Annotated in this window: 50 protein-coding genes; 29 read left to right on the top strand and 21 right to left on the bottom strand. The window is 64.3% G+C overall.

Annotation, left to right across the window (positions count from 1 at the left end; translation table 11 throughout):
- On the bottom strand, positions 1-167 hold a 167-nt coding region (locus tag H7A76_RS19320), incomplete at its 3' end, for a nucleoid-associated protein (protein ID WP_409519197.1).
- A gap of 394 nt (positions 168-561) precedes the next feature.
- Between H7A76_RS19320 and H7A76_RS19325 the strand changes: the two genes are divergently transcribed.
- Entirely contained in the window at positions 562-843 is a 282-nt protein-coding gene (locus H7A76_RS19325; RefSeq protein WP_022642462.1) for an HU family DNA-binding protein, read from the top strand.
- A 93-nt stretch (positions 844-936) separates the two neighbouring features.
- Here the strand turns inward: H7A76_RS19325 and rlmF are convergent, their stop codons facing one another.
- From rlmF to H7A76_RS19350, 5 genes are all read right to left on the bottom strand, one after another.
- Entirely contained in the window at positions 937-1962 is a 1026-nt protein-coding gene (gene rlmF / locus H7A76_RS19330; protein ID WP_185699978.1) for a 23S rRNA (adenine(1618)-N(6))-methyltransferase RlmF, read from the bottom strand.
- Between the two features lie 153 nt (positions 1963-2115).
- Positions 2116-4962, bottom strand: coding sequence for a valine--tRNA ligase (locus H7A76_RS19335; protein ID WP_185699979.1), 2847 nt, complete (start codon positions 4960-4962; stop codon positions 2116-2118).
- 119 nt (positions 4963-5081) lie between these two features.
- Positions 5082-5540 carry a DNA polymerase III subunit chi gene (locus tag H7A76_RS19340; protein ID WP_185699980.1) on the bottom strand — a complete coding sequence of 153 codons (459 nt, stop codon included), beginning with the start codon at positions 5538-5540 and terminating at the stop codon, positions 5082-5084.
- Positions 5541-5547: 7 nt separating this feature from the next.
- Positions 5548-5976, bottom strand: coding sequence for a DNA polymerase III subunit chi (locus H7A76_RS19345; protein WP_185699981.1), 429 nt, complete (start codon positions 5974-5976; stop codon positions 5548-5550).
- A 59-nt stretch (positions 5977-6035) separates the two neighbouring features.
- On the bottom strand, positions 6036-7526 hold the full coding sequence (locus tag H7A76_RS19350) for a leucyl aminopeptidase (protein WP_185699982.1): 1491 nt from the start codon (positions 7524-7526) through the stop codon (positions 6036-6038).
- A gap of 306 nt (positions 7527-7832) precedes the next feature.
- Between H7A76_RS19350 and lptF the strand changes: the two genes are divergently transcribed.
- From lptF to pdxJ, 8 genes are all read left to right on the top strand, one after another.
- On the top strand, positions 7833-8951 hold the full coding sequence (gene lptF / locus H7A76_RS19355) for an LPS export ABC transporter permease LptF (RefSeq protein ID WP_185699983.1): 1119 nt from the start codon (positions 7833-7835) through the stop codon (positions 8949-8951).
- Positions 8944-10005, top strand: a complete 1062-nt coding sequence (gene lptG / locus H7A76_RS19360) for an LPS export ABC transporter permease LptG (RefSeq protein WP_185699984.1) — start codon at positions 8944-8946, stop codon at positions 10003-10005. The genes lptF and lptG overlap by 8 nt, the downstream gene beginning before the upstream one ends.
- 165 nt (positions 10006-10170) lie before the next feature.
- Complete coding sequence (gene lepA / locus H7A76_RS19365; RefSeq protein WP_185699985.1) at positions 10171-11970, top strand: translation elongation factor 4; 1800 nt, start codon at positions 10171-10173, stop codon at positions 11968-11970.
- A 5-nt stretch (positions 11971-11975) separates the two neighbouring features.
- Complete coding sequence (gene lepB / locus H7A76_RS19370) at positions 11976-12830, top strand: signal peptidase I (protein WP_185699986.1); 855 nt, start codon at positions 11976-11978, stop codon at positions 12828-12830.
- Positions 12831-13035: 205 nt separating this feature from the next.
- Positions 13036-13725 carry a ribonuclease III gene (gene rnc, locus H7A76_RS19375; RefSeq protein WP_031320944.1) on the top strand — a complete coding sequence of 230 codons (690 nt, stop codon included), beginning with the start codon at positions 13036-13038 and terminating at the stop codon, positions 13723-13725.
- Positions 13718-14620: a GTPase Era gene (gene era / locus H7A76_RS19380; RefSeq protein WP_185699987.1), complete on the top strand. Its 903-nt coding sequence runs from the start codon at positions 13718-13720 to the stop codon at positions 14618-14620. Before rnc ends, era begins: the two co-directional genes overlap by 8 nt.
- Before the next feature lie 110 nt (positions 14621-14730).
- On the top strand, positions 14731-15420 hold the full coding sequence (gene recO / locus H7A76_RS19385; RefSeq protein WP_185699988.1) for a DNA repair protein RecO: 690 nt from the start codon (positions 14731-14733) through the stop codon (positions 15418-15420).
- Between the two features lie 108 nt (positions 15421-15528).
- Positions 15529-16272, top strand: a complete 744-nt coding sequence (gene pdxJ / locus H7A76_RS19390) for a pyridoxine 5'-phosphate synthase (RefSeq protein ID WP_185699989.1) — start codon at positions 15529-15531, stop codon at positions 16270-16272.
- A gap of 92 nt (positions 16273-16364) precedes the next feature.
- Here the strand turns inward: pdxJ and mltF are convergent, their stop codons facing one another.
- Positions 16365-17825, bottom strand: a complete 1461-nt coding sequence (gene mltF / locus H7A76_RS19395) for a membrane-bound lytic murein transglycosylase MltF (protein WP_185699990.1) — start codon at positions 17823-17825, stop codon at positions 16365-16367.
- Between the two features lie 286 nt (positions 17826-18111).
- Here mltF and purL point away from each other — a divergent pair, with 286 nt between their 5' ends.
- Positions 18112-22008 (top strand): phosphoribosylformylglycinamidine synthase, encoded by a 3897-nt coding sequence (gene purL, locus H7A76_RS19400; RefSeq protein ID WP_185699991.1) that lies wholly within the window; start codon positions 18112-18114, stop codon positions 22006-22008.
- 4 nt (positions 22009-22012) lie between these two features.
- Complete coding sequence (locus H7A76_RS19405) at positions 22013-22324, top strand: YqfO family protein (protein ID WP_185699992.1); 312 nt, start codon at positions 22013-22015, stop codon at positions 22322-22324.
- A 75-nt stretch (positions 22325-22399) separates the two neighbouring features.
- On the opposite strand, the gene nagE is transcribed toward H7A76_RS19405, so the two are convergent.
- The 7 genes from nagE to H7A76_RS19440 form a co-directional block, all read right to left on the bottom strand.
- Positions 22400-24106, bottom strand: coding sequence for an N-acetylglucosamine-specific PTS transporter subunit IIBC (nagE, locus tag H7A76_RS19410; protein ID WP_185699993.1), 1707 nt, complete (start codon positions 24104-24106; stop codon positions 22400-22402).
- Between the two features lie 18 nt (positions 24107-24124).
- Complete coding sequence (gene ptsP, locus H7A76_RS19415) at positions 24125-26650, bottom strand: phosphoenolpyruvate--protein phosphotransferase (RefSeq protein WP_185699994.1); 2526 nt, start codon at positions 26648-26650, stop codon at positions 24125-24127.
- Between the two features lie 26 nt (positions 26651-26676).
- Positions 26677-27699, bottom strand: coding sequence for an SIS domain-containing protein (locus tag H7A76_RS19420; RefSeq protein WP_185699995.1), 1023 nt, complete (start codon positions 27697-27699; stop codon positions 26677-26679).
- Entirely contained in the window at positions 27680-28786 is a 1107-nt protein-coding gene (nagA, locus tag H7A76_RS19425) for an N-acetylglucosamine-6-phosphate deacetylase (protein ID WP_185699996.1), read from the bottom strand. Before nagA ends, H7A76_RS19420 begins: the two co-directional genes overlap by 20 nt.
- Positions 28787-28815: 29 nt before the next feature.
- Positions 28816-29547: a GntR family transcriptional regulator gene (locus tag H7A76_RS19430; protein WP_022642483.1), complete on the bottom strand. Its 732-nt coding sequence runs from the start codon at positions 29545-29547 to the stop codon at positions 28816-28818.
- Between the two features lie 271 nt (positions 29548-29818).
- Entirely contained in the window at positions 29819-30322 is a 504-nt protein-coding gene (locus H7A76_RS19435; protein ID WP_185699997.1) for a murein L,D-transpeptidase family protein, read from the bottom strand.
- Positions 30323-30370: 48 nt separating this feature from the next.
- Positions 30371-30922: an NUDIX hydrolase gene (locus H7A76_RS19440; RefSeq protein WP_185699998.1), complete on the bottom strand. Its 552-nt coding sequence runs from the start codon at positions 30920-30922 to the stop codon at positions 30371-30373.
- A 149-nt stretch (positions 30923-31071) separates the two neighbouring features.
- Here H7A76_RS19440 and H7A76_RS19445 point away from each other — a divergent pair, with 149 nt between their 5' ends.
- The 5 genes from H7A76_RS19445 (at position 31072) to purT (ending at position 34303) form a co-directional block, all read left to right on the top strand.
- Positions 31072-31671: a CoA pyrophosphatase gene (locus tag H7A76_RS19445; protein ID WP_185699999.1), complete on the top strand. Its 600-nt coding sequence runs from the start codon at positions 31072-31074 to the stop codon at positions 31669-31671.
- Between the two features lie 55 nt (positions 31672-31726).
- Positions 31727-32251, top strand: a complete 525-nt coding sequence (locus tag H7A76_RS19450; protein WP_031320949.1) for a gamma carbonic anhydrase family protein — start codon at positions 31727-31729, stop codon at positions 32249-32251.
- Positions 32248-32463, top strand: a complete 216-nt coding sequence (locus H7A76_RS19455; protein ID WP_185700000.1) for a DUF1289 domain-containing protein — start codon at positions 32248-32250, stop codon at positions 32461-32463. Before H7A76_RS19450 ends, H7A76_RS19455 begins: the two co-directional genes overlap by 4 nt.
- A 96-nt stretch (positions 32464-32559) precedes the next feature.
- Positions 32560-33027 (top strand): preQ0 transporter, encoded by a 468-nt coding sequence (locus H7A76_RS19460; RefSeq protein ID WP_022642489.1) that lies wholly within the window; start codon positions 32560-32562, stop codon positions 33025-33027.
- Positions 33028-33121: 94 nt separating this feature from the next.
- On the top strand, positions 33122-34303 hold the full coding sequence (purT, locus tag H7A76_RS19465) for a formate-dependent phosphoribosylglycinamide formyltransferase (RefSeq protein ID WP_185700001.1): 1182 nt from the start codon (positions 33122-33124) through the stop codon (positions 34301-34303).
- Positions 34304-34397: 94 nt separating this feature from the next.
- Here the strand turns inward: purT and H7A76_RS19470 are convergent, their stop codons facing one another.
- The 3 genes from H7A76_RS19470 to H7A76_RS19480 form a co-directional block, all read right to left on the bottom strand.
- Positions 34398-35714, bottom strand: a complete 1317-nt coding sequence (locus H7A76_RS19470) for an MFS transporter (protein WP_185700002.1) — start codon at positions 35712-35714, stop codon at positions 34398-34400.
- Between the two features lie 287 nt (positions 35715-36001).
- Positions 36002-37231, bottom strand: coding sequence for an HlyC/CorC family transporter (locus H7A76_RS19475; protein WP_185700003.1), 1230 nt, complete (start codon positions 37229-37231; stop codon positions 36002-36004).
- A 9-nt stretch (positions 37232-37240) separates the two neighbouring features.
- Entirely contained in the window at positions 37241-38053 is an 813-nt protein-coding gene (locus H7A76_RS19480; protein ID WP_409299463.1) for an inner membrane protein YpjD, read from the bottom strand.
- Positions 38054-38261: 208 nt separating this feature from the next.
- On the opposite strand from H7A76_RS19480, the gene ffh reads away from it, so the two are divergent.
- From ffh to H7A76_RS19510, 6 genes are all read left to right on the top strand, one after another.
- Entirely contained in the window at positions 38262-39638 is a 1377-nt protein-coding gene (ffh, locus tag H7A76_RS19485) for a signal recognition particle protein (RefSeq protein ID WP_185700005.1), read from the top strand.
- A 250-nt stretch (positions 39639-39888) separates the two neighbouring features.
- Positions 39889-40140: a 30S ribosomal protein S16 gene (gene rpsP / locus H7A76_RS19490; protein ID WP_003198088.1), complete on the top strand. Its 252-nt coding sequence runs from the start codon at positions 39889-39891 to the stop codon at positions 40138-40140.
- A 5-nt stretch (positions 40141-40145) separates the two neighbouring features.
- Positions 40146-40682, top strand: coding sequence for a ribosome maturation factor RimM (gene rimM / locus H7A76_RS19495; protein WP_185700006.1), 537 nt, complete (start codon positions 40146-40148; stop codon positions 40680-40682).
- Positions 40683-40684: 2 nt separating this feature from the next.
- Positions 40685-41437 carry a tRNA (guanosine(37)-N1)-methyltransferase TrmD gene (gene trmD / locus H7A76_RS19500; RefSeq protein ID WP_185700007.1) on the top strand — a complete coding sequence of 251 codons (753 nt, stop codon included), beginning with the start codon at positions 40685-40687 and terminating at the stop codon, positions 41435-41437.
- Positions 41438-41482: 45 nt separating this feature from the next.
- Positions 41483-41833 carry a 50S ribosomal protein L19 gene (rplS, locus tag H7A76_RS19505; RefSeq protein ID WP_053134351.1) on the top strand — a complete coding sequence of 117 codons (351 nt, stop codon included), beginning with the start codon at positions 41483-41485 and terminating at the stop codon, positions 41831-41833.
- A gap of 91 nt (positions 41834-41924) precedes the next feature.
- The gene (locus tag H7A76_RS19510) at positions 41925-42338 is read left to right on the top strand and encodes an acyl-CoA thioesterase (protein WP_022642499.1); all 414 of its coding nucleotides are present in this window, start codon (positions 41925-41927) and stop codon (positions 42336-42338) included.
- A 3-nt stretch (positions 42339-42341) separates the two neighbouring features.
- Here H7A76_RS19510 and H7A76_RS19515 read toward each other — a convergent pair whose 3' ends face one another.
- Positions 42342-44144, bottom strand: a complete 1803-nt coding sequence (locus tag H7A76_RS19515) for a sodium:proton antiporter (RefSeq protein WP_185700008.1) — start codon at positions 44142-44144, stop codon at positions 42342-42344.
- A 106-nt stretch (positions 44145-44250) separates the two neighbouring features.
- Between H7A76_RS19515 and xerD the strand changes: the two genes are divergently transcribed.
- The 6 genes from xerD to H7A76_RS19545 all read left to right on the top strand — a co-directional run bounded on the left by xerD (position 44251) and on the right by H7A76_RS19545 (position 54020).
- Complete coding sequence (xerD, locus tag H7A76_RS19520; protein ID WP_185700009.1) at positions 44251-45147, top strand: site-specific tyrosine recombinase XerD; 897 nt, start codon at positions 44251-44253, stop codon at positions 45145-45147.
- 147 nt (positions 45148-45294) lie between these two features.
- Complete coding sequence (locus tag H7A76_RS19525; protein ID WP_185700010.1) at positions 45295-46026, top strand: thioredoxin fold domain-containing protein; 732 nt, start codon at positions 45295-45297, stop codon at positions 46024-46026.
- A 137-nt stretch (positions 46027-46163) separates the two neighbouring features.
- Positions 46164-47468: a homoserine dehydrogenase gene (locus H7A76_RS19530; RefSeq protein ID WP_185700011.1), complete on the top strand. Its 1305-nt coding sequence runs from the start codon at positions 46164-46166 to the stop codon at positions 47466-47468.
- A gap of 104 nt (positions 47469-47572) precedes the next feature.
- A complete protein-coding gene (thrC, locus tag H7A76_RS19535) occupies positions 47573-48982 on the top strand; it encodes a threonine synthase (protein WP_185700012.1) in 1410 nt (469 codons plus the stop codon).
- Between the two features lie 162 nt (positions 48983-49144).
- Positions 49145-52666 carry an ATP-binding protein gene (locus tag H7A76_RS19540; protein WP_260498027.1) on the top strand — a complete coding sequence of 1174 codons (3522 nt, stop codon included), beginning with the start codon at positions 49145-49147 and terminating at the stop codon, positions 52664-52666.
- Positions 52667-52757: 91 nt separating this feature from the next.
- The gene (locus tag H7A76_RS19545) at positions 52758-54020 is read left to right on the top strand and encodes an EAL domain-containing protein (RefSeq protein WP_185700014.1); all 1263 of its coding nucleotides are present in this window, start codon (positions 52758-52760) and stop codon (positions 54018-54020) included.
- On the opposite strand, the gene H7A76_RS19550 is transcribed toward H7A76_RS19545, so the two are convergent.
- Positions 54017-54679: a response regulator transcription factor gene (locus tag H7A76_RS19550; RefSeq protein WP_185700015.1), complete on the bottom strand. Its 663-nt coding sequence runs from the start codon at positions 54677-54679 to the stop codon at positions 54017-54019. The two genes, H7A76_RS19545 and H7A76_RS19550, sit on opposite strands and share 4 nt — an antisense overlap.
- A 207-nt stretch (positions 54680-54886) precedes the next feature.
- Between H7A76_RS19550 and H7A76_RS19555 the strand changes: the two genes are divergently transcribed.
- Positions 54887-55174, top strand: a complete 288-nt coding sequence (locus H7A76_RS19555) for a DUF3509 domain-containing protein (RefSeq protein ID WP_053134369.1) — start codon at positions 54887-54889, stop codon at positions 55172-55174.
- A gap of 167 nt (positions 55175-55341) precedes the next feature.
- Here the strand turns inward: H7A76_RS19555 and H7A76_RS19560 are convergent, their stop codons facing one another.
- Positions 55342-56193, bottom strand: coding sequence for a TIGR02285 family protein (locus H7A76_RS19560; RefSeq protein WP_185700016.1), 852 nt, complete (start codon positions 56191-56193; stop codon positions 55342-55344).
- A 40-nt stretch (positions 56194-56233) separates the two neighbouring features.
- Entirely contained in the window at positions 56234-57433 is a 1200-nt protein-coding gene (locus H7A76_RS19565; RefSeq protein ID WP_185700017.1) for a CaiB/BaiF CoA-transferase family protein, read from the bottom strand.
- Positions 57434-57671: the final 238 nt, after the last annotated feature.

The following is a 57671-nucleotide window of genomic DNA, read 5'->3' on the forward strand; positions in this document are numbered from 1 at the left end:
AGGCCCCAGGCCTTGCCCTGCTTGGCGTTATAGCTTTCGTTGAGGTCGGCGAGCATGTTCTCGATGGCCGCGGACTCTGCCAGCTCCGAGTCGCGGGCGTGCAGCACGGCAGGGCTGCCGTCGGGTTTCTTGTCGATCAGGTGGACGATGCAATGACGGATCGGCATGGGCTTCTCGGCTGGTTGAAGGGGGAGGGCGGGCTCCCCGGAAAAGCGCCCAGTGTAACGCACCCGCTGGTTTTGGCGGGGCTCGCCGGGCGATGAACGGCTTGTCGGTGCAGCTTATGCACTTTTTTACCGATTTGGAGCAATAAAGCTGACCAAATGGCTAGGAAGAGGCGGATATTTCCCCGTCTGTGTGCTAGTTTTGCCCCGTCTTACGCGGTGTCTCTGCGTTAAGCGTGCAGTCAGCATTTGTCGGGTCGAACCAAACCCAGAATTCGGTATCTATAACCCCGATCCGTCGTGGTTGTAACCGGGGTGCCAGATCCACAAGATCTGGCTCGATGGCTGACACTGCACTCTGCAATCCAAATGAATTTGATAGGGAAGGAACACCATAATGGCTATTACTAAAGACCAACTGATCGCCGATATCGCTGAAGCTATCGACGCGCCGAAAACCACCGCGCGTAACGCCCTGGATCAACTGGCCCAGATCGTTGCTGATCAATTGGAAAATGGCGGCGAAATCACTCTGCCAGGCATCGGCAAACTGAAAGTGACCGAGCGTCCTGCCCGTACTGGCCGTAACCCATCGACTGGCGCTGCCATCGAAATCGCTGCCAAGAAAGTGATCAAGCTGGTTGTGGCCAAAGGCCTGACCGACGCCATCAACAAGTAATACCTGCAGTGAAACCGTGCTCAGAGTCTTCCGGGCACGGTTTGTGTGATAACGCTTCACGCAAGGTGAATCGTCGCTGAATCCCCCGCCTCCTCAGTTTTTCCCCGCCCAGCGCTCCTGACTCCAGGCCTGTTGTTGTGCCTTGTCCTTGAAGGTCCAGGCCACGAAGCGGCTCTGTTTCTGTCCCTGGGACATTTCCACTACCCGGCTTTCCAGGGCCCCGGCCTTGCGCAGCGCGCTTTCGATCGCCGGCAGGTTCGATGCCTTCGACACCAGAGTGCTGAACCACAGCACTTGCTGGCCAACCGCGGCGCTTTCGCTGATCAGCTGGCTGACGAAACCGATCTCGCCGCCTTCGCACCACAGCTCCCGGGCCTGGCCGCCAAAGTTCAGCACGGGCAGCTTGCGCTTGGGGTCGGCCTTGCCCAGGGCGCGCCATTTGCGCTGGCTGCCCCGGGTGGCCTCTTCGAGGGAGGAGTGGAAGGGCGGGTTGCACAGGGTCAGGTCGAAGCGCTCGGCGCTGTCGAGAAGTCCGTTCAATATCTGCTTTGGGTTGCCTTGCTGGCGCAGGCTGATGGCCTTGTTCAAGCCATTGGCCTGGACGATGGTCTTGGCCGCCGCCAGGGCGGTGCTGTCGATGTCCGAGCCGAGGAAGTGCCAGCGGTAGTCGCTGTAGCCGATCAGTGGATAGATGCAGTTGGCGCCGACGCCGATATCCAGTACCCGCACGGCGGCACCCCGGGGGATCTCGCCCTGGTTGTGGCTGGCCAGCAGGTCGGCGAGAAAGTGCACGTAGTCGGCGCGGCCGGGCACTGGTGGGCAGAGGAAGTCCGCTGGAATGTCCCAGTGGGCGATGCCGTAGAAGGCCTTGAGCAGGGCGCGGTTGAACACGCGCACGGCGACCGGGTCGGCGAAGTCGATGCTTTCCTTGCCGTAGGGATTGACGATCACGAACTGGCCCAGTTCCGGGGTGCCCTTGATCAGTTGCGGGAAGTCGTAGCGCCCCTGGTGGCGGTTGCGCGGGTGCAGGCTGGCCTTTTCCCGGGGAGCGGCGACCTTGGCGGCATTGGCGGGCTTGGGCTTCTTGCGCGGCGGCTTGGGGGTATTGGGGGCGGTCATGGCGGAATGAATTCGGGGCTGGCTCAAATTGGCGGGCATTGTCCCACAAGAGCGGCGGCAGGTTTCAAGCGATAAGCGGTCAGAACGGTAGGGCGCGGGCAATAAAAAAGGGAGGCCCTGGGGCCTCCCTTCTTTACGTCGCGCTGATCGTCGTTACAGGCTGGAGATCCGTGCGTGCTGCTCGGCCAGCTTGCCCAGGGCCTGCTCGGCCTCGGCCAGCTTGGTGCGTTCCTTCTCGATCACCTCGGCAGGGGCCTTGTCGACGAAGGAGGCGTTGGCCAGCTTGCCGCCCACACGTTGCACTTCGCCTTGCAGGCGCTGGATTTCCTTGTCCAGGCGAGCCAACTCCGCGCCTTTGTCGATCAGGCCGGCCATGGGCACCAGTACTTCCATCTCGCCGACCAGGGCAGTGGCCGACAGCGGTGCTTCATCGCCGGCGCCCAGTACGGTGATGGACTCGAGCTTGGCCAGCTTCTTGAGCAGGGCCTCGTTCTCGGCCAGGCGGCGCTGGTCTTCGGCGCTGGCGTTCTTCAGGAACAGTGCCAGGGGCTTGCCCGGGCCAATGTTCATCTCGGCACGGATGTTACGGGTGCCGAGCATCAGGCCCTTGAGCCATTCGATGTCGTCCTCGGCCGCCGGGTCGATGCGCGCCTCGACGGCCACCGGCCATGGTTGCAGCATGATGGTCTTGCCAGTACTGCCTGCCAGCGGCGCCAGGCGCTGCCAGATTTCCTCGGTGATGAACGGCATGAACGGATGGGCCAGGCGCAGGGCTACTTCCAGCACGCGGACCAGGGTCCGGCGGGTGCCGCGCTGGCGCTCGACCGGAGCGTTGTCATCCCACAGCACAGGCTTGGACAGCTCCAGGTACCAGTCGCAGTACTGGTTCCAGATGAACTCGTACAGCGCCTGGGCGGCCAGGTCGAAGCGGAACTGGTCGAGTTGGCGGGTGACTTCGGCTTCGGTGCGCTGCAACTGCGAGATGATCCAGCGATCGGCCAGGGACAGCTCGTAAGCCTCGCCGTTCTGGCCGCAGTCTTCGCCCTTGTCCAGCACGTAGCGCGCGGCGTTCCAGATCTTGTTGCAGAAGTTGCGGTAACCCTCGACGCGGCCCATGTCGAACTTGATGTCGCGACCGGTGGTGGCCAGGGAGCAGAAGGTGAAGCGCAGGGCGTCGGTGCCGTAGCTGGCGATGCCGTCGGCGAACTCGGCGCGGGTCTGCTTCTCGATGGCTTTCTGCAGCTTGGGCTGCATCAGGCCGGTGGTGCGTTTTTGCACCAGGGTCTCGAGGTCGATGCCGTCGATGATGTCCAGCGGGTCAAGGACGTTGCCCTTGGACTTGGACATCTTCTGGCCCTGGCCGTCGCGGACCAGGCCGTGCACGTAGACGGTCTTGAACGGAACCTGCGGCGTGCCGTCCTCGTTCTTCACCAGGTGCATGGTGAGCATGATCATCCGGGCGACCCAGAAGAAAATGATGTCGAAACCGGTCACCAGCACATCGGTGGGATGGAAGGTCTTGAGGAATTCGGTCTGCTCCGGCCAGCCCAGGGTGGAGAAGGTCCACAGGCCCGAACTGAACCAGGTGTCGAGGACGTCGTTGTCCTGTTGCAGGGCGATGTCCGCGCCGAGGTTGTGCTTGGCCCGTACTTCGGCCTCGCTGCGGCCGACGTAGACCTTGCCGGACTCGTCGTACCAGGCCGGGATGCGATGGCCCCACCACAGCTGGCGGCTGATGCACCAGTCCTGGATATCGCGCATCCAGGAGAAGTACATGTTTTCGTACTGCTTGGGCACGAACTGGATGCGGCCATCTTCCACGGCAGCGATGGCAGGCTCGGCCAGCGGCTTGGTGGAGACGTACCACTGGTCGGTGAGCCAGGGCTCGATGACGGTGCCGGAGCGGTCGCCCTTCGGCACTTTCAGGGCGTGGTCGTCGACGCTGACCAGCAGGCCGGCGGCGTCGAAGGCGGCGACGATCTGCTTGCGCGCCTCGAAGCGGTCCAGGCCCACGTATTCGGCCGGGATCTTGCCGTCGATGCTGTCGTTCAGGCTGCCGTCCAGGTTGAATACCTGGCAGGCCGGCAGGACGCTGGCGTTCTTGTCGAAGATGTTCAGCAGCGGCAGGTTGTGGCGCTTGCCGACTTCGTAGTCGTTGAAGTCGTGGGCCGGGGTGATCTTCACGCAGCCGGTGCCGAATTCAGGATCGCAGTAATCGTCGGCGATGATCGGGATGCGCCGGCCCACCAGGGGCAGCTCGACGAATTTGCCGATCAGGGCCTGGTAGCGCTCGTCGGCCGGGTTCACCGCGACGGCAGAGTCACCGAGCATGGTTTCCGGGCGGGTGGTGGCGACGATCAGGTAGGCGTTGCCTTCGGCGGTCTTGGCGCCGTCGGCCAGCGGGTACTTCAGGTTCCACAGGAAACCCTTCTCGTCGTGGTTTTCCACTTCGAGGTCGGAGATCGCGGTGTGCAGCTTGGTGTCCCAGTTGACCAGGCGCTTGCCGCGGTAGATCAGGCCGTCTTCATGCAGGCGCACGAAGGCTTCCTTCACCGCTTCCGAGAGGCCGTCGTCCATGGTGAAGCGCTCGCGGCTCCAGTCCACGGAAGAGCCCAGGCGGCGGATCTGGCGGCTGATGTTGCCACCGGATTGATCCTTCCACTCCCAGACCTTCTCCAGGAACTTCTCCCGGCCCAGGTCGTGGCGGTTCTGGCCCTGGGCTTCGATCTGGCGCTCCACCAGCATCTGGGTGGCGATGCCGGCGTGGTCGGTACCGGGCTGCCACAGGGTATTGCGACCCTGCATGCGGCGGAAACGGATCAGGGCGTCCATGATCGCGTTGTTGAAGCCGTGGCCCATGTGCAGGCTGCCGGTGACGTTCGGCGGCGGGATCATGATGGTGTAGGAGTCGCCCGCGCCTTGCGGGGCGAAATAGTTCTCGGACTCCCAGGTCTGGTACCAGGAAGTTTCAATGGCGTGCGGCTGGTAGGTCTTATCCATGCGCGGCGGGACCCTATTGGCATTTATTCAGGAAAAGCCGGGAAGTATAGCGGAGGGGGATAGCTGCAAGCCACAAGCGGCAAGCGACAAGATGGTCCTGCCCGGCTTTGGTTCGTGGCTTATGGTTTGCCGCTGGTGGCTGCTGCGAGCAGGCGCTCCAGGCGGGCATCGAGGCGGCGCTTGATCTCGGTCTCGATGTGTGGGGCGAAGTCGTCGATCACGTCTTGCATGATCAACTGGGCGGCAGCGCGCAGTTCGCTGTCCAGGTGCAGCAGGGCGTCGGCATTGCTGTCGGCGGGCGCTGGCTTGGCGCTGGCGAGCGGTTTTGGCGTCGGCGCTGGAAGAGGTTCGGGGCTTGCGGCAGGTGCTTGGGGTTTGGCAGGTGCTGCGGGGCGAACAGGCGTCGCTGCGGGCTGCTGGTTGCCCACCATGTCGAACAGCAGGGGGATCTGGCCTTCTCCGGGGACGGTTTCGGTCAGCAGCGGCGGTTGCAGGTTCTCGTCACCGAGCAGTTGGCGGATCGACTCGAGGTCGTCCAGCAGATGCGCGGACTTGGGTCGTGGGTTGGGAGTGTCCATCGGATGCTCAGAGTCGTTGTAAGCGGTGATCTTGCAGAGAATAGCCCTGTTCGCGGTAGAAACGGAAACTCTCGCGGGCGGCCTGACGAATAGTTGGGTCTTCCACCACTACTTCGGCAATCCGGGTAAAACGCGGGGCGAAGGTCGGGACCTTGAGGTCCAGGTTCACTAGCAGGTCGGCATGCTCGCCAGGGTCCTGGCCCAGGCCGAGGACGATCTGGCCTTCGGGCTCGCTCTCCGCGGGGCCATGGGGGACGAAGGTTTCGCCCTTGAAGCGCCACAGCCGGGCATCGAGTTCGTCGCGTTGGGCGGCATCGGTGCAATGCAGGTAGATGCGGTGGCCCATGCGCCAGGCCTTGTCGGTGAGCTTGCAGGCGAAATCCAGGCGGGCCGCCGGGTCCGCGCTGGGAAGAATATAGAAGTCGACTTTGGTCATCGGGGTTCCTGAGCCGAGGAGGGCGCGGCGCTCATGCCGGGCCCCCACGGTCATGGTTTTCAGGCCTTGGCGCGGTCCAGCAGGTATTGGGTCAGCAGGGGCACCGGACGACCGGTGGCGCCCTTGTCCTTGCCGCCGCTGGTCCAGGCGGTGCCGGCGATGTCCAGGTGGGCCCAGTTCATGTTCTTGGTGAAGCGCGACAGGAAGCAGGCCGCGGTGATGGTGCCGGCCTTCGGCCCACCGATGTTGGCGATGTCGGCGAACGGGCTGTCCAGTTGCTCCTGGTACTCGTCGAACAGCGGCAGTTGCCAGGCGCGGTCGTCGGCTTGCTGGCCGGCGCTGAGCAGTTGGCCGATCAGTTCGTCGTTGTTGCCCAGCAGGCCCGAGGTGTGGGCGCCCAGGGCTACCACGCAGGCGCCGGTCAGGGTCGCGATGTCGATCACCGCCTGGGGCTTGAAGCGTTCGGCGTAGGTCAGTGCGTCGCACAGCACCAGGCGGCCTTCGGCGTCGGTGTTGAGGATTTCCACGGTCTGGCCGCTCATGGTGGTGACGATGTCGCCAGGACGCGAGGCACCGCCGCTAGGCATGTTCTCGGCGCAGGCCAGGATGCACACCAGGTTGATCGGCAGCTTGAGTTCGAGCACTGCGCGCAGGGTGCCGAAGACGCTGGCGGCGCCGCCCATGTCGTACTTCATCTCGTCCATGCCGGCACCCGGCTTGAGGCTGATGCCGCCGGTATCGAAAGTGATGCCCTTGCCCACCAGGGCGAACGGCTTCTCGGACTTCTTGCCGCCGTTGTACTGCATGACGATCAGCCGTGGCGGCTGCTCGCTGCCCTGGCCCACGGCATAGAACGAGCCCATGCCCAGTTCCTTGATCTTCTTCTCGTCAAGGACCTCGACCTTCAGCCCCTTGAACTCCTTGCCCAGGGCCTTGGCTTGTTCGCCGAGGAAGCTTGGGTGGCAGACGTTCGGCGGCAGGTTGCCCAGATCGCGAGTGAACGCCATGCCGCTGGCGATGGCCTGGGCGTGGGTCACGGCGCGTTCCACTTCAGCCTGGGCGGCCTTGATGGTCAGCAGGGTGATCTTCTTCAGTGGACGGGCTTCGGCCTTCTGGCTCTTGTAGCGATCGAAGACGTAGCCGCCGTCCAGCAGGGTCTCGGCCAGCAGGCGGGTCTTGCCGTAGCTGTCGCGGCCCTTGACCGCCACCTCGTCCAGGGCCAGCACCGCATCGCCGCCGCCCAGGCCATTGAGGGTACCCAGCACGCCGCTGACGATCTTGCGGAACGGGCGGTCGCCCAGTTCGTCATCCTTGCCGATGCCTACCAGCAGCAGGCGCTCGGCCTTGAGCTTGGCCACGCCGTGCAGCAGCAGGCTCTGCCCGACCTTGCCGGCCAGGTCGCCGCGCTTGAGCACGGCGCTGATGGCGCCGTCGCTGAGTTCGTCGAGTTGCTTGGCGACGTTGCCGAGTTTGCGGCCTTCGCCGACGGCGACCACCAGGGTGGCGGTCTTCAACGTTTCCGGGCTAACGCTTTTTACAACCAGTTCCATGTCCGGGTCCCTGAGTGAATGGTCAAAGCGCGCGGGAAAGACTCCAGCGCGGGGCTTAGCTATATAGAAGAAGGCGTCGCGTGCTGCCGACGACAAAGCCGCCAGTTTGAACCTCGGCGCTTGCGGCTGACAACCCTCGTATGGCCCAAGTTCGCCGCTTTGCCGCGTCGGGTGAGCATCCACCGTGACAGGCGCATGCATTCACAGGATAATGCGCCATCCTTTTTCGGCGGCCCTGCATCCTGGGGCCGGCTCGATCGTTTGCTTGTTCGGCCGCCTTAGCCTGACAACCCTGGAGTGTCTGGTTTGATCGTCTTTCGTTATCTTTCCCGCGAAGTCCTGCTGACCCTCAGTGCCGTAAGCGCGGTGCTGCTGGTCATCATCATGAGCGGACGCTTCGTCAAGTTCCTCGCACAGGCTGCCTCGGGCGCCCTTGATCCGGGCTCGCTGTTCCTGATCATGGGCTTTCGCCTGCCGGGTTTCCTGCAACTGATCCTGCCCCTGGGATTGTTCCTGGGCATTCTCCTGGCCTATGGCCGGCTCTATCTCGAAAGCGAGATGACCGTGCTCTCGGCCACTGGCATGAGCCAGCAGCGCCTGCTGGGCCTGACCATGATCCCGGCGGCCCTGGTGGCATTGCTGGTGGCCTGGTTGAGCCTGAGCCTGGCTCCGCAAGGGGCCAACCAGTTCCAGTTGCTGCTGAACAAGCAGGATGCCCTGACCGAGTTCGATACCCTGGTGGCCGGGCGTTTCCAGGCCCTCAACGACGGTAGCCGGGTGACCTACACCGAGCAGCTGTCGGACGACCGCACCCAGCTGGGCGGCGTGTTCATTTCCGAGAAGCGCCTGAACCAGGAAAAGAAGGACCAGGGCATTTCCGTGCTGGTGGCCGAGAAGGGGCACCAGGACATCCGCCCCGATGGCAACCGCTACCTGATCCTGGAAAACGGCTATCGCTATGACGGCAACCCGGGCGAGGCCAACTACCGGGTGATCAAGTACGACACCTATGGCGTGTTGCTGGAGCGCCCGGATATCAGCGAGGAGGTCACTGATCGTGACGCCATGCCGACTTCCGAGCTGATCGGCAAAGACGACCTGCGAGCCCGTGCCGAGCTGCAGTGGCGCCTGTCCCTGCCGCTGCTGGTGTTCATCGTGACCCTGATGGCGGTACCGCTGTCCCGGGTCAACCCGCGCCAGGGTCGCTTCCTCAAGCTGATCCCGGCGATCCTCCTGTACATGGCCTACCTGACCATCCTGATTTCCGTGCGCGGTGCCCTGGAGAAGGGCAAGATCTCGCCGGCCCTGGGCTTGTGGTGGGTTCATGTACTGTTCCTGGCGATCGGCCTGGGACTGATGTATTGGGAACCGTTGCGTTTGAAAATGGCGAGTCGTCGCAGCATGAAGGAGATGGCTCGTGGTTAAGCTCGATCGCTACATCGGTAGCAGTGTGTTCATGGCGATTCTCGCGGTCCTGGGGATCATCCTCGGGCTGGCCTCGCTGTTCGCCTTCATCGATGAGATGGGCAGCATCAGCGATACCTACACCGTGATGGACGTGATGAGCTACGTGGTGCTCACCGCTCCGCGCCGGGTCTATGAAATGCTGCCGATGGCCGCGCTGATCGGTTGCCTGATCGGCCTTGGTGCCCTGGCCAGCAACAGTGAGCTGACCATCATGCGTGCCGCGGGCGTATCCGTCGGTCGAATCGTCTGGGCGGTGATGAAGCCGATGCTGGTACTGATGCTGGCTGGCCTGCTGGTGGGCGAGTACGTGGCGCCCGCCACCGAAACCCAGGCCCAGGCCGCTCGCGCCCTGGCCCAGGGGTCCGGCGACGCCCAGAGCTCCAAGCATGGCCTGTGGCACCGCCAGGGCGACGAGTTCATCCATATCAACGCCGTGCAGCCCAACGGCCTGTTGTATGGGGTGACTCGCTATCATTTCGACGGCCAGCGCCACATGCTGTCCTCGAGCTTCGCTCGCCAGGCTCGTTTCCACGAGAACTACTGGCAGCTGACCGAGGTCACCACCACCTATTTCCGTGAGGGACATACCGAGGTCATCAGCGTTCCCGAGGAACGCTGGGATGTGGCCTTGAGCCCGCAGTTGCTGAGCACCGTGGTGATGGCGCCGGAATCCCTGTCCATCAGCGGCCTGTGGGGCTACATCCACTACCTGGCCGATCAGGGGCTGAACAATGGTCGCTACTGGCTGGCGTTCTGGGTCAAGGTCCTGCAGCCGCTGGTGACTGCGGCCCTGGTGCTGATGGCGATTTCCTTCATTTTCGGCCCGCTGCGTTCCGTGACACTGGGGCAGCGCGTGTTCACCGGCGTGCTGGTGGGCTTCGTGTTCCGCATCGCCCAGGACCTGCTGGGGCCTTCGAGCCTGGTGTTCGGTTTCTCGCCGCTGTTCGCGGTGCTGGTTCCGGCCGGGATATGCGCGGTCGCCGGGTTCTGGCTCCTGCGCCGCGCCGGTTAACCGGCTTTTTGCCTCGTTTTGGTGCGACGCCCCGGCCAACAGGCCGGGGCGTTTTTGCATTTGCCGGACGCTGACCGGTGAGCGTGACGCTTGTGCCGAGTATCAGGTACAATTCCCGGCTATTTTTCGGCGGGCCCTGCCTGCAGCCTTTTTGAGTGTTCATCCGTGAGTGATTTGAGTCATATCCGCAATTTCTCCATCATCGCCCACATTGACCATGGCAAGTCGACCCTGGCCGATCGCTTCATCCAGATGTGCGGCGGCCTGGCCGACCGCGAAATGGAAGCCCAGGTCCTGGACTCCATGGACCTCGAGCGTGAACGCGGGATCACCATCAAGGCCCACAGCGTCACCCTTTACTACAAGGCACGCGATGGCGTGACCTACCAGCTGAACTTTATCGACACCCCGGGCCACGTGGACTTCACCTATGAAGTCAGCCGTTCCCTGGCAGCCTGCGAAGGCGCGCTGCTGGTGGTGGATGCCGGCCAGGGCGTCGAGGCCCAGTCGGTCGCCAACTGCTACACCGCCATCGAGCAGGGCCTGGAGGTCATGCCGGTACTGAACAAGATCGACCTGCCCCAGGCCGAGCCGGAGCGGGTCAAGGAAGAAATCGAGAAGATCATCGGCATCGATGCCACCGATGCCGTGACTTGCAGCGCCAAGACCGGCCTGGGCGTGGACGAAGTGCTCGAGCGCCTGGTAACCACCATCCCGGCACCGACCGGCAATATCGAAGATCCGCTGCAAGCGCTGATCATCGACTCCTGGTTCGACAACTACCTGGGCGTCGTGTCCCTGGTGCGGGTGCGCCATGGCCGGGTGAAGAAGGGCGACAAGATCCTGGTCAAATCCACCGGCAAGATCCACCTGGTGGACAGCGTCGGTGTCTTCAACCCGAAACACACCGCTACCGCGGACCTCAAGGCCGGTGAGGTGGGCTTCATCATCGCCGGCATCAAGGACATCCATGGTGCTCCGGTGGGCGATACCCTGACCCTGAGCTCCACGCCCGACGTGGAGGTGCTGCCAGGCTTCAAGCGCATCCAGCCGCAGGTCTATGCCGGCCTGTTCCCGGTCAGTTCCGACGACTTCGAGGACTTCCGCGAGGCCCTGCAGAAGCTCACCTTGAACGACTCCTCGCTGCAGTACACCCCGGAAAGCTCCGACGCCCTGGGCTTCGGTTTCCGTTGCGGGTTCCTCGGCATGCTGCACATGGAGATCATCCAGGAGCGCCTGGAGCGCGAATACGACCTGGACCTGATCACCACCGCGCCGACGGTAATCTTCGAACTGCTGCTCAAGAGCGGTGAAACCATCTACGTCGATAACCCGTCCAAGCTTCCGGACCTGTCCTCCATCGAGGACATGCGCGAGCCGATCGTGCGGGCCAATATCCTTGTGCCCCAGGAGCACCTGGGCAACGTCATAACCCTGTGCATCGAAAAGCGCGGCGTACAGCGCGACATGCTGTTCCTCGGTTCGCAGGTCCAGGTGACCTACGACCTGCCGATGAACGAGGTGGTACTGGACTTCTTCGACCGCCTGAAGTCCACCAGCCGTGGCTACGCCTCGCTGGATTACCACTTCGATCGCTATCAGTCGGCTAATCTGGTGAAGCTGGACGTGCTGATCAACGGCGACCGGGTCGATGCCCTGGCCCTGATCGTGCACCGCGACAATGCCCATTACAAAGGGCGTGCATTGACCGAGAAGATGAAAGAACTGATTCCTCGGCAGATGTTCGACGTGGCAATCCAGGCCGCCATCGGCGGTCAGATCATCGCGCGGACAACCGTCAAGGCCCTCAGAAAGAACGTACTGGCCAAATGCTACGGCGGTGACGTCAGCCGTAAGCGCAAGCTGTTGGAAAAGCAGAAGGCCGGTAAGAAACGCATGAAGCAAGTGGGTAACGTGGAGATTCCACAGGATGCCTTCCTTGCTGTGCTCAGGTTGGATAGTTAGGTCCTATGTCACTAAATTTCCCGCTGTTGCTGGTCATCGCTGTCTTCGTATGCGGTTTCCTGGCGTTGCTCGACCTGGTGTTCCTGGCTCCGCGTCGCCGCGCGGCCATCGCCAACTATCAGGGCAGCGTCAGCCAGCCGGACGGGCTGGTGGTCGAGAAGCTGAACAAGGAACCGTTGCTGGTTGAATACGGCAAGTCGTTCTTCCCGGTGCTGTTCATCGTCCTGGTGCTGCGTTCGTTCCTGGTGGAACCGTTCCAGATTCCATCGGGCTCGATGAAGCCGACCCTGGATGTGGGCGACTTCATCCTGGTGAACAAGTTCTCCTACGGCATCCGCTTGCCGGTGATCGACAAGAAGGTCATCGAGGTCGGTGATCCGCAGCGCGGCGATGTGATGGTGTTCCGCTACCCGAGCGATCCGAACGTCAACTACATCAAGCGTGTGGTCGGCCTGCCGGGCGACGAGGTGCGCTACACCAGCGACAAGCGCCTGTTCGTCAACGGCCAGCCAGTGGCGGAGCAACTGGTAGGGGCCGAGCCTGGCACCCTGGGCAGCGCGGAACTGTACAAGGAAAAACTCGGCGCCGCCGAGCACCTGATTCGCAAGGAAATGAGTCGTTACCGGGCTACCCCGGACGGTCGTTGGGTAGTTCCCGCCGGGCACTACTTCATGATGGGCGACAACCGCGACAACTCCAACGACAGTCGCTACTGGGATGACCCGAGCATTCCCAAGGACCTGCTGGGCATGGTTCCCGACAAGAATATCGTCGGCAAGGCCTTTGCAGTCTGGATGAGCTGGCCCGAACCGAAACTCAGCCACCTGCCGAATTTCTCGCGGGTTGGCCTGATCAAGTAATCACCCACGGCGCTGTTGAATACAGCGCCGAATGCTTTTCTGGCGCTTGTATAAAACCACCCATCCCCCGGGTGGTGCGTGGCCAGGGGCATGCAATCAACGATATTCAGGATGTGGATTTGAACACAGCGTTAATTGCCACCCGCACCTCGTGCGCGGCCCATCGGATGGCGAGTTTCGGTGACGAAACCAGTGTGGGTAGATCGTGAGCGTTTCTTTGAGTCGTCTCGAGCGCCAGCTCGGTTATTCCTTCAAGGACCAGGAGCTGATGCTCCTGGCCCTCACTCACCGCAGCTTTGCCGGGCGCAACAACGAGCGCCTGGAATTCCTGGGTGATGCGATCCTCAATTTCGTGGCCGGCGAGGCGCTGTTCGAGCGTTTTCCCCAGGCTCGCGAAGGCCAGCTGTCGCGTTTGCGCGCACGCCTGGTCAAAGGCGAGACCCTGGCGGTACTGGCCCGTGGTTTCGACCTGGGTGAATACCTGCGCCTGGGCTCCGGCGAATTGAAGAGCGGTGGTTTTCGTCGCGAGTCGATCCTCGCCGACGCCCTGGAAGCCCTGATCGGTGCGATCTACCTGGACGCCGGCATGGAGACTGCCCGCGACCGAGTGCTGTCCTGGCTGGCCTCGGAATTCGACAGCCTGACCCTGGTGGACACCAACAAGGATCCCAAGACAAGGCTGCAGGAATTCCTCCAGTCCCGGGCCTGTGAACTGCCACGCTACGAAGTGGTGGATATCCAGGGCGAACCCCATTGCCGGACCTTCTTCGTGGAATGCGAAGTCACCCTCTTGAATGAAAAAAGCCGGGGCCAGGGCGTGAGCCGTCGCATTGCCGAACAGGTAGCGGCCGCCGCAGCACTGATTGCCCTGGGCGTGGAGAATGGCCATGACTGATTCAACTGCAACACGCTGTGGCTATGTCGCCATCGTCGGCCGCCCCAACGTGGGCAAGTCGACGCTGCTCAACCACATCCTCGGCCAGAAGCTGGCGATCACCTCGCGCAAGCCGCAGACCACTCGCCACAACATGCTCGGGATCAAGACCGAAGGTGACGTGCAGGCGATCTACGTCGACACCCCCGGCATGCACAAGAGCAACGAGAAGGCGCTGAACCGCTACATGAACAAGACGGCCTCGGCAGCCTTGAAAGACGTGGACGTGGTGATCTTCGTGGTCGACCGCACCAAGTGGACCGACGAGGACCAGCTGGTCCTGGAACGCGTCCAGTTCGTGCAGGGCCCGGTGATCCTGGCCATCAACAAGACCGACCGCATCGAGGACAAGGCCGAGCTGATGCCGCACCTGACCTGGTTGCAGGAGCAGTTGCCCAATGCCGAGATCGTCCCGGTATCGGCCCAGCAGGGGCATAACCTGGATGCCCTGGAAGGCTTGATCGCCAAGCACCTGCCGGAGAACGAGCACTTCTTCCCAGAAGACCAGATCACCGATCGCAGCAGCCGTTTCCTCGCCGCCGAACTGGTACGCGAGAAGATCATGCGCCAGCTGGGCGCCGAGCTGCCGTACCAGATCACCGTGGAAATCGAAGAGTTCAAGCAACAGGGCAAGATCCTGCACATCCATGCCCTGATCCTCGTCGAGCGTGACGGCCAGAAGAAAATCATCATTGGCGACAAGGGTGAGCGGATCAAGCGCATCGGCATGGAAGCGCGCAAGGACATGGAGCTGCTGTTCGACTCCAAGGTCATGCTCAACCTCTGGGTCAAGGTCAAGGGCGGCTGGTCCGACGACGAGCGTGCCCTGCGCTCGCTGGGCTACGGCGACCTCTAAAGCCTCGCGCTGGTGAGTCGGCTCCGGCCGGGAGTCGACTCGCCAACGAACAGTTTCGATCCTCCTTTCGGACCCGGTTCCCTCTCTATTTACTGAGACTCCTCGCAACCATGTCCAGCAACGCCCCTGTCGGCCAACTCGCCTATGTCCTGCATAGCCGTGCCTATCGCGAGAGCAGCGCCCTGGTGGACTTCCTCACGCCCCAGGGGCGCCTGCGGGCGGTATTGCGCAATGCTCGGGGCAAGGCCGGTACCCTGGCGCGACCCTTCGTGCCCCTGGAAGTGGAATTTCGTGGTCGTGGCGAGCTGAAGAATGTCGGGCGCATGGAAGGCGCCGGCGTCGCTGCCTGGCTCAATGGCGAGGCGCTGTTCAGCGGGCTTTACCTGAACGAGTTGCTGATCCGCCTGTTGCCGGCGGAAGATCCCCATCCGGCGGTGTTCGATCACTACGCCGCGACCTTGCTGGCCCTGGCCGCCGGTCGTCCCCTGGAGCCTTTGCTGCGAGCCTTCGAATGGCGCTTGCTGGACGACCTGGGCTACGGCTTCGCCCTGGACCAGGATATCCATGGCGCTCCCATCGCCGCCGACGGTCTGTACCGCCTGCAAGTGGATGCCGGCCTGGAGCAGGTGTTCCTGCTGCAGCCGGGCGTGTTCAACGGCACCGAGCTCCTGGCCATGGCCGAAGCCGACTGGAGCGCGCCCGGCGCCTTGTCGGCGGCCAAGCGCCTGATGCGCCAGGCCCTGGCTGTTCACCTGGGTGGTCGGCCACTGGTCAGTCGCGAGCTGTTTCGCAAGCCCTGAGCCCGCCGCGTGTGCCGGGTCGATGCCAAGGTGCATCGGTAAATGGCAACCAGCCCCGTTCTACCCGTATGCTGTGCGCCGAATCTTCATTTATTCAGGAGCGCTTTCGTGACCACCAGCAATCGCATTCTTCTTGGCGTGAACATCGACCACGTTGCCACCCTGCGCCAGGCCCGGGGCACACGTTATCCCGACCCGGTCAAGGCTGCGCTGGATGCGGAAGAGGCGGGCGCCGACGGCATCACCGTGCACCTGCGTGAAGATCGCCGGCATATCCAGGAGCGTGATGTGCTGCTGCTCAAGGACGTGCTGCAGACCCGCATGAACTTCGAAATGGGCGTCACCGAGGAAATGATGGCCTTCGCCGAGCGCATCCGTCCGGCGCATATCTGCCTGGTGCCGGAAACCCGCCAGGAGCTGACCACCGAGGGTGGCCTGGATGTAGCGGGGCAAGAGGAGCGGATCAAGGCTGCAGTGCAGCGCCTGGCGAAAATCGGCTCCGAGGTCTCGCTGTTCATCGACGCCGACGAGCGCCAGATCGAGGCCGCCAAGCGGGTCGGCGCGCCGGCCATCGAACTGCATACCGGGCGCTACGCCGATGCCCAGACCCCGGCCGAAGTGGCGCAAGAGCTGCAACGCATTGTCGACGGCGTGGCAGTGGGCCTGGCCCAGGGCCTGATCGTCAATGCCGGCCATGGCCTGCATTACCACAACGTCGAGGCCGTGGCGGCGATCAAGGGGATCAACGAACTGAACATCGGCCATGCCCTGGTGGCTCATGCGCTGTTCGTCGGTTTCAAGGGCGCGGTCGCGGAAATGAAGGCGCTGATCCTGGCGGCGGCCAAGGGCTGATCGGCGCTGCGGCAGGCTGCGACAGGGTCTCAAGACCTGGCGCGATCAAGCGATCGCCGCAGCCTGGCTGCTCCACTCCGTGGCTGGCAGCTTCAGAGCGGCGGGTTTTCCTCGGCCGGCTTGGCCTTGTTGACGCCCGGGACGTGCAGGTTGCCTTCGGCGACCTGGTCGCCCTCCAGCTGCGGCTGGGTCACCCAGGTGAGAATGTCGTAGTAGCGACGGATGTTGGCCACGAAGTGCACCGGCTCGCCGCCCCGGGCATAGCCATAGCGGGTCTTGCTGTACCACTGCTTCTGCGACAGGCGCGGCAGCATCTTCTTCACGTCCAGCCACTTGTTCGGATTCAGGCCTTCGCGCTTGGCCAGGGTGCGCGCGTCATCCAGGTGGCCGGTGCCGACGTTGTAGGCGGCAAGGGCGAACCAGGTGCGGTCCGGCTCCTCGATCTTGTCGTCCAGCTGGTCCCTGATGTAGGCCAGGTACTTGGCCCCGCCGCTGATGCTTTGCTTGGGGTCCAGGCGGTTGGCGACGCCCATGGCCTGGGCGGTGTTCTGGGTCAGCATCATCAGGCCGCGCACGCCGGTCTTGGAGGTCACCTCGGCCTGCCACATGGATTCCTGGTAGCCAACGGCGGCCAGCAGGCGCCAGTCCAGCTTTTGCTGCTTGGCCGAGGCCTTGAAGTGCTTTTCGTACTTGGGCAGGCGTTGCTGCAAGTGCTGGGCGAAGGTGTAGGCGCCGACATAACCGAGCACGTCCACATGGCCGTAGTAGCGGTCCTTGAGGCGTTGCAGGGTGCCGTTCTTCTCCACCTTGTCGAGGAAGGCGTTGATCTCGTTGAGCAGGCTGTTGTCGTCGCCGGCGGCCACTGCCCAGCTCTGGCTACGGGCGTCGCCGAGGTCGAAGGCGACCCGCACATTGGGGAAATACACCTGGTTCATCGCCAGTTCGTTGGAGTCCACCAGGGTCAGGTCGATCTGCCCCTCGTCGACCATGCGCAGCAGGTCCACCACTTCCACGGCGTCCGATTCTTCATACGCGATACCGGGATACTTGAGCTTGAGTTCGGCCAGTTGCTCGGCATGACTGCTGCCCTTGAGCACCATGATGTGTCTACCCACCAGGTCCTGGGCGGTGGTGGGGCGGGACTGGCCGTTGCGATAGATGACCTGCGGGGTGACTTCCAGGTACGGGTGGGAGAAGCGCACCTGCTGCTTGCGCTGCTCGCTGCCCACCAGGCCGGCGGCGGCCAGCACCGGGCCCTTGGGCTGGCCCAGCTGGCCGAACAGATCGTCGAGATTGTCGGCGGTCTCGATCTTCAGCTCGACCCCCAGATCGTCGGCGAAGCGTTTCACCAGCTCGTATTCGAAGCCGGTTTCACCATTGCGATCCTGGAAGTAGGTGGCGGGACTGTTCCGGGTGATCACCCGCAGCACGCCATCCTCCTTTACACGCTCCAGGGTGCTGGGTTTTTCAACGCAGGCACCGAGCATCAGGAAGAGTCCGGTAACGATGAGCCACTTGGCGTAGCGCGGACGTAAAGCCATAGGGGAAAACATTGGCGCAGTATACGCAAAGCACAACGGCCGCCATATCTCGACAGCGAAGGGCTTGTCTGCTAGTGGTTGGCGACCTGGACTGGAGCCCAGGTGATTGGGCCTTCGGCGGCCAATGTGACGGTTCAAATAACCCTTGGCGATAACCTCGATAAGCCTTTGTTATAGGGCGCCATGCCCGCGCCGACGCCCGGAAGCGCGGGGGATAGCGTTTCGAGTGCCGATGCTGGCGGTTTACGTTAGAATGCACGGCCTCAAAGCACACCCCCTTCCCGAGGCTGTCCCGAAGATGTTGATCCTGCGCGGCGCTCCTGCCCTTTCTGCCTTTCGCCACAGCAAACTCCTTGAGCAACTGAGCCAGAAAGTACCGGCTGTCAGTGGCTTGTATGCTGAATTCGCTCACTTCGCCGAAGTCACCGGCGTCCTGACCGGCGACGAACAGCAGGTGCTTGCGCGCCTTCTGAAGTACGGCCCCAGCGTTCCGGTACAGGAGCCGAGCGGCCGTCTGTTCCTGGTCCTGCCACGATTCGGCACCATCTCGCCCTGGTCGAGCAAGGCCAGCGACATCGCCCGCAACTGCGGCCTGGCGAAAGTCCAGCGCCTGGAACGGGGTATTGCCTTCTATGTGGCCGGCGAGTTCAGCGAGGCCGATGCCCAGCTGATCGGCGATGCGTTGCACGACCGCATGACCCAGGTCGTGGTGGCCAGCCTGGAGCAGGCCGGCGGCCTGTTCAGCCATGCCGAACCCAAGCCGTTGACCGCAGTGGACATTCTCGGTGGTGGCCGCGCCGCCCTGGAAAAGGCCAACAGCGAGCTGGGCCTGGCCCTGGCCGAAGATGAAATCGACTACTTGATGAAGGCCTTCCAGGGACTGGCACGCAACCCCCACGACATCGAACTGATGATGTTCGCCCAGGCCAACTCCGAGCACTGCCGCCACAAGATCTTCAACGCCAGTTGGGACATCGACGGCCAGGCCCAGGAAAAGAGCCTGTTCGGCATGATCAAGAACACCTACCAGATGCACAACGAAGGTGTGCTCTCGGCCTACAAGGACAATGCCGCGGTGATCGTCGGCTCCGTCGCCGGGCGCTTCTTCCCGAACCCCGAGACCCGCCAGTACGGCGCGGTGCAGGAGCCGGTGCATATCCTGATGAAGGTCGAGACCCACAACCACCCGACCGCCATCGCCCCGTTCCCTGGCGCTTCCACCGGTTCGGGCGGCGAGATCCGCGACGAGGGCGCCACCGGCCGTGGTGCCAAGCCCAAGGCCGGTCTCACCGGTTTCACCGTTTCCAACCTGCAGATCCCCGGCTTCGAACAGCCTTGGGAAGTGCCGTACGGCAAGCCCGAGCGCATCGTCGACGCCCTGGACATCATGATCGAAGGCCCGCTGGGTGGCGCGGCGTTCAACAACGAATTCGGCCGTCCGGCCCTGACCGGCTACTTCCGGACGTTCGAGCAGTCCATCACCACCCCCCGTGGTGAAGAAGTGCGTGGCTACCACAAGCCGATCATGCTGGCGGGTGGCATGGGCAACATCCGTGACGAACACGTGCAGAAGGGCGAGATCACCGTCGGCTCCAAGCTGATCGTCCTCGGCGGCCCGGCGATGCTCATCGGCCTGGGCGGCGGCGCCGCTTCCTCCATGGCCACCGGCACCAGCTCGGCGGACCTGGATTTTGCCTCGGTGCAGCGCGAGAACCCGGAAATGGAGCGCCGTTGCCAGGAGGTCATCGACCGTTGCTGGCAGCTGGGGGACAAGAACCCCATCAGCTTCATCCACGACGTCGGTGCCGGCGGCCTGTCCAATGCCTTCCCCGAGCTGGTCAACGACGGCGGCCGTGGCGGTCGCTTCGAGCTGCGCAACATTCCCAACGACGAGCCGGGCATGGCTCCGCACGAGATCTGGTCCAACGAATCCCAGGAACGTTATGTCCTGGCGGTGGGCGCCGAGGACTTCGAGCGCTTCAAGGCCATCTGCGAGCGCGAGCGCTGCCCGTTCGCGGTGGTCGGCGAAGCCACGGCCGAGCCGCAGTTGACCGTGACCGACAGCCACTTCGGCAACAGCCCGGTGGACATGCCCCTGGAAGTGCTGCTGGGCAAGGCCCCGCGCATGCACCGTTCGGCCGTTCGCGAAGCCGAGCTGGGCGACGATTTCGATCCGAGCACCCTGGATATCGCCGAGAGCATCGAGCGAGTCCTGCACCACCCGGCCGTGGCCAGCAAGAGCTTCCTGATCACCATCGGCGACCGCACCATCACCGGCCTCGTGGCCCGCGACCAGATGGTCGGCCCATGGCAGGTGCCGGTAGCCGACGTAGCGGTCACCGCCACCAGCTTCGACGTCTACACCGGTGAGGCCATGGCCATGGGCGAGCGTACTCCGCTGGCCCTGCTGGATGCCCCGGCGTCCGGACGCATGGCCATCGGCGAGACCCTGACCAACCTCGCGGCCTCGCGCATCGGCAAGATCAGCGATATCAAGCTCTCCGCCAACTGGATGTCCGCTGCCGGCCATCCGGGCGAAGACGCACGCCTGTACGACACCGTCAAGGCTGTCGGCATGGAGCTGTGCCCGGAGCTGGGCATCACCATCCCGGTGGGCAAGGACTCCATGTCCATGGCCACCCGTTGGAGCGAAGAGGGCGTGGACAAGAGCGTCACCGCGCCGCTATCGCTGATCGTCACCGGCTTCGCCCCGGTCACCGACATCCGCCAGACCCTGACCCCGCAACTGCGCATGGACAAGGGCACCACCGACCTGGTCCTGATCGACCTGGGTCGCGGCCAGAACCGCATGGGCGCCTCGATCCTCGCCCAGACCCACGGCAAGATCGGCAAGCAGGCTCCGGACGTCGATGACGCCGAAGACCTGAAGGCCTTCTTCGCGGTGATCCAGGGCCTCAATGCCGACGGTCACCTGCTGGCCTACCATGACCGTTCCGACGGCGGCCTGCTGACCAGCGCCGTGGAAATGGCCTTCGCCGGCCACTGCGGCCTGAACCTGAACCTGGATGCGCTGGCTGCCAGCGCGGCCGATATCCCGGCCATCCTGTTCAACGAGGAATTGGGTGCGCTGATCCAGGTTCGCCAGGACGCCACTCCGAGCGTGCTCGCGCAGTTCAGCGCCGCTGGCCTGGGCGACTGCGTGGCGGTGATCGGCCAGCCGGTCAACAACGGTCACATCAACATCACCTTCAATGGCCAGAACGTGTTCGCCGGCGAGCGCCGCCTGCTGCAGCGCCAGTGGGCCGAGACCAGCTACCAGATCCAGCGCCTGCGCGACAACGCCGACTGCGCCGAGCAGGAGTTCGATGTGGTGCTGGAGGAAGACAACCCGGGCCTGAGCGTCAAGCTGAGCTTCGACGTCAACCAGGACGTCGCCGCGCCTTACATCAAGAAGGGCGTACGGCCCCAGGTGGCGGTCCTGCGCGAGCAGGGCGTCAATGGCCAGGTGGAAATGGCCGCGGCGTTCGACCGCGCCGGCTTCAACGCCATCGACGTGCACATGAGCGATATCCTCGCCGGTCGCGTCGACCTCAACGAGTTCAAGGGCATGGTCGCCTGCGGCGGCTTCTCCTACGGTGACGTACTGGGCGCCGGCGAAGGTTGGGCCAAGTCGGCGCTGTTCAACAGCCGCGCCCGCGATGCGTTCCAGGGCTTCTTCGAGCGCAACGACACCTTCACCCTCGGTGTGTGCAACGGTTGCCAGATGATGTCCAACCTGCACGAGCTGGTCCCGGGCAGCGAGTTCTGGCCGCACTTCGTGCGTAACCGCTCCGAGCAGTTCGAAGGCCGCGTGGCCATGGTCCAGGTGCAGGAGTCGAACTCGATCTTCCTGCAGGGCATGGCTGGTTCGCGGATGCCGATCGCCATCGCCCATGGCGAAGGCCATGCCGAGTTCGAAAGCGAGGAAGCGCTGCTGGAAGCCGACCTGTCCGGTTGCGTGGCCCTGCGCTTCGTCGACAACCACGGCAAGGTCACCGAGCGCTACCCGGCCAACCCCAACGGTTCGCCACGCGGGATCACCGGCCTCACCAGCCGCGACGGTCGCGTCACCATCATGATGCCGCACCCCGAGCGGGTGTTCCGTGCCGTGCAGAACTCCTGGCGTCCTGACGACTGGAACGAAGATGCGGGCTGGATGCGCATGTTCCGCAACGCTCGCGTCTGGGTGAACTGAGGCGATGTACAAGCTCAGCTTCTTCGTGCCTCCCAGCCATGTGGAGCAGGTCAAGAGCGCCGTGTTCGCCGCAGGTGGCGGCCGCATCGGTGCCTACGACCAGTGCGCCTGGCAGGTGCTCGGCCAGGGCCAGTTCCGCCCTTTGGACGGCAGCCAGCCGTTCCTCGGGCAGGCCGGCCGGGTGGAGCGGGTGGAGGAATGGAAAGTCGAGCTGGTGGTGGCCGACGAACTGATCCGCGACGTGGTGATGGCGCTCAAGCAGAGCCATCCCTACGAGACGCCGGCCTACGAGGTCTGGCGTCTGGAAGCGTTCTGAGGTTATCCACAAGTAGAAAGCCCGCTGGACCGGAAACGGCCAGCGGGCTTTTTTATTGGCGTGCGGTTTCGTTCCTCAGGCGCTGGCACTGGCCTCGTGCTGCATCAGCACCTGGAGGGCGGCTTGCAGGCCGGCGGCCTTCTCGCCGATCAACACATGCCAGATGTCGCCTTCCAAGCGCCTTGTGCCCTGGCAGCCGAGGTTGCGTAGCGCCACTTCCGACAAACCACGGCTGTCGCCCAGCTGCACCCGCAGCCGGGTCAGGGCTACGCAGTCCAGTTGCAGCAGGTTGTCGCGACCGCCCAGGGCGGTGAGCCATTGCTGGGCTTCCTGGGTGGGAACCGCGATCGATACCGGGGCCGGCGTCTGCGGCAGCGGTTCGGGAGTGCTGCGCGAGGCCGGCAGGGCCTGGCGGATTTCATCGGCGAGGCTATCGGCGGTCGGGCCGACCACCACTTGCAGGCTGCCGCCCTTGCCGGGGCGTACCACGGCCATGGCGCCCAGGGCCTTGAGGTCGGCGTCGCGAGCCAGGTCGCGGTCGGCCAGTTCCAGGCGCAGGCGGGTGGTGCAGGCGCCCACGGTGATCAGGTTCGCGGCGCCGCCCAGGGCCTTGATGTAGGCCATGGCGCGCTGGTCGCTGGCCAGCTCGCTCTTGTTGGCGGCGGGGATGTCCTCGCGACCCGGGGTCTTGAGGTTGAAGCGGCGAATGCAGAAATCGAACACCAGGTAGTAGATCACCGCATACAGCAGGCCCACCGGTAACACCTTCCAGCCGTTGGTGGAGCGACCCCAGCCCAGGGCCATGTCGATGGCGCCACCGGAGAAGGTGAAGCCCAAGTGGATATCCAGCAGGTTGGTCAGGGCCATGGACATCCCGGTGAGCAGCGCATGCACCAGGTACAGCAGCGGCGCCAGGAACATGAAGGCGAACTCGATGGGTTCGGTGACCCCGGTGAGGAACGAGGTCAGGGCCATGGACAGGAAGATCCCGCCCATCACCTTGCGCCGCTCCGGCAGGGCATTGCGGTACATGGCCAGGCAGGCGGCGGGTAGGCCGAACAGCATCATCGGGAACATCCCGGTCATGAACTGGCCGCCGTTGGGGTCGCCGGCGAAATAGCGGGTCAGGTCGCCGGTGACCACGGCGCCAGTGTTCGGGTCGGTGAAGCTGCCGAAGATGAACCAGGCCATGTTGTTGAGGATGTGGTGCAGGCCAGTGACGATCAGCAGGCGGTTGAACACGCCGAAGACGAAGGCGCCGAAGCTGCCGCTTTCCAGCAGCAGTTGACCGAAGCTGTTGATGCCCTGCTGGATCGGCGGCCAGATCAGGCCGAACACCACCCCCAGGCCCACGGCGGTGAAGCCGGTGACGATGGGCACGAAGCGCCGGCCACCGAAGAACGCCAGGTATTCCGGCAGCTTGATGTCCTTGAAGCGGTTGTACAGCGCGCCGGCCGTCAGCCCGCTGATGATCCCGGCGAGCATGCCCATGTTGATGCTGGCGTCCAGCACCTTGAGGGTCGAGATCATCACCAGGTAACCGATAGCTCCGGCCAGGCCGGCGGTGCCGTTGTTGTCCTTGGCGAAACCCACGGCGATACCGATGGCGAAGATCAACGCCAGGTTGCCGAAGATCGACTGGCCGGCATCGTGGATGATGGCGATGTCCAGCAGGTCGGTGTCGCCCAGGCGCAGCAACAGGCCGGCGATGGGCAGGATGGCGATGGGCAGCATCAGCGCCCGGCCGAGGCGCTGCAGGCCCTCGATGAAATACTGGTACATGGCGTCTCTCCTGGATTCTTATGGTTGTTGTAGAGGCCAATGCTCGGCGCAGGCCTGGCGGACTGCGGCGGCGCCGGGCAGGTCGAGCAGGGTCTGGCTCAGATGACGGCATTGGCCGGCATCCAGCTGGCGGACCCGGTCCTTGAGTTCGCCGACCTGGGGCGGGCTGACCGACAGTTCGCCAACGCCCAGGCCGATCAGCACCGGGGTGGCCAGCGGGTCGGAGGCCAGGGCGCCGCAAACCCCGACCCAGCGGCCATGGCGCCTGGCGCCGGCGCAGGTCTGGGCGATCAGCCGCAGCAGCGCCGGATGCAGGGCGTCGACCCGGGCGGCCAGCCCGGCATGGTCGCGGTCCATGGCCAGGGTGTACTGGGACAGGTCATTGGTGCCGATGGACAGGAAATCGGCATGCTCGGCCAGTTGCTCGGCCATCAAGGCCGCCGCCGGGACTTCGATCATCACCCCCAGTTCAGGACGCTGGGCGACCCCCAGTTCGCTGGCCAGGACATCCAGGCGCTGGCGGATATACAGCAGTTCGGCCACCTCGGTGACCATCGGCAGCATGATCCGGCAACGCTCCAGCGGCGCCACCTGGAGCAGGGCGCGCAGTTGCTGGTCCAGCAGTTCGGGGCGGGCCTGGGCCAGGCGGATGCCGCGCAGGCCCAGCACCGGGTTGGCCTCGGCCGGCAGCGGCAGGTAGTCCAGTTGCTTGTCGCCGCCGACATCGATGGTGCGGATGATCACCGGTTTGTCGCCCATGGCATCCAGCACGTCCTGATAGGCCTGGCGCTGTTCCGCCTGGTCCGGTGCGTGCTGGCGGTCGACGAACAGGAACTCGGTGCGCAGCAGGCCGATGCCGTCGGCACCGCCCAGGTGGGCGTCCCGGGCCTCGTCGCTGGAGGCCACGTTGGCCGCCACCTCGATCAGCAGGCCGTCCCGGGTCAGGGCCGGCTCCGTGGCCTGTTGTTGCTGCAAGGCGCGGCGCTGCAAGCGAGCCCCATAGGCCGCTTGTACCTGCTGCAGGCGTTGTGGATCGGGTGCCAGCTCCAGGCGCCCGCCGTCGGCATCCAGCACCACCTGGCGACCACTGTCCAGGTGCAGGACTTCCTGGCCCAGGGCCACCAGGCACGGCAAGCCCTTGCCCCGGGCCAGGATCGCCACGTGGGAGGTCGCGCCGCCGGCGGCCATGCACAGGCCAGCCACGCCCTGGGCGCTCAATTGCAGCAGGTCCGAGGGGGTCAGCTCTTCGGCGGCGACCAGGGCCCCGGGCGGCAGGTCGTAGTGCCAGGTTTCACCCAGCAAGGCCCGCAGCACCCGCTGTTGCAGGTCGCGCAGGTCGTTGGCGCGCTCAGCCAGCAAGGGATTGTCCAGGTGTTGCAATACCTGGCACTGCTCGGCGATCGCCGCGCTCCAGGCATGGGTGGCGGCCCGGCCCTGGCCGATGGCGGCGTGGGCGGCGTCCAGCAGGGTCGGGTCTTCCAGCAGGGCCAGGTGGGCGTTGAAAATGTCCTGTTCTTCCTGGTTGCGGCGCTGGCGGGCCTGGTCCAGGGTCTGGTGGATGTCGGCGCGGACCTGGTCCAGGGCTTTCTCCAAGGCCTGGCGCTGTTCATTGGGCTGGTGCTGGCCAAGGTCCTCCGGCAATTGCATGGCCTCAAGCCGCAGCAGTGGGCCGGCGATCAGCCCTGGCGCGGCACAGACCCCATGCAATACGCCGTCTTCGGCGGGGCGCCGGATGCTGGGCGCGACCACGGCGGGCGCCGGGTGGGCGTCGCTCTCCAGCGCCGTGCCCAGGGTCTTGAGCAGTGCTTGCAAGGCGGCCTGGCAATCGGCGCCCTGGCAACTGACCAGCACTTCATCCTGTTCGCCGATACCCAGGCCCATCAGGGCCACCAGGCTGGTGCAGGGGGCGCTCTTGTCCTTGAAACTCAAGCGCGCTTGGCTGGCGAAGCCGGCGGCGCATTGGCGGACCAGGGCCGCGGGGCGCGCATGCAGGCCGCCGCGATGGGCTACCCGGACCCGGGCGCTGGCCTGTTCCGCCGAGCCCGGGACGGCGGATGAGGATGCTGGGGCCTGGCTGCGTCGAGTGATATGCAACAGTGGTTCGCCGATCTTCACGGCGCCCAGGCTCAGCGGACGCTGCTCGAAATCCTCGCTATTGGTCAGGATCAGCAGGCTGATCAGGCTCCGGCAATGCTGCGCGACATAGTCCAGGTCGAAGCGCAGCAGAGGCTGGCCGGCGCTGACGCGCTGGCCTTCCCGGACCAGCAGCTCGAAGCCTTTACCCTTGAGCTCGACGGTATCCAGGCCCAGGTGCAGCAGCACTTCGGCGCCGTTGTCGGCGCGCAGGGTCACGGCGTGGCCGGTGCGTGCGACCTGGATCACCTGGCCGGCGCAGGGGGCGTGCAGGGTGTCGTTGAGCGGATCGATGGCGATCCCGTCGCCCATGGCGCCGGTGGCGAACACCGGGTCGGGAACCTTGCGTAGCGGCAAGACGGGCCCGCTTAGCGGGGCACCGAGCGTCAGGTCGTTATTGTTGTTGTGCATGGCGCGGTACTCATCCATCAGGGGGCTTAGTGCGTACGGGTCACTTTGCTCAGGTGCCGTGGCTGGTCGGGGTCCATGCGGCGGGCCTCGGCCAGGCCGGCGGCCATGACGTAGAAGCTCTGGATCGCCAGGACCGGGTCCAGCGCCGGGTGTTCGGCCAGGCACAAGGGCAGGTCCCGCTCCTGGATATCGTCGGGGGCGGCCAGCAGTACCTTGGCGCCACGCTGGCGCATGTCGGCTGCCAGGCTCAGCAGGCCGCCCTGTTCTGCGCCCCGTGGAGCGAATACCAACAGGGGGTAGTCGTGCTCGATCAGGGCCATCGGGCCATGGCGCACCTCGGCGCTGCTGAAGGCTTCGGCCTGGATCGCCGAGGTTTCCTTGAGCTTGAGCGCGGCTTCCTGGGCGATGGCGAAGCCCGCGCCACGGCCGATCACCATCAAGCGCTGGCAATTGCGCAGGGCTTCGATGGCCGGGCTCCAATCCTCGGTGGCGGCTTGCTCGAGCCCCTCGGACAGGGCCAGGCCGGCTTCGAGCAGGTGCGCGTCCTCGTTCCAGTGGCCGATCAGCCGCGCGCTGGCGCTGAGGGTAGCGATGAAGCTCTTGGTGGCGGCCACGCTCTGCTCGGGCCCGGCGTACAGCGGCAGGGAAAACTCACTGGCCGCTTCCAGCGGGCTGTTCGGGGCGTTGACCAGGCCGACAGTGAGGGCGCCGCGCTTGCGCAGCAGGCGCACGCTGTTCACCAGGTCCGGGCTCTGGCCCGACTGCGAAAAGGCGAAGACCGCCTGGCCGCTGACCTTTAGTGGCGCTTGTTGCATGGTCACCACCGACATCGGCAGGGAAGCCACCGGGATGCCCACATGCTGCATGGTCAGGTAGGCGAAGTAGCTGGCGGCATGGTCGGAGCTGCCCCGGGCCACTGTCATTGCCACTTGCGGCGGTTGGCGTCGCAGGCGACCGGCCACCTCCATCAGCGCCGGCTCCAGGTGCTGCAACTGGTTGCTCACGGCGGTGTGCGAGGACAGCGCCTCTTCAAGCATCTTGGAAGTCAAGCTCTTCTCCTTCGACCGTGACGGCGGTCAGGTTGAGTGCGCGGTCCAGGCGCACGCTGTCGGCCCAGCTGCCAGGTTGCAGGCGGCCGCGTTCGGGGAGGCCGAGGTAGTCGGCGGGAAACTGCGACAGGCGCTGCGAGGCTTCGGCCAGGGGCAGGCCGATCTTCACCAGGTTGCGCAGGGCCTGGTCCATGGTCAGGGTACTGCCGGCCAGGGTGCCGTCCGGCAGGCGCACGCCGCCCAGGCACTTGGTCACGGTGTGGCTGCCCAGCTTGTACTCGCCGTCGGGCATGCCGGCGGCGGCGGTGGAGTCGGTGACGCAGTACAGGCACGGGATAGAGCGCAGGGCCACGCGCATCGCCCCGGGGTGCACGTGCAAGAGGTCGGGGATCAGCTCGGCGTACTGGGCATGGGCCAGGGCCGCGCCGACGATGCCCGGCTCACGGTGATGCAGCGGGCTCATGGCGTTGTACAGGTGGGTGAAGCTGGTGGCGCCGGCGGCCATGGCGGCCACGCCCTCTTCATAGCTGCCCAGGGTATGGCCGATCTGCATGCGGATCCCGCGTTCGCTCAAGGCCCGGATCAGTGCGTTGTGGCCGGCGATCTCCGGGGCGATGGTGATCACCCGGATCGGCGCCAGTTCCAGGTATTGCTCGATTTCCTCCAGTAACGCGGTATGGGCGAAGTTGGGCTGGGCGCCGAGCTTGCCGGGGTTGATATAGGGGCCTTCCAGGTGCACGCCCAGGACCCGGGCGGAGCCGGCGGGGCGCTGCCGGGCGTAATGGCCCAGTTGCCCCAGTACCTGGCGGATTTCCGCGCTGGGCGCGGTCATGGTGGTGGCCAGCAGCGAGGTGGTGCCGAAGCGCAGGTGGGTGCGGGCGATGGTCTCGAAGGCCGCGCTGCCCTGCATGATGTCCTTGCCGCCGCCACCGTGTACATGCAGGTCGATGAAGCCGGGCAGCAGGTAGGGCAGGTCGTTGTCGGCCGGGTCGCAGGGGCTGCCATCGATGGCGGTCACCTGGCCTTGGCGATGGACCAGGTGGCCGCGGATCCAGCCCTGGGGCGTGAGTATGTTGGCTTCGGACATGGGCGTTTCTCGGCCTCCTGAAATCGGGCTCAGCGTCGCAATTCAGCGACGAAGTCGTAGTAGTCGTTGCGGCAGTAGGTGTCGGTGACTTCGATCGGCGTGTTGTCTTCCAGGTAGCCGACCCGGGTCATCAGCAGCATGGCGGTGCCGGGGGCGATGCCCACCAGGGCGGCGAACTCGTCCGAGGCGTTGATCGCCTGGATGTGCTGCAGCGCCCGCACCACGGGTCGGCCGATACCGTCGAGGTACTCGTACAGCGAGTCGCCCACCGCTTCGGGGCGGGCGATGATGCGCGCCGGCAGGGTGCTCATCTCGATCGCCATCACCACATCGTCGGCTTTGCGCAGGCGCTTGAGGCGCGCCACCTTGTCGTTGGGCGACAGGCCGAGGCGGATCAGTTCTTCGTGGGTGGGCGGGGTGAGGGTACGTTCCAGCCATTGGGAGCCGGGCACGAAGCCCTTGAGGCGCAGCATCTCGCTGAAGCCGGAGAGCCGCGACAGCGGTTGTTCCAGGCGTGGCGTGATGAAGGTCCCGGAGCCTTGGTTGCGGCGGATCAGGCCCTGCTCGAAAAGCACTTCCAGGGCCTTGCGCGCGGTCACCCGGGAAATGCCCAGCAGCTCGCTGAGGTTGCGCTCGGAGGGCAGCGCCTGCTCGGCTTTCCACTGGCCGGCATGGATCGCCGCTTCCAGGTTGCGGGCCAGTTGCAGGTACAGCGGGGTGGGCTGGGTGTCGTCCGGGCGCAGGTTGAGGAGGTGGTTCATGGTCGGTTTCCGATGCGGTTATAGGTTGTTGTCGCCCGGTAGTGCCGAAAAACTAATACCACTTAAATACCATGTCAACGCCACTGGTCCGCAGTAGGCGCGCCAGCATGGGCGCTATCGGGCTGCTGGCGAGGATAAAGGATTGAAGTGGTATTAGGCAGGTCTGGCAGCGAGGGCCAGAAGCCTGGGGGCGACCCGTGGCGGATCGCGAAGTGGTATGGGCAGGCGGGTTTTGCGGGGCGGGGAAAATATTTTTTGCAGGAGGGGGGGATTAAGGGCGGATCTCGATCATGGTGCCGTCCTTGACCAGGCCCCAGACCTCACGCATGTCGACGTTGCGCATGGCGATGCAGCCGTCGGTCCAGTCCAGGGTATGGAAGTACTGCTCGGGGAATTCCTCGGTGTCCGGGGTGCCGTGGATCATGATCATGCCGCCGGGGTCAACGCCTTCGCGCCGGGAGCGGGCGGCGTCGCTGATGTTCGGATAGGAGATGTGCATGGCCAGGTAGTAACGGTCGCTGGTCTTGCGCCAGTCGAGCCAGTACAGGCCCTCGGGCGTGCGCTTGTCGCCTTCCATGAGCTTGGGCCCCTTGGGTTTCTTGCCCAGGGAGATGCGATAGGTCTTCAGCGGTTTGCCGTCATTGATCAACTGCAGTTGATGGGCGGACTTGAGTACCAGGACTTTCTCGATGACCTTGCCGTCGAGGGTTTCCACCGTGGAGGCCTGGGAAACAGCGACAAAGGAACAGCACAGCAGGGCAAGCAACCAGCGCATTAACACGATATCCCCAGGCGCGCACGGGGTCCCGTGCACGATCATTGTTTAACTGATGGCAGACTGAGCGAGTGGCGGGATGGACTCGGTGCGTACTTGGAAAGCACCTGCCCGCCGGTCAGCGAAGAAGCATTCTAAGGTACGGCCGACGGTGCGGAAAGCCAGCTCGGACCAAGGGATGTCGGTTTCATCGAACAAGCGCACTTCAAGGCTCTCGGGGCCGGCGGCAAAATCCAGGTCGGCCAGCTCTGCGCGAAAGAACACATGCACCTGGCTGATATGCGGGACGTCGATCAGGGTATAGAAGCTCAAGTCGCGCACACGGGCGCAGGCTTCTTCGAAGGTTTCGCGGATCGCCCCCTGTTCCACGGTCTCGCCGTTCTCCATGAAACCGGCCGGCAGGGTCCAGTAGCCCAGGCGTGGCTCGATGGCCCGGCGGCATAACATGACCTTGCCTTCCCAGGTGGCCAGGCAGCCGGCGACGATGTTGGGGTTCTGGTAGTGGATGGTCTGGCAGTGATCGCAGACAAAGCGCAGGCGCGAGTCGCCTTCGGGAATGCGCTGGGTCACCGGGTTGCCGCACTGGCTGCAAAATTTCATGGGGGCTGTCCGGAAAAGGCTGCGGCTATCTTGGCGCGGGCGGCCCGTTGTCGGCAAGTTATCCTTGAGCGACATGCCCGGGGAACGGGGGTTGGGCGGCTGCCGGGATTGGTGCATGATGCACGGTAGCCAACAGATCGAGATACCCCATGCTGGACGAGCTACTTCATCGGGTAAGCCACTACACGCCGCGTACATTGGAGACTGATCGACGTTTTCCCGAGGCCGCCGTGCTGGTGCCCATCACCCGCAGCGATGAGCCGGAGCTGGTGCTGACCCTGCGCGCCAGCGGGCTTTCGACCCATGGCGGCGAGGTGGCGTTTCCCGGCGGGCGACGCGATCCGGAGGACCCGGACCTGGTGTTCACCGCCCTGCGCGAAGCAGAGGAAGAGATCGGCCTGCCGCCTGGGCTGGTGGAAGTCATTGGTCCCCTGAGCCCGTTGATCTCCAAGCATGGACTGAAGGTCACGCCCTACGTCGGGGTGATTCCCGACTTCGTCGAGTATCGCGCCAACGACGCCGAGATCGCCGCGGTGTTCAACGTCCCCCTGGAGTTCTTTCGCCAGGACCCCAGGGAGCATACCCACCGCATCGATTACCAGGGGCGCAGCTGGTACGTTCCCAGCTATCGTTTCGGCGAGTTCAAGATCTGGGGCCTGACCGCGATCATGATCGTCGAGCTGGTCAACCTGTTGTATGACGCCGGGATCAGCCTGCGCCACCCACCGAAGAATTCCGTCACCCTCTGAAGCCATCGCACGTATGGCACTCACCCACGGCTGCCTGAGCCATGAGGACAACAAGATGAAATACCGCCTGGGCGATGCCCGAGTCGAAACCCATCCACAGAGCTGGGTCGCCCCGAATGCCACGCTGGTGGGCAAGGTCAAGCTGGAGGAGGGCGCCAGCGTGTGGTTCAACGCCGTGCTGCGCGGCGACAACGAACTGATCCTGATCGGCAGGCACAGTAACGTCCAGGACGGCACCGTGATGCATACCGACATGGGGTATCCACTGACCATCGGCACCGGGGTGACCATTGGCCACAACGCCATGCTGCATGGCTGCACCGTGGGCGACTACAGCCTGATCGGCATCAACGCGGTGATCCTCAACGGCGCGAAGATCGGCAAGAACTGCATCATCGGCGCCAACTCGCTGATCGGCGAAGGCAAGGAGATTCCCGATGGTTCGCTGGTCATGGGCTCGCCGGGCAAAGTGGTGCGTGAGCTCACCGAGCCGCAGAAGAAGATGCTCGAGGCCAGTGCCGCCCATTATGTGCACAACGCCCAGCGCTATGCCCGGGACCTGGCCGAGCAGGAGCCATGAGCCTTGCGGAGAAACCCGTGGCCTCGCCTTGCGTGAGCATCTGCGCCCTGGACGAACGGGATATCTGCACCGGTTGCCAGCGCACGGTGGACGAGATCACCCGTTGGGGACGCATGGACAATGCCGAGCGGCGCGCGGTATTGATCCTGTGCCATGAGCGGGCCAGGGACAGTGGGCTGCTGTGGCTGACGGGTTCGGCGGGCGGCAGCTGATTCGTTGCTGCTGTCTTGTCGGGGAATCGAGGACTTTCCTGGCCCGATTCCCACGGCGTAATCTGTACGTCTTCCCGACAGGTACTCTTCGCCTCCATGTTCTTCCTGATCGCCTATATCAGCAGTGTCGTGCTGACCAACTACGCCTTTTCCGTCGCTCCGCACCTGGACATCATCTGGTCGGCCTGGGGCGGGTTGCTGTTCGTCCTGCGCGACATGGTGCAGACTCGCTTCGGCCATGGCGCCATCGTCGCCATGCTGGCGGCCCTGGCGTTGTCCTACCTGACCTCCGACCCGGCTATCGCCCTGGCCAGTGCCACTGCCTTCGCGGTCTCGGAGAGCATCGATTGGCTGGTGTTCAGCATTACCAAGCGTCCGCTGCACGATCGGCTGTGGATCAGCTCGGCGCTGAGCATCCCCCTGGATACCTTCATTTTCTTCGGCATGATCGACGCGCTGACTCCAGGGGTGATACTCACTGCCCTGGGTTCGAAGTTCGCCGGGGTCACGGTGGTGTGGCTGGCCATGGCTTGGCGTTTGCGCAAAGCGGCGTGCGCCGGCTGAGCCAAAGGCCATGGTTCATGTAAAATGCCGCGCTTTCCCGGGTCGCCAGCCTGGCGCTCGGCCTTCGATGATCCGCTTCCTTGAGGACCTTCAGATGACTCGTATCGGAACTCCACTGTCGCCAACCGCGACCCGCGTCTTGCTTTGTGGCTGTGGTGAGTTGGGCAAGGAGGTGGTGATCGAGCTGCAACGCCTGGGCGTCGAAGTGATCGCCGTGGACCGCTATGCCAACGCTCCGGCGATGCAGGTGGCCCATCGCAGCCACGTGATCAACATGCTCGACGGCGCAGACCTGCGCGCCGTGATCGAGGCGGAAAAACCGCACTTCATCGTGCCGGAAATCGAGGCCATCGCCACGGCGACCCTGGTGGAGCTGGAAGCCGAAGGCTTCACCGTGATCCCGACCGCCCGGGCCACCCAGCTGACCATGAACCGCGAAGGTATCCGGCGCCTGGCCGCCGAAGAGCTGGACCTGCCGACCTCGCCATACCACTTCGCCGATACCTTCGAGGACTACAGCAAGGCCGTGCAGGACCTGGGCTTCCCCTGTGTGGTCAAGCCGGTGATGAGCTCCTCGGGCAAGGGCCAGAGCCTGCTGCGCAGCGCCGACGACGTGCAGAAGGCCTGGGACTATGCCCAGGAAGGCGGCCGGACAGGCAAGGGGCGGGTGATCATCGAGGGTTTCATCGACTTCGACTACGAAATCACCCTGCTGACCGTGCGCCATGCCGGCGGCACCACTTTCTGCGCGCCCGTGGGCCATCGCCAGGAGAAGGGCGACTACCAGGAATCCTGGCAGCCCCAGGCCATGAGCCCGAAGGCCCTGGCCGAGTCCGAGCGGGTCGCCAAGGCGGTGACCGAGGCCCTGGGCGGGCGTGGCTTGTTCGGTGTGGAACTGTTCATCAAGGGCGACCAGGTGTGGTTCAGCGAAGTCTCGCCACGGCCCCACGACACTGGCCTGGTGACCCTGATCTCCCAGGACCTGTCGCAGTTCGCCCTGCATGCGCGGGCGATCCTCGGCCTGCCGATCCCGTTGGTTCGCCAGTTCGGTCCTTCGGCCTCGGCGGTGATCCTGGTGGAGGGCAAGTCCACCCAGACCGCCTTCGCCAACCTGGGGGCGGCCTTGAGCGAGCCGGATACCGCGCTGCGCCTGTTCGGCAAGCCGGAAGTCAACGGCCAGCGGCGCATGGGCGTGGCTCTGGCCCGTGATGAGTCCATCGAGGCCGCCCGCGCCAAGGCGACCCGCGCCTCCCAGGCAGTCGTTGTGGAACTGTAAAAGAACATCGCGGGCAAGTCGGATCGCCGCCCGCTCGCTCCTACAGGTCGGTGCAACCTGTGTAGGAGCGAGGCTTGCCCGCGATGACGTCCTGTCAGGCGACCCGATTCAGGTCGTTGTTACGCGTTTCCTTCAGGCACAACACCGCGATCAGGCTCAGGATCGCCGCCCCCGAGACATATCCACCGACCCAGCTCAAGCCGCCCATCGCCACCAGTTTCTGGGCGAAGAACGGGGCCGCCGAGGCGCCGACGATTCCTCCCAGGTTGTAAGCCGCCGAAGCGCCGGTGTAGCGCACGTGGGTGGGAAACAGTTCCGGCAGCAGGGCGCCCATGGGTGCGAAGGTCACCCCCATCAAGAACAGCTCGATGCACAGGAACAATGCCACCCCGGCGGTGGAGCCCTGGGTCAGTAGCGGTTCCATGGTGAAGTCCGAGAGAATCGCCAGGATGCCGCCGACGACCAGCACAGGCTTGCGCCCGAAGCGATCGCTGGCCCAGGCCGCCAGGGGCGTGGCGGCAGCCATGAACAGCACGGCGAAGCACAGCAGGCCAAGGAAGGTCTCCCGGCTGTAGCCCAGGGTCGATACGCCGTAGCTCAGGGAAAATACCGTGGAGATGTAGAACAGCGCGTAGCACACCACCATGGCGGCGGCGCCCAGCAGCACCGGCAGCCAGTATTGGCTGAAGAGCTCGATCAGCGGCAGCTTCACCCGTTCGTGGCGGGCCACGGCGTTGGCGAAGATCGGGGTTTCATGCAGCTTCAGGCGTACATAGAGCCCGACCATGACCAGCGCCGCGCTGAGCAGGAACGGAATGCGCCAGCCCCAGGCCCGGAACTGCTGGTCGTCCAGGCCCATGGCCAGGCCGAGAAACAGGCCGTTGGCGGCGAGAAAACCGATGGAGGGCCCCAGTTGCGGGAACATGCCGAACCAGGCGCGCTTGCCTGGCGGAGCGTTCTCGGTGGCCAGCAGTGCCGCGCCGCCCCATTCGCCACCCAGGCCCAGGCCCTGACCGAAGCGCAGCAGGCACAGCAGGATCGGGGCCCAGGCGCCGATGCTGTCGTAGCCTGGCAGCACGCCGATCAGGGTGGTGCAGATGCCCATCAGCAGCAGCGAGGCCACCAGGGTCGACTTGCGCCCGATCCGGTCGCCGAAGTGGCCGAACAGCGCCGAGCCCAGGGGGCGGGCCAGGAACGCGATGCCGAAGGTCAGGAATGCCGAGAGCATCTGGGCCGTGCCGGAGCTCTGGGGAAAGAACACCGGGCCGATCACCAGGGCGGCGGCGGTGGCGTAGACATAGAAATCGTAGAACTCGATGGCGGTGCCGATGAAGCTGGCCGTGGCCACCCGGCTGGCGGAGTTACCGGGGTGGTCGGTGGCGCCGGTGCTGTAGGTCGTGCTGGTCGTCATACGGTTATCCCTGACAGTCATTGCTCCAGTGGAGCGAATTATTATGGTCGAGCACCCAGGGATGTGGGCTTGGTGCGGGCGTGGCTCGGGATGGGAGCGACGTCGAACGGACGCGGTGGTTGCGGGCAGGATCTCGCGGAGTGCGGGTAGCACGCGAGGCTGCGGGGGCTTGGGTAAGCCAGGGGATTATAGAAAGGCTGCTAACGATCCAACAAGGAGTTGTCGCGGGTGTTTCCGGCTGGATAGGCCTGACCTGAAGGCGGGCTCGATGGCGTTTGGTGCAGTGTTCAGCGGATGGAGGGAACGCTACTGGTGTGCCAGATCAGTACCCGGCTGACACGGTTTTCCTCGGTCTCGAGGATTTCCAGGCGGTAGCGGCCGATCTTCAAGCACACGGCGCTGTCGGGGATGGTTTCCAGGGCTTCGGTGACCAGGCCGTTGAGGGTCTTGGGGCCGTCGCTGGGCAGGTGCCAGCCCAGGCTCTTGTTCAGTTCGCGGATCGAGGCCGCGCCTTCCACCACGTAGCGACCGTCGGCCTGGGGGTGGATGTGCGGGTTGTCGAGGCTGTGCTCGCTTTCGAATTCGCCGACGATTTCTTCCAGGATGTCTTCCAGGGTGACGATGCCCTGCACCTCGCCGTACTCGTCCACCACCATGCCCAGGCGTCGTTGCTGCTTGTGGAAATTGAGCAACTGCAATTGCAGTGGGGTGCTTTCGGGAACGAAATAGGGTTCGTGGCAGGCCGCTAGCAGCGCTTCCTTGGTCAGGCTGGCGTCGGGCAGCAAGTGGCGGATCTGGCGGGTATTGAGCACCGCCTCGACCTGGTTGATATCGCTGTGGAACACCGGCAGGCGGGTACGTCGGTTCAGGCGTAGCTGGGCGATGATCTGCTCGATCGGCTCGTCCAGGTTGATGCCGTCGACTTCGCTGCGGGGCACCAGGATGTCGTTGACGGTGATGTTGTCCAGGGCGTGGATGCCAGGCAGTGCGTGCTGTTCCTGAGGAACTGGCTCGTCGTCCAGCAAGGCGGGGTCGTCATCGCTGTGCTTGACCGCGCTGGCCTTGCTGGCGAAGGGGCGCAGCAGCAGTTGGCCGATGGCGTCGAGTAGCCAGGCCAGGGGGTAGACGAGCTTCATGGGGACCGCCAGCAGGCCGTTGCCGAAGCTCAAGGTGCCCTGCGGGTAGCGCGTGGCCACGGCTCGCGGCAGATATTCGGCCAATACCAGCAGGCCGCAGGTGCTGGCCAGGCAGGCCAGCCACGGACCGTTCTCTGCCCAGTAAAACAGGGCCAGCACGGTGCTGATGATGACTGCCAGTACCCGGCACAGGGTGTTGCAAAGGATCAGGCTTTCCTTGGGAAAGGCCAGTCGGGCTGCGGCTTTGTCACCTGAGCGCGAGCTGCTGCGCAGGGCCAGCAGGTGCAATTGGGCGGCATCGATGGCGGTGAACAGTCCCGACCAGACGATCAGCAGGGCGATTACCGCGAGCATCGGGCCGGTGGGCAGGGAGTCGGTCATGGCCGGTGGTCAGATGTGCAGGATGTATTCGCGGACCAGCTTGCTGCCGAAATACGCCAGCATCAGCAGGCAGAACCCCGCCAGGGTCCAGCGGATCGCCTTGTGCCCACGCCAGCCCAGACGATTGCGGCCCCACAACAGCACGCTGAACACCACCCAGGCCAGGCAGGCCAGCAGGGTCTTGTGCGCCAAATGCTGGGCGAACAGGTTCTCGACGAACAGCCAGCCGGAGATCAGCGACAGCGAAAGCAGGGTCCAGCCGGCCCAGAGAAAGCCGAACAGCAGGCTTTCCATGGTCTGCAGGGGCGGGAAGTTCCTGATCAGCCCGGAAGGGTGCTTGTTCTTCAGTTGATGGTCCTGGACCAGTAGCAACAAGGCCTGGAACACCGCGATGGTGAACATGCCGTAGGCCAGGATCGACAGCAGGATGTGGGCCAGGATCCCCGGTTCTTCGTCGATCACCGGTACGGTGCCGGTCGGGGCGAACTGGGCCAGCAGCGTGGTCAGGGCGCCCAGGGGAAACAACAGGACCAGCAGGTTTTCCACGGGGATGCGCCAGCAGGCCAGCAGGGTCAGGCCGATGACCGCCGCGGCGATCAGGCTGGCGGCACTGAAGAAGTCCAGGCCCAGGCCGACCGGGGTCAGCAGGTGGGTCATCAGGCTGGCGCCGTGGGCCAGCAGGGCCAGGATGCCGAGCGTAACCAGCAGGCGCTTGTTCGCCTTGGCGCCTTTGGCCAGGCGGGAACCTTGGTAGAGGGTCGCAGCGGCGTAAAGAATGGCGGCGGCGAGGGTGGGGAGCAAACTGGGTGACAAGGGGAGCATAAGTCCTGTTAGGCAAGCCCGAAAGTCGCTGAGTTTGGCATAGAACCCACAGCCCTGAAAGACCAGGCAAGCAGACGGCGAGGTGTGCGCCACGCACAGTCTTCGCTATAATCCGCCGCCTGCCCACGCCGCGGGCTCATCGAGCACTTGTTTGTCATGCTCTGGGCCGCCATTACCCCGGTCTACCCTGGGCCTGAAAGGATCGAGCATGTTTGAAAACCTAACCGAACGTCTCTCGCAGACGCTGCGCCATGTCACCGGCAAGGCCAAGCTGACCGAGGACAACATCAAAGACACCCTGCGCGAAGTGCGCATGGCGTTGCTCGAGGCCGACGTCGCCCTGCCGGTGGTCAAGGATTTCGTCAACTCGGTGAAGGAACGTGCGGTCGGCACCGAGGTGTCGCGCAGCCTGACTCCGGGCCAGGCCTTCGTGAAGATCGTCCAGGCCGAGCTGGAAAGCCTGATGGGCGCGGCCAACGAAGACCTGAACCTCAGCGCGGTGCCACCGGCGGTGGTGCTGATGGCCGGCCTGCAGGGCGCGGGCAAGACCACCACTGCCGGCAAGCTGGCGCGCTTCCTTAAGGAGCGCAAGAAAAAGAGCGTGATGGTGGTGTCGGCGGACGTCTACCGTCCTGCGGCGATCAAGCAGCTGGAAACCCTGGCCAACGATATCGGCGTGACCTTCTTCCCGTCGGACCTGAGCCAGAAGCCGGTGGCCATCGCCGAAGCGGCTATAAAGGAAGCCAAACTCAAGTTCATCGACGTGGTGATCGTCGACACCGCTGGTCGCCTGCACGTCGACAGCGAGATGATGGACGAGATCCAGGCGCTGCACGCCGCAATCAAGCCGGTGGAGACCCTGTTCGTGGTCGACGCCATGACCGGCCAGGACGCGGCCAATACCGCCAAGGCCTTCGGCGATGCGCTGCCGCTGACCGGCGTGATCCTGACCAAGGTCGACGGTGATGCCCGTGGCGGTGCCGCGCTGTCGGTGCGGGCCATTACCGGCAAGCCGATCAAGTTCATCGGCATGGGCGAGAAGACCGAGGCCCTGGACCCTTTCCATCCCGAGCGTATCGCTTCGCGGATCCTGGGCATGGGCGACGTGCTCAGCCTGATCGAGCAGGCCGAGCAGACCCTCGACAAGGAAAAGGCCGACAAGCTGGCCAAGAAGCTGAAGAAGGGCAAGGGCTTCGACCTTGAGGACTTCCGCGACCAGCTGCAACAGATGAAGAACATGGGCGGCCTGGGCGGCCTGATGGACAAGTTGCCGAACATCGGTGGGGTCAACCTGTCCCAGATGGGCAACGCCCAGAACGCTGCGGAAAAGCAGTTCAAGCAGATGGAAGCCATCATCAACTCCATGACCCCGGCCGAGCGTCGCGATCCCGAGATGATCAGCGGCTCGCGCAAGCGCCGGATCGCCATGGGTTCCGGCACCCAGGTGCAGGACATCGGTCGCTTGATCAAGCAGCACAAGCAGATGCAGAAAATGATGAAGAAGTTCTCCGCCAAGGGTGGGATGGCCAAGATGATGCGCGGCATGGGCGGCATGCTGCCCGGCGGCGGCATGCCGAAGATCTGAGAATCCGCGCCGGCAACCATGCCGGCGCTTTTTCCACGGGGACGTGGAAGTCGGGACGGGTCTCCGATCGGGGCCTGTCCTCCCCGCTGCCGCATAAGGCGGCTCCATGGCGAATCTGGATGGCAGCCGACGGGCGCCGGAAAAAGTCATTTGCAAAAGTCCGGATATTCCTTAGAATATGCGGCCTTTCGGGCACCCATGCCCGCTGTGCATTTAGATTTGCAGCACCGACTACAGGAACGATGTTCACATGCTAACAATCCGTCTTGCCCTTGGCGGCTCCAAAAAGCGCCCGTTTTACCACCTGACCGTAACCGATAGCCGTAACCCACGTGACGGTTCGCACAAAGAACAAGTTGGCTTCTTCAACCCGGTTGCCCGTGGTCAAGAAGTTCGCCTGTCCGTGAACCAAGAGCGCGTAGCCTACTGGTTGAGCGTGGGTGCACAGCCATCTGAGCGCGTTGCTCAGCTGCTGAAGGAATCGGCCAAGGCCGCAGCCTGAACCCTATGAACGCGACGCCAGCCCCTGCTGATGATTTGATCGTCGTCGGCAAAATTTATTCTGTTCATGGCGTTCGCGGCGAAGTGAAGGTCTTTTCCTTTACGGATCCGATTAAAAACCTGTTGAAGTACAAAGCCTGGACGCTCAAGCGCGAAGGCAGCGTGAAACAGGTAGAGCTGGTCAGTGGACGCGGGAACGACAAGTTCCTGGTCGCCAAGCTCAATGGTCTTGATGATCGTGAGGAAGCTCGTCTTCTGGCCGGTTACGAGATCTGCGTGCAGCGCAACCTGTTCCCTGAACTGACCGACGGCGAGTACTACTGGTACCAGCTGCAAGGTCTCAAGGTCATCGACACCCTCGGGCAACTGCTCGGGCAGATCGATCACCTGCTGGAGACTGGCTCGAACGATGTAATGGTGGTCAAGCCTTGCGCTGGCAGCCTGGATGATCGCGAACGCTTGTTGCCCTATACCGAGCAATGCGTGTTGGCCATCGACCTGGTCGCGGGCGAGATGAAGGTGGATTGGGACGCGGATTTCTAAGCGTGGCTAACTTGCGCGTAGAAGTGATCACTCTGTTTCCCGAGATGTTTTCCGCCATCAGCGAGTACGGCATAACCAGCCGCGCGGTGAAACAGGGGTTGTTGCAACTCACTTGTTGGAATCCGCGAGACTACACCACGGATCGACATCACACTGTGGACGATCGCCCGTTTGGCGGTGGTCCGGGCATGGTGATGAAGATCAAGCCCCTGGAAGATGCGCTGGTTCAGGCCAGAAATGCAGCCGGGGAGGGTGCGAAGGTGATCTACCTGTCGCCCCAGGGCCGTCAACTGAAGCAGTCGGCGGTACGCGAGTTGGCCAATGAGGATGCATTGATCCTGATTGCTGGTCGTTATGAAGGCATCGACGAGCGTTTCATCGACGCTCATGTAGATGAAGAGTGGTCGATTGGCGACTATGTACTGTCCGGTGGCGAGCTGCCGGCGATGGTCCTGATCGATGCGGTTACACGGCTGCTGCCCGGAGCTTTGGGGCATGTGGACTCCGCGGAGGAAGACTCCTTCACGGATGGTCTGCTGGATTGCCCGCACTACACCCGACCTGAGGTGTATGCGGATCAGCGTGTTCCCGACGTGTTGCTAAGTGGCAATCATGCACATATCCGGCGTTGGCGTTTGCAGCAGTCCCTTGGTAGGACCTACGAACGACGCGTCGATCTTCTGGAAAGTCGCTCACTTTCTGGAGAAGAGAAGAAGCTGCTCGAGGAATATCTCCGCGAGCGGGACGATAGTTAACAACGTATCGATGGTAGATCCGACGATTTACCTTAGGAGCACAGCATGACCAACAAAATCATCCTTGCACTCGAAGCAGAGCAGATGAGCAAAGAGATCCCAGCCTTTGCCCCGGGCGACACCGTAGTCGTTCAGGTGAAAGTGAAGGAAGGCGATCGTTCCCGTCTGCAGGCGTTCGAAGGCGTAGTTATCGCCAAGCGCAACCGCGGTGTGAACAGCGCGTTCACCGTACGTAAAATCTCCAACGGCGTTGGCGTAGAGCGTACTTTCCAGACCTACAGCCCGCAGATCGACAGCATGGCTGTCAAGCGTCGCGGTGACGTGCGTAAAGCCAAGCTGTACTACCTGCGCGACCTGTCGGGTAAAGCAGCTCGCATCAAGGAAAAACTGGCCTGAGTCCAGCTTCCGATGCAGAAAAAAGCAGCCTACGGGCTGCTTTTTTGTTGCCCGTCATTTATTCCTTATCAGTGTTCCAGGCAGTAGATCCATGTCCCCTCGCGAGCAAGAAATCCAGCGCCGTACCGAGCTTTCGGTAACCCGCGTGACCAAGGCTGTATTCCCTTCCACCACCAACCATCACAACACCCTGTTCGGCGGCACCGCCCTGGCCTGGATGGATGAAGTCTCGTTCATCGCGGCCACGCGTTTTTGCCGGCTGCCGCTGGTGACGGTGTCCACCGACCGTATCGACTTCAATCACCCGATCGCTGCCGGGTCGATCGTCGAACTGGTCGGGCGGGTGGTGAAGGTGGGCAATACCAGCCTCAAGGTCGAAGTGGAGGTCTTCGTCGAGAGCATGAGTTGCGACGGTCGCGAAAAGGCCATCCATGGCCTGTTCAGCTTTGTCGCCATCGATGACGACAAGCGCCCGGTTCCGGTATTGCCCGGGTTCGCGGCCTGACGCTCAAGGCGTCTGTGGCTGGACCAGCGCCAGCAAGGTCCAGCCTGGCGCCGGCTTGAGGCTGCTGTCCGGGGTCAGGACATGGACCCAGCCGCCGGTGTCGCGGGCGAACAGCAAGGTCGCGCGGTCGCCATGCAGCGCCTGGTAGTCGTCCCAGGCGAAGGCCTCCGTCAGGTGGGTGCTGTAGAGCTCCGCGCCCTGGCCCAGCAGGCTGGCGAGCTTGGTGTAGGTCAGGGCCTCGCTGCCCAGCAACTGCCCGCGGTGCTCATGGCTGGCGCGGTGCTTGTCGGTCCGCCGGCTTTCCTGGCTGTTGGCCAGGGCGTACAGGCGCTGGTGGCCGAAGTCATGGCGAAAACGCATGGCGGCCAGGGTGTTCAGCTCGCCTGAGGGCGACAGCGCCAGCAGGTGCCCCAGGCCCACCAGGTCCAGGTGCGCGTCGGCATGTTGCGAGGCCGGATTGCCGAAGTAGGTGGGCAGGCCTTCCATGCGTGCCGCGCGGATGTTCTCCCAGCTGGAATCGGTCAGCAGCACGCGGCTGCCCAGCTGCTGCAAGGCTTTGCCAATGATCCGCGCCGGACCGTTGGCGCCGACGATCAGGAAGCCGCTGGGCGCCGGTTCGGCCACTTTCAGCAGGCGGGCCAAGGGCCGGGCGGTGGCGCTTTGCAGGACCACGGTGCCGATGATCACGGCGAAGGTCAGGGGCACCAGCAGCAGGGCGCCTTCATGGCCAGCCTGGTCCAGGCGGATGGCGAAGATCGCCGAGACCGCCGCCGCGACAATCCCCCGGGGAGCGATCCAGGCCAGCAGGGCGCGTTCGCGCCAGTTCAGGCTCGAGCCGGTGGTGGACAGCAGCACGTTCAGCGGCCGGGCCACCAACTGGATCACCAGCAGCAGGATCAGCACCAGCGGGCCCAGGGCGATCAATGCCTTGAGGTCCAGGCGCGCGGCGAGCAGGATGAACAGCCCGGAAATCAGCAGCACGCTGAGGTTTTCCTTGAAGTGCAGGATATGGCGCACATCCACGTCCTTCATGTTGGCCAGCCACATGCCCATCAAGGTCACCGCCAGCAGCCCGGACTCGTGCATCACCTGGTTGGAGGCGATGAAGATGCCCAGCACTCCGGCCAGGGTCGCCAGGTTGTGCAGGTACTCCGGCAGCCATTGGCGGCGCATGATGCTGCCCAGGATCCAGCCGCCGGCGATACCGAACAGGCTGCCGCACAGGATCACGCCGCCGAAGGTCATCAAGCTGTGGCTCAGGCCTGCGCCCTCGGCACTGGCGATGATGAAGCTATAGACCACCACCGCCAGCAGCGCGCCGATGGGGTCGATGACGATGCCTTCCCAGCGCAGGATGTTGGCGATCGAGGCCTTGGGCCGCACGACCCGCAGCATCGGCACGATCACCGTCGGCCCGGTAACCAGGGTCAGGGTGCCGAACAGCAGCGCCAGCATCCAGTCGAAGCCCAGCAGCCAGTGGGTGGCCAGGGTAATCACCGCCCAGGTGGACAGGGCGCCGAGGGTTACCAGGCGATGCACCACGCTGCCGATTTCGCGCCACTCCGAAAGGTGCAGAGTCAGGCTGCCTTCGAACAGGATCAACGCCACCGCCAGGGACACCAGCGGCATCAGCAGCGGGCCGAACAGCTCCTGGGGATCGAGCCACCCCAGCACCGGTCCGGCGAGAATGCCGCTGAGCAGCAAGAACAGGATGGCCGGCAGCTTCAGGCGCCAGGCCAGCCACTGGCAGCCCAGGGCTGCCGCGCCGATGCCACCGAAGGCCAGCAGGATCTGTTGTTCAGTCATGGGATTGCCCTGTTCCTTGAAATGGCTGGCTATGAAAGACTAGCGACCCTGCGCGCAGTTCACTATTTTTTTCCGCCGCCTCGCCAGCCATGCCGTTCGAGTCTTTATGCCTGCCATCGACCACCCCCTCATCGACCGTTTCCTCGACGCCTTGTGGCTGGAAAAAGGCCTCTCCGACAACACCCGGGGCGCTTATCGCAGCGACCTGGCGCTGTTCAACGGCTGGTTGCAGGAGCAGGGGGTGGAGTTGCCGCGGGCCGGGCGCGAACTGATCCTCGATCACCTGGCCTGGCGTGTGGAGCAGGCCTACAAGCCGCGTTCCACTGCACGCTTTCTTTCCGGGCTGCGGGGGTTCTATCGCTACTTGCTGCGCGAGAAGCTGATCGAGGTGGACCCGACCCTGCAAGTCGACATGCCGCAACTGGGCCGCCCGCTGCCCAAGTCGCTGTCGGAAGCGGATGTCGAGGCGCTGTTGGCGGCGCCGGACCTGGGCGAAGCCATCGGCCAGCGCGACCGCGCCATGCTGGAAGTCCTCTACGCCTGCGGCTTGCGGGTCACCGAGCTGGTGAGCCTGACCCTGGAACAGGTCAACCTGCGCCAGGGCGTGCTGCGGGTGATGGGCAAGGGCAGCAAGGAACGCCTGGTGCCCATGGGCGAGGAGGCCATCGCCTGGGTCGAGCGCTACCTGCGCGATGCCCGGGCCGAGCTGCTTGGCGGGCGCCCCAGCGATGTGCTGTTTCCCAGCCTGCGGGGCGAGCAGATGACCCGGCAGACCTTCTGGCACCGTATCAAGCACCAGGCCAGGGTCGCCGGCATCGGCAAGGCCCTGTCGCCCCACACCCTGCGCCACGCCTTCGCCACCCACCTGCTCAATCATGGTGCCGACCTGCGGGTGGTGCAGATGCTGCTGGGCCACAGCGACCTGTCCACCACCCAGATCTATACCCATGTGGCCCGCGCCCGCCTGCAGGATCTGCACGCCAGGCATCATCCGCGAGGCTGAGCGACCTGGCGGTGGCGCTTTGCGTCGCCCGTAGTCGGTGCAGGCAAACAGATGTGTTAGGCTTTGCCGGTTCGCAAAACGGCTGTTGCGAGCCGTCGCCACCGCGGCCGCTCCCATTTGCCTATTTGCCCGCCTTCAGGAGTTCCCATGCGCTTGACCCAGATTATTGCCGCCGCTTCCCTGGCGTTGCTCAGCACTTTCGTCATGGCCGATGACAGTGCCGAGAAAGCTATTCGCAAAAGCCTCGAGACCTTGCAGCTCGAGGTTCCGGTAGAGAGCATCAGCGCCAGTCCGCTGGCCGGCCTGTACGAAGTCAAGCTCAAGGGCAGCCGCGTGCTTTACGCCAGCGCCGACGGCCAGTTCGTGGTCCAGGGCTACCTGTTCCAGCTCAAGGACGGCAAGCCGGTCAACCTCACGGAAAAAACCGAGCGCCTGGGGATTTCCAAGTTGATCAACGGTATTCCAGTCGCGGAAACTGTGGTCTATCCGGCGATCGGCGAGACCAAGACCCACATCACCGTGTTCACCGATACCACCTGCCCGTACTGCCACAAGCTGCACGCCGAGATCCCGGCGCTGAACAAGGCTGGCGTCGAAGTGCGCTACGTGGCCTTCCCACGCCAGGGCCTGGGCTCGCCGGGCGATGAGCAGCTGCAGGCGGTCTGGTGCTCGGCGGACAAGAAGGCGGCCATGGACCAGATGGTCGACGGCAAGGAAATCAAGGCGGCCAAGTGCGCCAACCCGGTTTCCAAGCAGTTCGCCCTGGGCCAGTCGATCGGCGTCAACGGCACTCCAGCCATCGTCCTGGCCGACGGCCAGGTCATTCCGGGCTATCAGCCTGCACCGCAGATCGCCAAACTGGCGCTGGGTGCGAAATAATCCTGCATCGTCACGCTAGCCTTTGACGATCATGCCCCGGCGGTTGCTGCCACCGGGTCATCTAATAGAGCGCCGCGCTGTTTGCGGCTGATTTCCACGGCCGGCCTTCGAGTCGGCCGTTTTATGGGGAGTTCAGAGTGAATCCGGTCAAAGTAGGCATCTGTGGGCTGGGTACCGTCGGTGGCGGTACCTTCAACGTACTTCAGCGTAACGCCGAGGAGATTGCCCGTCGTGCCGGGCGTGGAATCGAAGTAGCGCAGATTGCTACCCGTACGCCCAAGCCTCAGTTCCAAACGACCGGTATTGCGATTACCAACGATGTGTTCGCCGTGGCCACCAACCCCGAGATCGATATCGTCATCGAGCTGGTGGGCGGCTACACCGTGGCCCGCGAGCTGGTGCTCAAGGCCATCGAGAATGGCAAGCATGTGGTCACCGCCAACAAGGCGCTGATCGCCGTCCACGGCAACGAGATCTTCGCCAGGGCCCGGGAGAAGGGCGTGATCGTCGCCTTCGAAGCGGCGGTGGCGGGTGGCATCCCGGTGATCAAGGCGATCCGCGAAGGCCTCTCGGCCAACCGCATCAACTGGCTGGCCGGGATCATCAACGGCACTGGCAACTTCATCCTTTCGGAGATGCGCGAGAAGGGCCGGACCTTCGAAGACGTGCTGGCCGAGGCCCAGGCCCTGGGTTACGCCGAGGCCGACCCGACCTTCGACGTGGAAGGCATCGACGCCGCGCACAAGCTGACCATCCTGGCGTCCATCGCCTTCGGCATCCCGCTGCAGTTCGACAAGGCCTACACCGAGGGCATCACCAAGCTGACCACCGCCGACGTGAACTACGCCGAGGCCCTGGGCTATCGCATCAAGCACCTGGGCGTGGCCCGGCGCACCGAGGCCGGCATCGAGCTGCGGGTCCACCCGACGCTGATCCCGGCCGATCGCCTGATCGCCAACGTCAACGGCGTGATGAACGCAGTCATGGTCAACGGCGATGCCGCCGGCTCGACCCTGTTCTATGGCGCCGGCGCCGGCATGGAGCCTACCGCTTCCTCGGTGGTGGCCGACCTGGTGGACGTGGTCCGCGCCATGACCAGCGATCCGGAGAACCGCGTGCCGCACCTGGCCTTCCAGCCGGATTCGCTGTCCGACCATCCGATCCTGCCGATCGAAGCCTGCGAGAGCGCCTATTACCTGCGCATCCAGGCCAAGGACCATCCGGGCGTACTGGCCCAGGTGGCGAGCATCCTTTCCGAGCGCGGGATCAACATCGAGTCGATCATGCAGAAGGAAGTCGAGGAACAGGACGGCCTGGTGCCGATGATCCTGCTGACCCACCGGGTCCTGGAGCAGCACATCAACGATGCGATCACCGCGCTGGAGGCCCTGCAGGGCGTCGTCGGCCCTGTGGTGCGTGTCCGCGTCGAACATCTCAATTAATGCAGTGGCAAGCGGCAAGTAGCCAGCGACAAGTCAGAAGCGGATCTGCTTTGACTTGTCGCTTGTAGCTTGCAATTTGCAGCTCAAACCGAAGGTTTGCTCTTATGCGCTACATCAGCACCCGCGGCCAGGCACCGGCCCTGAATTTCGAAGATGTACTGCTGGCCGGTCTGGCCAGCGACGGCGGTCTCTACGTGCCGGAGAACCTGCCGCGTTTCACCCAGGAGGAAATCGCCTCCTGGGCTGGCCTGCCGTATCACGAGCTGGCGTTCCGGGTCATGCGCCCATTCGTCAGCGGCAGCATCGCCGACGCCGATTTCAAGAAAATCCTCGAGGAAACCTACGGGGTCTTCGCCCATGGCGCCGTGGCGCCGCTGCGCCAGCTCAACGGCAACGAATGGGTGATGGAGCTGTTCCACGGCCCGACCCTGGCGTTCAAGGATTTCGCCCTGCAACTGCTGGGTCGCCTGCTGGACCATGTCCTGGAGAAACGCGGCGAGCGCGTGGTGATCATCGGCGCCACTTCCGGCGATACCGGTTCGGCGGCCATCGAAGGATGCAAGCGTTGCGACAACGTCGACATCTTCATCCTGCACCCGCATAACCGGGTTTCGGAAGTGCAGCGCCGGCAGATGACCACCATCCTGGGCGAGAACATCCACAACATCGCCATCGAAGGCAACTTCGACGACTGCCAGGAGATGGTCAAGGCCAGCTTCGCCGACCAGGGCTTCCTCAAGGGCACGCGCCTGGTGGCGGTCAACTCCATCAACTGGGCGCGGATCATGGCCCAGATCGTCTACTACTTCCATGCGGCCCTGCAGCTGGGCGGCCCGGCTCGCTCCGTGGCGTTCTCGGTGCCCACCGGCAACTTCGGCGACATCTTCGCCGGCTACTTGGCGCGCAACATGGGCCTGCCGATCAGCCAGCTGATCGTCGCCACCAACCGCAACGACATCCTGCACCGCTTCATGAGCGGCAACCAGTACGTCAAGGAAACCCTGCACGCGACCCTGTCGCCGTCCATGGACATCATGGTCTCGTCGAACTTCGAGCGCCTGCTGTTCGACCTGCACGGTCGCAACGGCGCGGCCCTGGCCGGCCTGATGGACAGCTTCAAGCAAGGTGGTGGCTTCAGCGTCGAGCAGGACCGCTGGACCGAAGCGCGCAAGCTGTTCGACTCCCTGGCGGTCACTGACGAGCAAACCTGCCAGACCATCGCCGAAGTCTTCGCCCAGACTGGCGAGGTGCTGGATCCGCACACGGCGATCGGCGTGCGCGCTGCCCGCGAATGCCGGCGCAGCCTCGATACACCAATGGTCACCCTCGGCACCGCGCACCCGGTCAAGTTCCCCGATGCGGTGCAGAAGGCCGGCGTTGGCAAGGCCCTGGAGCTGCCGGCGCACCTGGCCGACCTGTTCCAGCGCGAAGAACGCTGCACGGTGCTGGCCAACGACCTCAAGGCAGTGCAGGCTTTTGTCAGCCAGCACGGCAATCGTGGCAAGCCGCTCTGAGTATCCTGGCCTTGCCGATCACGAAGCCCGTCTCCTGACGGGCTTTGTTTTTTCGCGAACCTGTAGCCCGCCAGGGGCAGGGAGGTCCGGTTGATGTCCCATCGAACTGCTCGCGGTTGCCCCGCGCTGTCCTGGCTGCTCGCCGGCCTGCTGGCCTGGGCCATGCTCCATGCCTTGCCGGCCCGTGCGGCGCAGAGCCTGCCCTTCAAGCTGGTACCGGCCTTCGTCGACCTCGAGCCGCTGGACCTGAAGCCAGCCGAGCGCCAATGGCTGGCCGCGCACCCGACCCTGCGGGTAGGCATCGCCATCGACGACTACCAGCCCATCGACATCACCCGCGACCGCAACCGCTACCAGGGCATCAGCGCCGATTACCTGGGGCTGGTGGGCGAGCGGCTGGGGGTGAGCATGCAGGTGCTGGGGTTTTCCGAGCGTGAGCAGGCGGTCGAGGCCCTGCGCAACGGCACCATCGATATCCTCACCAGCGCCAACGGGTATGAGCGTGGCGTGCCGGGGCTGCGTTTCACCAGTGACTACATGCCGGACAAGGCCGTGGTGGTCGTGCGCCGTGACGAGCTGGAACCCGATGACGACTTGGCCGGCAAGCGCCTGGTGCTGCTCGATGGCTATGCCAATGCCGCGCAGGTCCATGCGGCCTATCCGAACAGCCAGATCATGCTCTCGCCCAACCTCTACAGTGGCCTGGAAGCCCTGAACCAGGGCGATACCGATGTCTTTATCGGCAACGAGATCATCGTTCGCGCCTACAAGGCCCTGCGGCCCTACCTGGCAGTGCAGATCCATGAACAAAGCCGCTTGCCCCCCACCGGCTTCGCCTTCGCCACCCGGGATGACAACCAACGCCTGGCGCAGTTGCTGGAACAGGCGCTGCAGAGCATCGACGAATCGCTGCGCCGGGAAATCCAGGCGCGCTGGACCACGGGCCTGGGGGCCATTTCCGGCGAGCGCATCGAGCTGAGCGCCGAAGAGCAAGCCTGGATTCTGCAGCATCCCCATGTCCTGGTGGCATCCCAGCAGTACCCGCCCCATGTATTCAAGGACAAGGAAGGCCGTTGGGTCGGCCTGAACATCGATTTGCTCAACCGGATTGCGCGCATGACCGGGCTGCATTTCGTCCACAAGCAGAGCGCGTCCACCGCCCAGACCCTGGAGTTGCTGGAAAGCGGGCAGGCGCAGATGAACACCACCCTGACCGACAGCGAGGACCGGCGGCTGTTCCTGAACTTCTCCCATGCCTTCGGTGGTGCCGCCTGGGTGTTCGTCGTCCGTCCCGAGGATCGTCGCCTGGGCAGCCTCAAGCAGATGGCGGGGGAGGTGCTGGCGCTGCCGGCCCGGCATACCCTGGAAAGCTACATCCGGCGCAACTACCCCGATATCCGCCTGCGTAGCGTGGCCAACTACGAGGAGGCCCGGGCCCTGGTCAAGAGTGGCGAAGCCCTGGCCACCATCCAGAACGAGATCCAGGTACAAGCGCTGGACCTGGCCTATGAAGGTTTGCGGGTAGGACGCAGCGTCGAGGGGACCTGGTCCGCCGACGAGTTCGCCGTACGCAAGGACCAGCCTGAATTGCTGAGCATCCTGAACAAGGCCCTGGAGGCCCTGCCAGTGGCCGAGCTCAGTGCCACGCGCCTGAAGTGGCTGGGCTCGACCCCGGTGCCCATGCCCGTCTGGCAGCGGGTGCCGGACTGGGTCTACTGGGCCATCTGCACGACGTTGCTGTTCGGTTTGTTGTCACTGGCCTGGAGCAGCCGGCTCAAGCGCCAGATCCAGCAGCGGCTGGAGGCCGAACAGCGCTTGAACGACCAACTGGCCTTCAAGCGCGCGTTGCTCGACGGCATGCCCAACCCGGTTTTCGTCCGCGACCTGCAAGGGCGCCTGATCACGTGCAACAAGAGCTACGAACAGCAACTGGGCACTCGTCTGGAGTGGATCCAGGGGCGTCGCTTGATCGACCTGGATCTGCTGCCGCCAACCACCGCCCGCCAGTTGCATGAGGAGATCATGCAACTGCTGGCCTGCGAGGAATCGGTGTTCGCCGATCGGCAAGTGGAAACCCGCCATGGACCGATCCATGCCTATCAATGGACGGTGCCGTTCTACAGCGCCGAAGGGCAGTTGCAGGGGCTTTTGGGCGGCTGGATCGACATCACCGAGCGCAAGCGCCTGGAGAACCAGCTGGTCCAGGCGCGGCAGGCCGCCGACCAGGCCAATGCGGCCAAGAGTGCCTTCCTCTCCACCATGAGCCATGAGATCCGCACGCCGATGACCGCGATCATCGGCCTGCTGGAGCTGGAGAAGGAACAGGCCAGGGTGCGCGGCGCACCGTTTTCCGAAGCCCTGCGGGTGGCGTACCAGTGCGCCCAGGAGCTGATCAGCCTGATGGGCGACAGCCTCGACCTGGCCAAGATCGAGGCCGGCTACATGCAGCTGGCGCCAGAGGCCACGGCCCTCAAGCCGTTCTTCGAGAGCATTCGCCAGTTGTTCGACGCCACTGCGCGCAGCCGCGGTGTGCAGCTGCAACTGGTGTTCGACGAACAGGCCGGGGGCCGTTACCTGTTCGACCCACTGCGCCTGCGCCAGGTCATGCACAACCTGTTGAGCAACGCCCTGAAATTCACCAGCGAAGGCCAGGTGCGCATCCAGGTCGAGCGCCAGGAGCTGGACTGTGCTCTTGCCAGCCTGCGTATCAGCGTTGTGGATACCGGGCCGGGGATCAGTCCCGAGCAGCAGCAGAAGCTGTTCACGCCCTTCGTCCAGGGTAACGCCACGACTTCCCTGGCCCATGGCGGCACTGGCCTGGGGCTGAGTATCTGTCGCCAGTTGGTCGAGCTGATGGGGGGACGCATCGAGCTGCACAGCGCCCCGGGGGCCGGGACGGCGGTGACCATCGAACTGGCGCTGGAACGGCTGGAGGAGGACGCCACAGCTTCGACCGCGGTGGCCGAGCGCCCGCCCAGCCGCAGCATCGAAGTGCTGGTGGTGGATGACTTGAGCGCCAACCGCATGGTCCTCAGCCAGCAGTTGATGTTCCTCGGGCATCGGGTGGTGGCCTGCGACAGCGCCCAGCAAGCGCTGGAGCTCTGGCAGGGCGGTGGGTTCGACCTGGTGATGACCGACTGCCAGATGCCGGGCATGAGCGGTTATGCCCTGGCCGAGGCGATCCGGCGGTTCGAGGCGCAGCAGGGGCGCGGCGCTTGTCCAGTGATCGGTTGCACGGCCAATGCCTTCGAGGATGAGCGTGAACGTTGCGAGCGGGCGGGCATGGACCTGCTGCTGGTCAAGCCGGTGACCCTGGATCAGCTGGCGCAGACGCTGGCGCGGTTCCTGCCGCCGCCGTCCTTCGATATCCAGACCTTGCGGACGATGACCCAGGCCGACGAACAGGTACTGCAACGCATGCTGCAGGAGTTGCAGCGTAACCTGGCCCAGGAGCGCCAGGCCCTGGAGGCGGCCATGCACGACCAGCATCCTGGGCGCCTGGGCGCCACCTTGCACCGGCTCAAGGGCGTCTGTTGCCTGATCGATGCCTTGCCACTGGCCAAGGCCTGCATCGAGATGGAGGCGCGGATCAAGGCCGGGGAAGGGGTCGAGGACCGATGGCCGGCGTTGCGGGAGGCCATCGACAACTTGCGTGGCGATATCCAGGCGGTCCTGGACGTTTAGGACTTGTCCTATGTGTGATTAAGGTTTGTCTGGTTACCGTGTCGACCCCTTAGTGGACTGTTCCCGCTTGTGTCGTACCGGAGGTTGCCCCATGCATTCGCTTAAAGTGCTGATTCTCGAAGACAACTCGTTCCAGCTGATGGCCCTGCACCAGATGCTCAACGCCAATGGCGTATACAACGTGCTGGCTACCGAGGACCTGGAGTCCGCACGGCGTTCGCTGGCCAGCAAGGGGCCGGTGGATATCGCAATCTGCGACCTCTACCTGGAACAGGCCGATGGCCTGGAGTTGATCCGCGAACTGGCCCGGGAACGGCAGGCCGAGGCCCTGATCATCCTCAGCGACGCCGAACCGGATGTACTGGAAGGCGCCGCGGGCATGGCCCGGGAGCTGGGGCTGAAAATCCTCGCCTGCCTGCCCAAGCCCGCGTCGGTGGCGGTGATCGGCGAGCTGCTCACTACCTACCAGCAGTTGTCCCGGCAGACGCCAGCGCTCAACCAGGCCTTGCTCCGGGATTTGCTGGCCCTGGACCTGTTCGCCCCCGAGGATGTCTCCCCGGAGGAAGGCGTGGCGGCGATCCTGGGGCACGGGGTGGCGCACTTCCAGCCGGTCATCCAGCGGTGTGGCGGGTTGCACGGCGTCGAGGCGCTGGCGCGCTGGGAGCATCCGGAGCGCGGGCTGTTGATGCCGGCCGAGTTCTTGCCGTTGATCGAATTCGCTGGCCTGCAGGAGGTGTTCACCTGGCACATGCTGGAGCAGGCACTGGAGCTGGCGGCGGGGGTGCGGCTGGTGATGGGGCATGCGCTGCCGGTGGCGGTGAACGTTCCGGTGGGCATCCTCGACCGGCCGTTGTTCCCGCGCCAATTGGAGGCCCTGCTGCGGCGCTTCGAGATCCCCGCGCGGCTGTTGACCCTGGAGATCGTCGATACCACGTGCTTGCAAACCGACACCGCCCATGTGGAAGCCTTGCTGCGTCTGCGGATGATCGGCTGCAAGTTGTCCATCGGGGATTTCGGCATTGGCGGCACCAGTCTGCAACGCCTGCTGGAATTGCCCTTCACCGAGTTGAAGATTCCTCCGGCATTCGTCGCCGGCATGGCCATGGACGAGCGCAAGCAGGCGCTGGTCGCTGGTGCGGTGGGCATGGCCCGGCGTATCGCCCTGGGCGTGGTGGTGGCGGGAATCGAGACCGAAGCTGAATACCAGGTGGCCCAGACCATGGGCGCTGTCCATCTGCAAGGGTGCTTCCTGGCGCCGCCGATGAGCGCCGCCGACATGCGCCAGTGGATGGCACGCACCCTGGAGCGCGAGTCCGCGGAATCGGCGGTGCGGTCCGCCGGGATGTGTGCCTAGGCCAGGCCGTGTTCCTGGACGTAGATATACAACGCCGCCTCGCTGGCCAGGCCCAGCTTGCGCATGGCGCTGACCTTCTGTGCGCTGACGGTCTGTTTGCTGCGGTTGAGCTGGGCGGCGATCTCGCCCACCGCATGGCCGGCGGCGAGCAGGCGGATCACCTCCAGCTCCCGGGGCGAGAGCTGGTCCTTGGACGCCAGGCGATCGGGGCCCACCTCGCCGGCCAGGCTCAATGCCCGCTGGATCGCCTGGGCCACGTAGGGCTTGTGCTGGCGTGCGTGCTCAATGGCACTGGGCAGCTCCTCGGCCAGGCTGGCCTTGCTCAGCAGGCCCATGACCCCAAGGTCGAGGATCGAGCGGAACAGTCCGGCGTGGTTGAGCATGGTCACCACCACGATAGGCAGCCCGGGATGATGCCGGCGTAGCTGTTCGAGCAGGCGCAGGCCGTCGTTTTGCTGCTCTTCGGGCATCATGAAATCGGTCACCAGCACGTCGCAGGGGGTGTCTTGCACCAGTTGGAACAGCGCCGAAGGCGAGCTGGCCTCGCCGACCACCACCAGGCTGTGGTCCTGCTCCAGCACGGCGCGCAGGCCAATCAGGAAGATCGGATGATCGTCGGCGAGGATGATGCGCAATCTGTTGTTCGGCGTAGCTATCAAGGCGGGGCTCCATTGCTGGGAAGGTATGGCGGGCGCCTGGTTGGCCGTTTTTTGCTTGTCATATTACCCGTGCATGCTCGATTGACTCAGATCGGTAGCGGTAGGTTTGGCGAACTTTCCTCTCTGAGCAACGGTCACTTGAATGTCAGAAAGCTACCGGCATTTTTGTTTTCGAACCTTAATTCGAGCTATTGAGTGGTGATCTAGATGGAAAGTATCAGTCTTTTGTTGAGCGAGGCACTCAGTCCGTACCAAGTGGCCCTGACCCCTTCGGGCGCCCACGGCGAGTGCCTGGTAAGCGTGAGCGATGCCGCTGGAGCCCTGGTAGTGGAGCGCGAGGTCAACCAGGCCCAGCTCACCGACAAACGCTTGCTCACCGATGTGGTCGATGGCCTGCACCGTGACGTGCTGATCGCCGAAGGGCGGCTGGAGCCCTGTGTATTCGCGGCCTTGCGCCATGCCACCGAGGGCAAGGTCTTCGAACGCCGTACATGAACTGATTTTTACGGAACCTTCCAGCAATCCCTCCAGTCAGACCTTATGCCGGCAAGAACCAGGCATTTTGCTCCGATGCTTGCAACTTGCCGGTACGGGTCTTGAAGACCACGTTTAACCCCGAGTCGTCTCCCCACTTCTCGGGGTTTCTTTTTGCCCGGCGTTCGTCAGCGCCTCGGGTGGGCCTGGAAGTAGGCACGGGCATCGGCCCGATAGTTGTCGCGCAGGGCGGGCTCCAGCCAGGCGGCATAGAGCTCCACCAACCGCTCTTCACGCAGCTTGAGCAGGGCCTGGTTGATCCGGGCGATGGCTTGTCGCCCCTGGGGCGTGTCGGAACAGCCGACATGGACGTCCTGGTACTTGTCGATGCCCTGGATCGGATAGAACACCAGTTGCTGCGGGTCTATGCCTTGTTGCACGGCCTGGTAGCGGATCTCCGGCCAGTAGCCCAGCAGCAGTTGCAGGCGCCCCAGGCGCTGCATCTGCAACAGGCTGCCCAGGGCATCATTGCCATAGTGGGCGTTGAGGGCGTCGGCGGGAGCCTGTTGCAGCAGACGGTCGAGCTGCTGGCCGTAGCTGCGCTCGGCCACCATGCCCAGCCGCTGCTTGCCGCTGGCGAGCAGCGCTGGCAAATCGACCTGGCCGTCATGGACGAATGGCGCCAGCTGCTCGCGGTCGGCGCGGCGGATCACCAGGCCGTTGCTCAGGACCCGCAAGCTGGTGATGGAGTAGGCCACCCATTGCGCCCGCTCCTTGCTCCAGATCAGCGACGGATCACAGGTGAAGCTGGGTTCGCGGAGCATCTGCATGCCCCGGGCGCGGTTTATCCGCATCAGTTCGTGCTGGTACTGCGGCAGCTCGGCGAACAGTTGCGGCATGAGCAGGTCGACCACCCCGCGTCCTTTCAGGTCGCCTTCGAAAATGCTCAAGGGCGGCAGGTCGCGCAGCAGCCAGGTCAATAGCTCGGCCGCCTGGCCCGGCAGGCTGGGTAGCCAGAGCAGCAGCGCCACCAGGGGCATCGCCAGCCGCCGGCGGGAGCTCGCGCGCTGGCGGGCCAGTTCAGATCGCTCCGCTGCTGCGCAGGTCGCGGATCTGCTCGGCGCTGTAGCCCAGGCCTTGCAGGACTTCGCTCGAGTGTTCGCCCAGTTGCGGTCCGACCCAGTCGGCGCTGCCCGGGGTCTGCGAAAGCTTGGGCACGATGCCGGGCATCTTGAAGGGCTTGCCGTCCGGCAACCTGGCCTGGAGGAGCATTTCCCGGGCCAGGAACTGCGGGTCGTGGAACATGTCTTCGGCGCTGAAGATGCGGCTGGCCGGCACCTCGGCCTGGTTCAGCTGCTCCAGCACCTGGTCCAGGGGCAACGAGGCGACCCAGCGATCGATCACCCCATAGAGTTCGTCGCGCCGGGTATCGCGGCCGTCGTTGCTGGCCAGGGCCGGGTCGTTGGCCAGGTCCTGGCGGCCTATGAGCAGCATGAAGCGCTTGAAGATCGCATCGCCATTGGCGCCGATCTGCACATGCCGGCCGTCGGCGCTGGTATGGATGGAAGAGGGCGTGATGCCGGGCATGATGTTGCCGGTACGCTCGCGGATGAAGCCGAACACGTCGAACTCGGGAACCATGCTCTCCATCATGGCGAAGATCGCCTCGTACAGCGCCACGTCCACCACCTGCCCCTGGCCGCCGTTGACTTCCCGGTGACGCAGGGCCATCAGTGCGCCGATCACGCCCCACAGGGCGGCGATGGAGTCACCGATGGAGATCCCGGTGCGCACTGGTGGTCGGTCCTCGAAGCCGGTGATGTAGCGCAGGCCGCCCATGGATTCGCCCACGGCGCCGAAACCCGGCTGGTCCTTCATCGGCCCGGTCTGGCCGAAGCCCGACAGGCGCACCATCACCAGCTTGGGGTTCAGCGCGTGCAGCACGTCCCAGCCCAGGCCGAGCTTCTCCAGCACGCCGGGGCGGAAGTTCTCGATCAGGATGTCCGCCTCGCCCAGCAGTTGCTTGAGGATCGCCTGGCCCTCGGGGTGCTTGAGGTTGAGGGTCAGGGATTTCTTGTTGCGCGCCTGCACGAACCACCACAGGGAGGTGCCCTCATACAGCTTGCGCCACTTGCGCAGCGGATCGCCGCCGTCGGGGGATTCCACCTTGATCACCTCGGCGCCGAACTCGGCACAGATGCGTGAGGCGAAGGGGCCGGCGATCAGGGTGCCGAGTTCGATCACTTTCAATCCGGCGAGGGGCTTGCTGAAACTGTTCATGAGGCATCCGCAGGGCAGGAAAATCCGCCTAGCCTAGACCATTGGCCGGCATTAAGGCAGCGCCTGGAGCTTCCTGCCGGGCATTTTCCGGTCGGCGCCCTGTGCGGTTGCGCCTCTCGGTGGGTTGGTGGGCAGTGCCTGATGGCGTCCTTTTCGGAAAACCAGGCTCGGCGAGGCGACGTTGGTCGTGCCCGCAGATGTCGCAATATCTTGAATGATCTTGTTACAAATACCGAAC

It is taken from the genome of Pseudomonas sp. MSSRFD41 (assembly GCF_014230245.1).
Lineage (GTDB): Bacteria > Pseudomonadota > Gammaproteobacteria > Pseudomonadales > Pseudomonadaceae > Aquipseudomonas > Aquipseudomonas piscis.

Excerpts from the sequence above, each read along its gene's own strand:
- thrC (WP_185700012.1), top strand. The coding sequence starts at position 47,573 with ATGCGCTACATCAGCACCCGCGGCCAGGCACCGGCCCTGAATTTCGAA.
- rimM (WP_185700006.1), top strand. The coding sequence starts at position 40,146 with ATGAACGCGACGCCAGCCCCTGCTGATGATTTGATCGTCGTCGGCAAA.
- H7A76_RS19515 (WP_185700008.1), bottom strand. The coding sequence starts at position 44,144 with ATGACTGAACAACAGATCCTGCTGGCCTTCGGTGGCATCGGCGCGGCA.
- H7A76_RS19555 (WP_053134369.1), top strand. The coding sequence starts at position 54,887 with ATGGAAAGTATCAGTCTTTTGTTGAGCGAGGCACTCAGTCCGTACCAA.
- H7A76_RS19440 (WP_185699998.1), bottom strand. The coding sequence starts at position 30,922 with ATGAAATTTTGCAGCCAGTGCGGCAACCCGGTGACCCAGCGCATTCCC.
- purT (WP_185700001.1), top strand. The coding sequence starts at position 33,122 with ATGACTCGTATCGGAACTCCACTGTCGCCAACCGCGACCCGCGTCTTG.
- H7A76_RS19565 (WP_185700017.1), bottom strand. The coding sequence starts at position 57,433 with ATGAACAGTTTCAGCAAGCCCCTCGCCGGATTGAAAGTGATCGAACTC.
- rlmF (WP_185699978.1), bottom strand. The coding sequence starts at position 1,962 with ATGACCGCCCCCAATACCCCCAAGCCGCCGCGCAAGAAGCCCAAGCCC.
- H7A76_RS19475 (WP_185700003.1), bottom strand. The coding sequence starts at position 37,231 with ATGACCGACTCCCTGCCCACCGGCCCGATGCTCGCGGTAATCGCCCTG.
- mltF (WP_185699990.1), bottom strand. The coding sequence starts at position 17,825 with ATGTTTTCCCCTATGGCTTTACGTCCGCGCTACGCCAAGTGGCTCATC.
- H7A76_RS19335 (WP_185699979.1), bottom strand. The coding sequence starts at position 4,962 with ATGGATAAGACCTACCAGCCGCACGCCATTGAAACTTCCTGGTACCAG.
- H7A76_RS19445 (WP_185699999.1), top strand. The coding sequence starts at position 31,072 with ATGCTGGACGAGCTACTTCATCGGGTAAGCCACTACACGCCGCGTACA.
- H7A76_RS19430 (WP_022642483.1), bottom strand. The coding sequence starts at position 29,547 with ATGAACCACCTCCTCAACCTGCGCCCGGACGACACCCAGCCCACCCCG.
- H7A76_RS19525 (WP_185700010.1), top strand. The coding sequence starts at position 45,295 with ATGCGCTTGACCCAGATTATTGCCGCCGCTTCCCTGGCGTTGCTCAGC.
- nagA (WP_185699996.1), bottom strand. The coding sequence starts at position 28,786 with ATGTCCGAAGCCAACATACTCACGCCCCAGGGCTGGATCCGCGGCCAC.
- H7A76_RS19470 (WP_185700002.1), bottom strand. The coding sequence starts at position 35,714 with ATGACGACCAGCACGACCTACAGCACCGGCGCCACCGACCACCCCGGT.
- rplS (WP_053134351.1), top strand. The coding sequence starts at position 41,483 with ATGACCAACAAAATCATCCTTGCACTCGAAGCAGAGCAGATGAGCAAA.
- H7A76_RS19435 (WP_185699997.1), bottom strand. The coding sequence starts at position 30,322 with ATGCGCTGGTTGCTTGCCCTGCTGTGCTGTTCCTTTGTCGCTGTTTCC.
- lepB (WP_185699986.1), top strand. The coding sequence starts at position 11,976 with ATGTCACTAAATTTCCCGCTGTTGCTGGTCATCGCTGTCTTCGTATGC.
- recO (WP_185699988.1), top strand. The coding sequence starts at position 14,731 with ATGTCCAGCAACGCCCCTGTCGGCCAACTCGCCTATGTCCTGCATAGC.
- H7A76_RS19560 (WP_185700016.1), bottom strand. The coding sequence starts at position 56,193 with ATGCCCCTGGTGGCGCTGCTGCTCTGGCTACCCAGCCTGCCGGGCCAG.
- ptsP (WP_185699994.1), bottom strand. The coding sequence starts at position 26,650 with ATGCACAACAACAATAACGACCTGACGCTCGGTGCCCCGCTAAGCGGG.
- H7A76_RS19480 (WP_409299463.1), bottom strand. The coding sequence starts at position 38,053 with ATGCTCCCCTTGTCACCCAGTTTGCTCCCCACCCTCGCCGCCGCCATT.
- H7A76_RS19545 (WP_185700014.1), top strand. The coding sequence starts at position 52,758 with ATGCATTCGCTTAAAGTGCTGATTCTCGAAGACAACTCGTTCCAGCTG.
- H7A76_RS19350 (WP_185699982.1), bottom strand. The coding sequence starts at position 7,526 with ATGGAACTGGTTGTAAAAAGCGTTAGCCCGGAAACGTTGAAGACCGCC.
- H7A76_RS19340 (WP_185699980.1), bottom strand. The coding sequence starts at position 5,540 with ATGGACACTCCCAACCCACGACCCAAGTCCGCGCATCTGCTGGACGAC.
- nagE (WP_185699993.1), bottom strand. The coding sequence starts at position 24,106 with ATGTACCAGTATTTCATCGAGGGCCTGCAGCGCCTCGGCCGGGCGCTG.
- era (WP_185699987.1), top strand. The coding sequence starts at position 13,718 with ATGACTGATTCAACTGCAACACGCTGTGGCTATGTCGCCATCGTCGGC.
- H7A76_RS19540 (WP_260498027.1), top strand. The coding sequence starts at position 49,145 with ATGCTCCATGCCTTGCCGGCCCGTGCGGCGCAGAGCCTGCCCTTCAAG.
- H7A76_RS19345 (WP_185699981.1), bottom strand. The coding sequence starts at position 5,976 with ATGACCAAAGTCGACTTCTATATTCTTCCCAGCGCGGACCCGGCGGCC.
- H7A76_RS19405 (WP_185699992.1), top strand. The coding sequence starts at position 22,013 with ATGTACAAGCTCAGCTTCTTCGTGCCTCCCAGCCATGTGGAGCAGGTC.
- ffh (WP_185700005.1), top strand. The coding sequence starts at position 38,262 with ATGTTTGAAAACCTAACCGAACGTCTCTCGCAGACGCTGCGCCATGTC.
- H7A76_RS19460 (WP_022642489.1), top strand. The coding sequence starts at position 32,560 with ATGTTCTTCCTGATCGCCTATATCAGCAGTGTCGTGCTGACCAACTAC.
- purL (WP_185699991.1), top strand. The coding sequence starts at position 18,112 with ATGTTGATCCTGCGCGGCGCTCCTGCCCTTTCTGCCTTTCGCCACAGC.
- H7A76_RS19510 (WP_022642499.1), top strand. The coding sequence starts at position 41,925 with ATGTCCCCTCGCGAGCAAGAAATCCAGCGCCGTACCGAGCTTTCGGTA.
- H7A76_RS19325 (WP_022642462.1), top strand. The coding sequence starts at position 562 with ATGGCTATTACTAAAGACCAACTGATCGCCGATATCGCTGAAGCTATC.
- H7A76_RS19455 (WP_185700000.1), top strand. The coding sequence starts at position 32,248 with ATGAGCCTTGCGGAGAAACCCGTGGCCTCGCCTTGCGTGAGCATCTGC.
- H7A76_RS19450 (WP_031320949.1), top strand. The coding sequence starts at position 31,727 with ATGAAATACCGCCTGGGCGATGCCCGAGTCGAAACCCATCCACAGAGC.
- rpsP (WP_003198088.1), top strand. The coding sequence starts at position 39,889 with ATGCTAACAATCCGTCTTGCCCTTGGCGGCTCCAAAAAGCGCCCGTTT.
- xerD (WP_185700009.1), top strand. The coding sequence starts at position 44,251 with ATGCCTGCCATCGACCACCCCCTCATCGACCGTTTCCTCGACGCCTTG.